The 56761-nt window shown below is 70.7% G+C and carries 49 protein-coding genes (2 of these 49 only partly in view); 23 read left to right on the forward strand and 26 right to left on the reverse strand.

The features are described 5' to 3' along the window. On the reverse strand, nt 1-1100 hold the 5' portion of the coding sequence (gene mtlA / locus ACLJPY_RS02170; RefSeq protein ID WP_410586264.1) for a mannitol-specific PTS transporter subunit IIC. 10 nt of this gene lie to the left of the window's left edge; the window shows 1100 of its 1110 coding nt (coding positions 1-1100); its start codon is at nt 1098-1100; its stop codon lies beyond the left edge, outside the window. A 95-nt stretch (nt 1101-1195) separates the two neighbouring features. Then, the gene (gene pfkB, locus ACLJPY_RS02175) at nt 1196-2131 is read right to left on the reverse strand and encodes a 1-phosphofructokinase (protein ID WP_410586265.1); all 936 of its coding nucleotides are present in this window, start codon (nt 2129-2131) and stop codon (nt 1196-1198) included. A gap of 575 nt (nt 2132-2706) precedes the next feature. Between pfkB and ACLJPY_RS02180 the strand changes: the two genes are divergently transcribed. Next, on the forward strand, nt 2707-3333 hold the full coding sequence (locus ACLJPY_RS02180; protein ID WP_410586266.1) for an O-methyltransferase: 627 nt from the start codon (nt 2707-2709) through the stop codon (nt 3331-3333). A gap of 320 nt (nt 3334-3653) precedes the next feature. Next, nucleotides 3654-3836: a hypothetical protein gene (locus ACLJPY_RS02185; RefSeq protein WP_410586267.1), complete on the forward strand. Its 183-nt coding sequence runs from the start codon at nt 3654-3656 to the stop codon at nt 3834-3836. Nucleotides 3837-4143: 307 nt separating this feature from the next. On the opposite strand, the gene ACLJPY_RS02190 is transcribed toward ACLJPY_RS02185, so the two are convergent. Next, nucleotides 4144-4752 (reverse strand): ATP-binding protein, encoded by a 609-nt coding sequence (locus tag ACLJPY_RS02190; protein WP_410586268.1) that lies wholly within the window; start codon nt 4750-4752, stop codon nt 4144-4146. A 298-nt stretch (nt 4753-5050) separates the two neighbouring features. On the opposite strand from ACLJPY_RS02190, the gene ACLJPY_RS02195 reads away from it, so the two are divergent. The 4 genes from ACLJPY_RS02195 to ACLJPY_RS02210 all read left to right on the forward strand — a co-directional run bounded on the left by ACLJPY_RS02195 (nt 5051) and on the right by ACLJPY_RS02210 (nt 7814). Next, nucleotides 5051-5851, forward strand: coding sequence for an esterase/lipase family protein (locus tag ACLJPY_RS02195; protein ID WP_410586269.1), 801 nt, complete (start codon nt 5051-5053; stop codon nt 5849-5851). Nucleotides 5852-6042: 191 nt separating this feature from the next. Continuing rightward, entirely contained in the window at nt 6043-6261 is a 219-nt protein-coding gene (locus ACLJPY_RS02200; RefSeq protein WP_410586270.1) for a DUF2188 domain-containing protein, read from the forward strand. Between the two features lie 313 nt (nt 6262-6574). Further along, nucleotides 6575-6982: an STAS domain-containing protein gene (locus tag ACLJPY_RS02205; RefSeq protein ID WP_410586271.1), complete on the forward strand. Its 408-nt coding sequence runs from the start codon at nt 6575-6577 to the stop codon at nt 6980-6982. A gap of 127 nt (nt 6983-7109) precedes the next feature. Next, complete coding sequence (locus ACLJPY_RS02210; protein ID WP_410586272.1) at nt 7110-7814, forward strand: GAF and ANTAR domain-containing protein; 705 nt, start codon at nt 7110-7112, stop codon at nt 7812-7814. Between the two features lie 253 nt (nt 7815-8067). Here ACLJPY_RS02210 and ACLJPY_RS02215 read toward each other — a convergent pair whose 3' ends face one another. Both ACLJPY_RS02215 and ACLJPY_RS02220 read right to left on the reverse strand, forming a co-directional pair. Next, on the reverse strand, nt 8068-8964 hold the full coding sequence (locus tag ACLJPY_RS02215) for an SDR family oxidoreductase (RefSeq protein WP_410586273.1): 897 nt from the start codon (nt 8962-8964) through the stop codon (nt 8068-8070). Between the two features lie 176 nt (nt 8965-9140). Further along, the gene (locus ACLJPY_RS02220; protein ID WP_410586274.1) at nt 9141-9623 is read right to left on the reverse strand and encodes a hypothetical protein; all 483 of its coding nucleotides are present in this window, start codon (nt 9621-9623) and stop codon (nt 9141-9143) included. 399 nt (nt 9624-10022) lie between these two features. Between ACLJPY_RS02220 and ACLJPY_RS02225 the strand changes: the two genes are divergently transcribed. Continuing rightward, nucleotides 10023-10895, forward strand: a complete 873-nt coding sequence (locus ACLJPY_RS02225; protein WP_410586275.1) for a formate/nitrite transporter family protein — start codon at nt 10023-10025, stop codon at nt 10893-10895. Nucleotides 10896-11011: 116 nt separating this feature from the next. On the opposite strand, the gene ACLJPY_RS02230 is transcribed toward ACLJPY_RS02225, so the two are convergent. Beyond that, nucleotides 11012-11857 carry a hypothetical protein gene (locus tag ACLJPY_RS02230; protein WP_410586276.1) on the reverse strand — a complete coding sequence of 282 codons (846 nt, stop codon included), beginning with the start codon at nt 11855-11857 and terminating at the stop codon, nt 11012-11014. A gap of 311 nt (nt 11858-12168) precedes the next feature. Next, on the reverse strand, nt 12169-13215 hold the full coding sequence (locus ACLJPY_RS02235; protein WP_410586277.1) for a ferritin-like domain-containing protein: 1047 nt from the start codon (nt 13213-13215) through the stop codon (nt 12169-12171). Nucleotides 13216-13444: 229 nt separating this feature from the next. Between ACLJPY_RS02235 and ACLJPY_RS02240 the strand changes: the two genes are divergently transcribed. Then, entirely contained in the window at nt 13445-14353 is a 909-nt protein-coding gene (locus ACLJPY_RS02240) for an RNA polymerase sigma-70 factor (protein ID WP_410586278.1), read from the forward strand. A gap of 58 nt (nt 14354-14411) precedes the next feature. Here ACLJPY_RS02240 and ACLJPY_RS02245 read toward each other — a convergent pair whose 3' ends face one another. After that, nucleotides 14412-15146: an SDR family oxidoreductase gene (locus tag ACLJPY_RS02245; RefSeq protein ID WP_410586279.1), complete on the reverse strand. Its 735-nt coding sequence runs from the start codon at nt 15144-15146 to the stop codon at nt 14412-14414. Continuing rightward, the gene (locus ACLJPY_RS02250) at nt 15143-15511 is read right to left on the reverse strand and encodes a cupin domain-containing protein (protein ID WP_410586280.1); all 369 of its coding nucleotides are present in this window, start codon (nt 15509-15511) and stop codon (nt 15143-15145) included. The genes ACLJPY_RS02245 and ACLJPY_RS02250 overlap by 4 nt, the downstream gene beginning before the upstream one ends. 383 nt (nt 15512-15894) lie before the next feature. Between ACLJPY_RS02250 and ACLJPY_RS02255 the strand changes: the two genes are divergently transcribed. Together ACLJPY_RS02255 and ACLJPY_RS02260 are read left to right on the forward strand one after the other, a co-directional pair. Next, complete coding sequence (locus ACLJPY_RS02255) at nt 15895-17514, forward strand: glycoside hydrolase family 27 protein (RefSeq protein WP_410586281.1); 1620 nt, start codon at nt 15895-15897, stop codon at nt 17512-17514. Between the two features lie 576 nt (nt 17515-18090). Beyond that, complete coding sequence (locus ACLJPY_RS02260; protein WP_410586442.1) at nt 18091-19101, forward strand: ABC transporter substrate-binding protein; 1011 nt, start codon at nt 18091-18093, stop codon at nt 19099-19101. Nucleotides 19102-19231: 130 nt separating this feature from the next. Here the strand turns inward: ACLJPY_RS02260 and mdlC are convergent, their stop codons facing one another. Together mdlC and ACLJPY_RS02270 are read right to left on the reverse strand one after the other, a co-directional pair. Beyond that, entirely contained in the window at nt 19232-20818 is a 1587-nt protein-coding gene (gene mdlC, locus ACLJPY_RS02265; protein WP_410586282.1) for a benzoylformate decarboxylase, read from the reverse strand. A gap of 279 nt (nt 20819-21097) precedes the next feature. After that, nucleotides 21098-21877: a class I SAM-dependent methyltransferase gene (locus tag ACLJPY_RS02270; protein WP_410586283.1), complete on the reverse strand. Its 780-nt coding sequence runs from the start codon at nt 21875-21877 to the stop codon at nt 21098-21100. Between the two features lie 548 nt (nt 21878-22425). On the opposite strand from ACLJPY_RS02270, the gene ACLJPY_RS02275 reads away from it, so the two are divergent. The 3 genes from ACLJPY_RS02275 to ACLJPY_RS02285 are packed head-to-tail and all read left to right on the forward strand — an operon-like array spanning nt 22426 to nt 26035. Continuing rightward, nucleotides 22426-24153 (forward strand): non-ribosomal peptide synthetase, encoded by a 1728-nt coding sequence (locus tag ACLJPY_RS02275; RefSeq protein WP_410586284.1) that lies wholly within the window; start codon nt 22426-22428, stop codon nt 24151-24153. Next, the gene (locus ACLJPY_RS02280; RefSeq protein ID WP_410586285.1) at nt 24150-24857 is read left to right on the forward strand and encodes a thioesterase II family protein; all 708 of its coding nucleotides are present in this window, start codon (nt 24150-24152) and stop codon (nt 24855-24857) included. The genes ACLJPY_RS02275 and ACLJPY_RS02280 overlap by 4 nt, the downstream gene beginning before the upstream one ends. After that, on the forward strand, nt 24857-26035 hold the full coding sequence (locus ACLJPY_RS02285; RefSeq protein ID WP_410586443.1) for a cytochrome P450: 1179 nt from the start codon (nt 24857-24859) through the stop codon (nt 26033-26035). The genes ACLJPY_RS02280 and ACLJPY_RS02285 overlap by 1 nt, the downstream gene beginning before the upstream one ends. Before the next feature lie 32 nt (nt 26036-26067). Here ACLJPY_RS02285 and ACLJPY_RS02290 read toward each other — a convergent pair whose 3' ends face one another. Both ACLJPY_RS02290 and ACLJPY_RS02295 read right to left on the reverse strand, forming a co-directional pair. After that, complete coding sequence (locus ACLJPY_RS02290) at nt 26068-26304, reverse strand: hypothetical protein (protein WP_410586286.1); 237 nt, start codon at nt 26302-26304, stop codon at nt 26068-26070. 341 nt (nt 26305-26645) lie between these two features. After that, a complete protein-coding gene (locus ACLJPY_RS02295; RefSeq protein ID WP_410586287.1) occupies nt 26646-26807 on the reverse strand; it encodes a hypothetical protein in 162 nt (53 codons plus the stop codon). Between the two features lie 131 nt (nt 26808-26938). On the opposite strand from ACLJPY_RS02295, the gene ACLJPY_RS02300 reads away from it, so the two are divergent. After that, nucleotides 26939-28978 (forward strand): phosphocholine-specific phospholipase C, encoded by a 2040-nt coding sequence (locus tag ACLJPY_RS02300; RefSeq protein ID WP_410586288.1) that lies wholly within the window; start codon nt 26939-26941, stop codon nt 28976-28978. A gap of 107 nt (nt 28979-29085) precedes the next feature. Here ACLJPY_RS02300 and ACLJPY_RS02305 read toward each other — a convergent pair whose 3' ends face one another. Together ACLJPY_RS02305 and ACLJPY_RS02310 are read right to left on the reverse strand one after the other, a co-directional pair. Further along, complete coding sequence (locus ACLJPY_RS02305) at nt 29086-31479, reverse strand: ricin-type beta-trefoil lectin domain protein (RefSeq protein ID WP_410586289.1); 2394 nt, start codon at nt 31477-31479, stop codon at nt 29086-29088. 41 nt (nt 31480-31520) lie between these two features. After that, nucleotides 31521-32990: an endo-1,4-beta-xylanase gene (locus ACLJPY_RS02310; protein WP_410586290.1), complete on the reverse strand. Its 1470-nt coding sequence runs from the start codon at nt 32988-32990 to the stop codon at nt 31521-31523. A gap of 523 nt (nt 32991-33513) precedes the next feature. Between ACLJPY_RS02310 and ACLJPY_RS02315 the strand changes: the two genes are divergently transcribed. From ACLJPY_RS02315 to ACLJPY_RS02325, 3 genes are all read left to right on the forward strand, one after another. Next, nucleotides 33514-34842 (forward strand): hypothetical protein, encoded by a 1329-nt coding sequence (locus ACLJPY_RS02315; protein ID WP_410586291.1) that lies wholly within the window; start codon nt 33514-33516, stop codon nt 34840-34842. 20 nt (nt 34843-34862) lie between these two features. Further along, nucleotides 34863-36440 (forward strand): FAD-binding protein, encoded by a 1578-nt coding sequence (locus ACLJPY_RS02320; RefSeq protein ID WP_410586292.1) that lies wholly within the window; start codon nt 34863-34865, stop codon nt 36438-36440. A 130-nt stretch (nt 36441-36570) separates the two neighbouring features. After that, the gene (locus ACLJPY_RS02325; RefSeq protein ID WP_410586293.1) at nt 36571-39120 is read left to right on the forward strand and encodes a hypothetical protein; all 2550 of its coding nucleotides are present in this window, start codon (nt 36571-36573) and stop codon (nt 39118-39120) included. Nucleotides 39121-39207: 87 nt separating this feature from the next. On the opposite strand, the gene ACLJPY_RS02330 is transcribed toward ACLJPY_RS02325, so the two are convergent. The 3 genes from ACLJPY_RS02330 to ACLJPY_RS02340 form a co-directional block, all read right to left on the reverse strand. Continuing rightward, a complete protein-coding gene (locus ACLJPY_RS02330) occupies nt 39208-40851 on the reverse strand; it encodes a hypothetical protein (RefSeq protein WP_410586294.1) in 1644 nt (547 codons plus the stop codon). Further along, the gene (locus tag ACLJPY_RS02335; protein ID WP_410586295.1) at nt 40848-42794 is read right to left on the reverse strand and encodes a hypothetical protein; all 1947 of its coding nucleotides are present in this window, start codon (nt 42792-42794) and stop codon (nt 40848-40850) included. Before ACLJPY_RS02335 ends, ACLJPY_RS02330 begins: the two co-directional genes overlap by 4 nt. Before the next feature lie 154 nt (nt 42795-42948). Continuing rightward, nucleotides 42949-43410 (reverse strand): hypothetical protein, encoded by a 462-nt coding sequence (locus ACLJPY_RS02340; protein ID WP_410586296.1) that lies wholly within the window; start codon nt 43408-43410, stop codon nt 42949-42951. A gap of 147 nt (nt 43411-43557) precedes the next feature. Between ACLJPY_RS02340 and ACLJPY_RS02345 the strand changes: the two genes are divergently transcribed. Together ACLJPY_RS02345 and ACLJPY_RS02350 are read left to right on the forward strand one after the other, a co-directional pair. Continuing rightward, nucleotides 43558-45336, forward strand: coding sequence for a serine/threonine-protein kinase (locus ACLJPY_RS02345; RefSeq protein WP_410586297.1), 1779 nt, complete (start codon nt 43558-43560; stop codon nt 45334-45336). A 298-nt stretch (nt 45337-45634) separates the two neighbouring features. Beyond that, nucleotides 45635-46414 carry an FHA domain-containing protein gene (locus ACLJPY_RS02350; protein WP_410586298.1) on the forward strand — a complete coding sequence of 260 codons (780 nt, stop codon included), beginning with the start codon at nt 45635-45637 and terminating at the stop codon, nt 46412-46414. A 12-nt stretch (nt 46415-46426) separates the two neighbouring features. On the opposite strand, the gene ACLJPY_RS02355 is transcribed toward ACLJPY_RS02350, so the two are convergent. The 3 genes from ACLJPY_RS02355 to ACLJPY_RS02365 all read right to left on the reverse strand — a co-directional run bounded on the left by ACLJPY_RS02355 (nt 46427) and on the right by ACLJPY_RS02365 (nt 49193). Next, on the reverse strand, nt 46427-47116 hold the full coding sequence (locus ACLJPY_RS02355; protein ID WP_410586299.1) for a hypothetical protein: 690 nt from the start codon (nt 47114-47116) through the stop codon (nt 46427-46429). Between the two features lie 383 nt (nt 47117-47499). After that, complete coding sequence (locus tag ACLJPY_RS02360; RefSeq protein ID WP_410586300.1) at nt 47500-47886, reverse strand: hypothetical protein; 387 nt, start codon at nt 47884-47886, stop codon at nt 47500-47502. Between the two features lie 272 nt (nt 47887-48158). Then, on the reverse strand, nt 48159-49193 hold the full coding sequence (locus ACLJPY_RS02365) for an alpha/beta fold hydrolase (RefSeq protein WP_410586301.1): 1035 nt from the start codon (nt 49191-49193) through the stop codon (nt 48159-48161). Nucleotides 49194-49325: 132 nt separating this feature from the next. On the opposite strand from ACLJPY_RS02365, the gene ACLJPY_RS02370 reads away from it, so the two are divergent. Next, nucleotides 49326-49997: a class I SAM-dependent methyltransferase gene (locus ACLJPY_RS02370; protein ID WP_410586302.1), complete on the forward strand. Its 672-nt coding sequence runs from the start codon at nt 49326-49328 to the stop codon at nt 49995-49997. Nucleotides 49998-50013: 16 nt separating this feature from the next. Here ACLJPY_RS02370 and ACLJPY_RS02375 read toward each other — a convergent pair whose 3' ends face one another. The 3 genes from ACLJPY_RS02375 to ACLJPY_RS02385 are packed head-to-tail and all read right to left on the reverse strand — an operon-like array spanning nt 50014 to nt 53497. Then, the gene (locus tag ACLJPY_RS02375; protein WP_410586303.1) at nt 50014-52296 is read right to left on the reverse strand and encodes an FtsX-like permease family protein; all 2283 of its coding nucleotides are present in this window, start codon (nt 52294-52296) and stop codon (nt 50014-50016) included. Further along, entirely contained in the window at nt 52293-52976 is a 684-nt protein-coding gene (locus tag ACLJPY_RS02380; protein ID WP_410586304.1) for an ABC transporter ATP-binding protein, read from the reverse strand. The genes ACLJPY_RS02375 and ACLJPY_RS02380 overlap by 4 nt, the downstream gene beginning before the upstream one ends. Beyond that, nucleotides 52976-53497, reverse strand: a complete 522-nt coding sequence (locus ACLJPY_RS02385; RefSeq protein ID WP_410586305.1) for a PadR family transcriptional regulator — start codon at nt 53495-53497, stop codon at nt 52976-52978. The genes ACLJPY_RS02380 and ACLJPY_RS02385 overlap by 1 nt, the downstream gene beginning before the upstream one ends. Nucleotides 53498-53615: 118 nt before the next feature. On the opposite strand from ACLJPY_RS02385, the gene ACLJPY_RS02390 reads away from it, so the two are divergent. Further along, nucleotides 53616-54101: a hypothetical protein gene (locus ACLJPY_RS02390; protein ID WP_410586306.1), complete on the forward strand. Its 486-nt coding sequence runs from the start codon at nt 53616-53618 to the stop codon at nt 54099-54101. Nucleotides 54102-54415: 314 nt separating this feature from the next. Here ACLJPY_RS02390 and ACLJPY_RS02395 read toward each other — a convergent pair whose 3' ends face one another. Then, nucleotides 54416-55159 carry a DUF6597 domain-containing transcriptional factor gene (locus ACLJPY_RS02395; protein ID WP_410586307.1) on the reverse strand — a complete coding sequence of 248 codons (744 nt, stop codon included), beginning with the start codon at nt 55157-55159 and terminating at the stop codon, nt 54416-54418. A 63-nt stretch (nt 55160-55222) separates the two neighbouring features. On the opposite strand from ACLJPY_RS02395, the gene ACLJPY_RS02400 reads away from it, so the two are divergent. Further along, a complete protein-coding gene (locus ACLJPY_RS02400; protein ID WP_410586308.1) occupies nt 55223-55792 on the forward strand; it encodes a TIGR03086 family metal-binding protein in 570 nt (189 codons plus the stop codon). Nucleotides 55793-55905: 113 nt separating this feature from the next. On the opposite strand, the gene ACLJPY_RS02405 is transcribed toward ACLJPY_RS02400, so the two are convergent. Continuing rightward, nucleotides 55906-56400: a MarR family winged helix-turn-helix transcriptional regulator gene (locus ACLJPY_RS02405; RefSeq protein WP_410586309.1), complete on the reverse strand. Its 495-nt coding sequence runs from the start codon at nt 56398-56400 to the stop codon at nt 55906-55908. 35 nt (nt 56401-56435) lie between these two features. Between ACLJPY_RS02405 and ACLJPY_RS02410 the strand changes: the two genes are divergently transcribed. After that, nucleotides 56436-56761 carry the 5' portion of a VOC family protein gene (locus tag ACLJPY_RS02410; protein WP_410586310.1) on the forward strand. The gene runs 43 nt beyond the window's last position, so only the first 326 of its 369 coding nucleotides appear in the window; it begins with the start codon at nt 56436-56438; its stop codon lies beyond the right edge, outside the window.

Here is a 56761-nt window from a genome sequence, read left to right on the forward strand (position 1 = left end):
GCCCCGCCGTTCGCCACGGCCAGTTCGCGTTCCTCCCGGCGGGCGTCCCTGCCGAACTTCAGCAGGACCGCGGCGATGACGAACGACACGACCGCGGCGGCGAGCACGCCGGCGATGACCCCGACGTAACCGCCCTTCGGCGTCACCGCGAGGACCGCGATGATGCTGCCCGGCGACGGCGTCGCCGTCAGGCCCGCGCCGAAGATGCTGAACGTCGCGACCCCGGCGGCGCCACCGGCGATCGCGGCCAGGATCAGGCGCGGGGTGGCCAGGATGTACGGGAAGTAGATCTCGTGGATGCCACCGAAGAACTGGATGATGATCGCGCCGGGCGCGGTGGCCCGCGCGCTGCGGGCGCCGAAGAAGGTCAGCGCCAGCAGGATGCCGAGGCCCGGGCCGGGGTTCGGCTCGATGAGGAACTCGATGGCCTTGCCGTCGTGCAGCGCGTCGGCGACGCCCAGCGGGCTGAGCACGCCGTGGTTGATGGCGTTGTTGAGGAACAGCACCTTCGCGGGCTCGACGATGATCGAGACCAGCGGGAGCAGGTGGGCGTCGATCAGGGCCTGCACGCCGTGCCCGAGGCCCTTGGTGATGCTCTGCACGACCGGGCCGATGCCCAGCAGGCCGAGCACCGCCAGCGCGCCGCCGATGATGCCGGCGCTGAAGTTGTCGACGAGCATCTTGAAGCCCGGCGCGGTCTTGCTGCCGACCTTCTCGTCCCACAGCTTGATCAGGAAGCCACCGAGCGGACCGACGATCATCGCGCCGAGGAACATCGGGATCGAGGCGCCGACCGCGATCCCGACCGTCGCGACCGCACCGACGACCGCACCGCGCTGGCCGTGGACCAGGCGGCCGCCGGTGTACCCGATCAGGACCGGCAGCAGGAAGTTGATCATCGGGTCGACGAGCTCGGCGATGTGCGCGTTGGGCGTCCACCCGCTCGGGATGAACAGCGCGGTGATCAGGCCCCAGGCGATGAACGCCCCGATGTTCGGCATGACCATGCTGGCGAGCTGACCGCCGAAGCGCTGGATCGAGACCCGCGCGCGCTCCGCCCTCGACGGAGTTTCCTCGTCGATCTCCGTAGTGGTAGTCATCGTTGGCTTCCTCTTCTGGAAAGGTGTTTTGAGGGTTTCGCCATCAGCCGATGGCGGATACCGGAGCGAACCGGTTCTCGCCTGCGCCGCAGGCGCTATTCGCGAACCTTCTCGTCCCAGCCGGGCTGCGGGTCCATCCGCACTCGACGTGCTTCCACGTCTTCGGGCCCCGGCATCGTGCTCCCCGGGAGCGACACCGCGGCCGCACCCCAGGCGACGGCGGTGGCCAGCGCCTGCGGGCCACTCCCCCCTGCCGCCAGGAAACCGGCGAGCATCGCGTCGCCGGCACCGACCGAACTCCGCGGTTCGGCCGATGCGTTGGCGCACCAGATCCCCGCGTCTTCGACCAGCACGGCACCCTTGCTGCCGAGACTGGCCAAAACCTTGCCCGCACCGAGCGAACGCAGCTCCTGCGCCGCGTCGACGACGTGCCGCACGGTGTCGAGCCGACGGCCGACCGCTTCCTCGAGCTCGTCGAGGTTCGGCTTGACCAGCGCCGGCCCGGCCTTCACCGACGCGCGGAACGCCGGGCCGCTGGTGTCGACGACGACCTGGACACCGGTGGGGGCCAGCCGCCCGATCAGGGCGGCGTAGAAGTCTTCGTCCACCCCGGGCGGCAGGCTGCCCGCCGCCACCACCCACCGCGCGTCGGCCACGTTGGCCAGCAGCACGTCGCACATGGTCTCGATCTCCCGCGCCGACAGCCGCGGGCCGATCTCGTTCAGCTTCGTCACCGTGGCGTCCGGCTCGACGACACTGATGTTGCTGCGCACGGGTTCTTCCGTGCGCACCCGGACCACGTCGATGTCGCAGTGCTCGAGGAGGCTGATCAGCTGATCGCCTTCGGCGCCACCGGCGGGGACCACGGCCCGGGCCTGGTGTCCGTTGCGGACCAGCGCCCGCGCGACGTTGATGCCCTTGCCGCCCGGTTCGACGGTGGCGCCGGCGGCCCGGTGCAGGCCACCCCGGGTGAGCCGATCCACCTCGACCGTGCGGTCGACGCTCGGGTTCGCCGTCAGGGTCACGAACACTTCAGCACACCTCCGCCGAGAACCACTTTGATTTGAGTGATGTTGCCTGCGTTCGTCTGTGTTTGCAAGCCCCAATCGTGACGGAGACCTCACCGTTACCGATTGCCTGCGGACCGTCGGCTCGTCTACCGCAGCACTGGCACGCTCGGCAAGTCCGGAGCACCGCGCCCGCAGGCGCAAAACCAACACAAAACCACATCGCGGTCGGCGTGCCGATCCACCTTGCTCACGTGCGGTTTCCCGGGTTCGCGGCCGGGACGGCACCCGGACGGCCGTCAAGCCGGGACGCCACTCGACACACCGGCTCGCTGCCGGTTCCGCTAGCTACAGGGTGAACATCCTGATGGCCCGCGATTTCCGCTCGCGCTCCCCACCGGACCCATCGCGGGCCGCCGAGCCAACACCGGGAACCCACGCCGGAGCGAGCCGGGGGCCACACCGCGGTCTCGCCGGGCCGAGAGCTGTGGCCGTCATCTGGATTCGCACCCGATCCCAAGCCGGACGGTCGCGGCCCGCCTGTCTGCTCCCACAGTTCTAGACATTTCCACGGGGTTCGCGCGCCTACGCTCAGGCCCATGGCGAGCCAACTGCTGGCGACCTCGGAGGTGCTCACGCAGGTGAGCGGACAAGCCCGGCCCGAGGACGCGATCCTGCGCGAGTTGCGTGAAGAAACCGCGTCGCTGCCGACGGCGACGCGGGTGTCCGCCGAGGAAGGCCGGTTGCTCGAGCAGCTGGTCGAGCTCACGCGGGCGCGGACGGTGGTGGAGGTCGGCACCTCCACCGGGTACCGCACCTTGTGCATCGCCCGGTCGCTGCCCCGCCACGGCCTGCTGATCACCTGCGACACCACCGCCCGGTGGCCCGCGCTCGGCCGGCCGCACTGGCGGCGCGCCGGCGTCGCGGACCGGATCGACCTGCGGATCGCCCCGGCGGCCGCGGTGCTCGACGCGCTGTTCGCCGAGTACGGGCCCGGCACGTTCGACCTGGTCTTCCTCGCCGCCGGCCACCCGGGTTCCGCCGCGCTCTACGACGCGGCACTGACGCTGCTGTCGCCGGACGGCATCCTCGTCATCGCGGGCACCCCGCCCGCCGCCGGCCCCACCACGAGCGAGTTCGACCGCATCGTGCGGACCGACCCGCGGGTGGAGACGTCACTGCTCCCGACGGGCGACGGCCTCACCCTGGTCCGCAAGGCTTGTTGAAGGAGCACGACTAGGTCCGGACGATCGGCGATCCGGCCCTACCACCGCCGCCGAAGCCGCGCCCGGCAGCGGTTGCGGGAAGGTTCGTCAACAGCGTCGTCAACAGCGCGAGCTGAACCCGATACCCTCGGGGCTCCCGCGGGATCCGTGCAGACACTCCGATGGGACGGGTAGATGAGCACGACTACCGAACCTCACGACAGCGAGCACAGAACGGCCCGACCTGACGCGGCCGAAGACGCGGTCACCGTGCGCGCGACTGATGACCACCTCGACGCCCAGGCCGCCGGACAGCTCATCGCTGCGCCGGCGGCGCTCCGGTGGCGACCACGTTCGTGGTGGACCTCTCCGCGGTCACCCAGCTGACGCTCGAAGCCGCCGAAGAGCCGGCCGGAGTCATCGCCGACCTCCACGGCGTCGCTTTCCTTTCCTCGGCGGGACTGGCCGCGTTGCAGATCTCGCCGCAGCGGCCGAAACCGCCGGAGTCGGCTTCGGCCTGGTGAGCGACCACCGCATCGTGCTTCGCCCGCTGCAGCCGACCGCCCTCGACCGCACGATGACCATCCGGCCGACCGTCGCCGACGCGCGCGCCTGGCTCACCGGCCGCTCCTAGCCCGGCTACGCCCCTACGTTGCAGCACACTACGTCACACTCCTTCTACCGTCCGCACACTAGTTACCCCCGGACGGGTGAGCAACGGTCGGCAAGGCATTCGGCTCTGGCACCGCCCTTGACCGGAGAGCAGACTGACGTCAAGTCACCAGACAGCGGCCTCCGGGCCCGAGTTCGGGAGGCCAGGTCTGCGGCGGTTCAGACCAGAGCCACCGCAGACCGTCCCACCCAAGCCCACAGCACGGCCGCGCACATCGCCGACACCGCCCGCTTCGCCCACCCCGGCGTCACCGCGGCCCTGACCCACCCGCTTCTGCGAACGCTTCGCCGACCAAGCCGTCTCGGTCGCCGAGCGCCTCGACTTCGCCGGCACCGGCGACCTGCCTCAGTAGCCGGCTTCTGGTTCGGGGCACTGGAGCCGGGCCCAGACGAGCTTGCCGTCGTCGTGGTGGCCCACCCCCACGAGACACTCACGTGGTCGACCAGCGCCAGACCACGACCACCACTGCCGGCGTCCGGAACGCGCAGCCGCGGCGTCCCGGTCCCCGTGTCAGCGACTGCGATCGTCACCCGGCAAGGACTTTCCGTGCGGTGGATCCGCAGCTCACGGGGACCGCCGGCATGCACATGAGCGTTCTCCAGCAGCTCAGCCACCACCACCGGAACGTCGACCCGGTGCGGTGCGTCAAGAGTCGCCAGCAATGCGTCGGCCCACCGGCGCGCGCCCGTCAGGTCCGACAGACCAGCTCCGCCGAGTTCGAGGACTCGCCACCCAGCTCGGTCGGTGCCCTGCCAGGTCACTTCCACTTCGCGAATCCTCCCGCCACTGTCCCCCCACGAGTGCGGCTTCAGCAGTGGCTACCCGTGACTCCGGCGCCTAATCGAGACGCTGCCGGGCCACTCCCGCGGCAGCCGGCGCGGTCACCCGCAAACCCGGGTCGGGCGTCGCAGTCGCGGCGTAGCGGCAGCACACAAGCCGGTCCGTGGGTCGCCGTCGTCATGGTGCGGAGCAGCCCGGCAGTGGCGAGCCGCACATCGGCGGATTCGACACAGTTTGCCGAGACCGTCGTGCGGTATCCGGGCCGCATCCACCCTGAGGAGGGCCATGCTCCCGTCAAGCGCGTCCGCGCTCGCCGCCACCGCGGGCGCCGTGCGGTTGCTCGCCCGCGAAAACGCTTACACCTCGCTGCGCGACCTGCCCCGCCTGCTCCGGCACCCGGTGTGGCGCACCGGCCGCGAAGACCGTGGACACGGACTCGGCGTGCTGCTCGTCCCCGGCTTCTGCGTCGGCTCCCCCAGCCTCGCCCTGACCCGCCGGTGGCTCCAGGCCCGCGGATTCACACCGCGGAACGCCGACATCGGCTTCGACATCGGCTGCACCGGCGAGCTGGTCGACCAGCTCGAAGCGCAGCTCACCGAACACGTCCGCGACACCGGAGGCCGCGTCGTGCTGCTCGGGCACAGCCGCGGCGGCGGTCTCGCCCGGCTGGCTGCCGCCCGTCGACCTGACCTCGTGCGCGGGTTGCTCATGCTCGGCTCGCCGGTGGTGGACCCCCTGGGCGCCCACCCCGTCGTCCTCGGCGCGGCCCGCCTGCTCGCCCGGCTCTCCGCCGCCGGGCTGCCCGGACTCCTGACCGCCGACTGCCTCACCGGTGGCTGCCGCGACGACCACGTGGCCGGCCTGGCGGCCCCGCTGTCCCCCGGCGTCCCGGCGGTGTCGGTGTTCTCCCGCCGCGACGCGATCGTGCCGTGGCAGTCCTCCCTCGACCCCAGCGCCACCCACGCCGAGGTCGGCAGCACCCACCTCGGCCTGCCCCTGGACCCCGACGTGTACACGGCGATCGAACCCGTTCTCACCGCCTGGGCCGACGACACCGATGAGCACGCCCTCGCCCAGGTGGGCTGAACAGCGGATCGCCAGGCTTGCTTCCCATCACGACGGTTGGACGGGGCTGACCGGGGTACTCGCCCAGTGAGGCAGGCAGCCACCACCGACGCCGGATCCCCGTGGTCCGCCCTCGACGTGGCCTCGGGTTCAACCTCAGCTCGCGCGTCGCCGGCCAACGCGATCATCAAAGCAGGTTGAAGGGGCTTCCCATGGTTGAAGGCGACGTGCACACCTACTTCGAAGAGGGCCACTGGAAGAACCGGGTCGAGGGCGGCGTCCGCGCTTCCAACACCTCGCTGCACCGGGTGGACTCCGTGCTGACCGGCCGCCAGACAGCGAAGAAACGACGTGTCAGCCACTTCATCCACGACTGCGACGGCGGAATCGAGAGCGAAAAGAGCTTTCGGCCCCGCACGTCGAGGCGCTGAGCAGTCAGCCCGGCGGCTCTGGTGCAACGACTTCCGGCCGGCACGTCGGGACGATCGTCCACATGTGAAATCCCTTTCGGACGTCTGCCGACCGCGACAAGAGCCGAAACAGCGGCTACAGTGCTGGAAAGCGTGGTTGAGCCTGCTAGCTGCGTACCATCCTCGCCCGGCGGCGCATGTCACGGCGAGGTGCCGGGCCTCCCCCTTGTTGCGCTCAACTCTTCTCGGTGGCCGCACCGACGCTTCGCCCCGAATCTTTCGGGAGCACCCAGCCATGCCTGCACCATTTCCGAATTCCGCATATCCATCACCCGTGGCGAAGCGGAAATCCATCCACCAATACGCCGAAATGATCCTGACCGTGCGGCTCGTCCCGTGGCGGCACGACCTGGCGATCATCACCGCCGCCGGAGAAATCGACACCGGATCCGTCCGGCTGCTGCAGCGGGCGCTGTGGCAGGATTCGCCGGCTTGCCTCGTGCTGGAGTTGTCCCGGGTGACCTTCCTCGGCTCGGCCGGGTTGCGTGCTCTCGCAGGCGCCGCGAGCCGGGCCCGCGCCGAGCACCGCCGCATCGGGATCGTCTCCACAACCCGGGCGGTCCTTCGGCCACTGCGGATCTTCGGCATCGACACCCACGTCGCGGTCTACCCGATCCTCGCCGACGCCCTGCGCGAAGTCCCGCTGTCCCCGCCGCCGACGGCCGCGATTCCGGGTCGCTGACCCCTCGGCGCCTTCAGAATCCACCAGGCGCGCTGTCCCGGCGGACCGGCCCTCCGTCGCGAACCCCATGTGCTGATCGACCCCGATGTGGGTATCCGGCAGTGTCGAAACAGGGCGGGAGGCGGGGATGAACCGCAGCGAACACGGGACCGAGGCCGACACCGGGCTCGCCGAGGTCCTCGGCCGGATCGCGCGCACGCTGCAAGCCGAGCCGGACGTCGACACGACGTTGCAGGCGATCGTGAAGGCCGCCGTCGACCACGTCGACGGTGCTGAGCAGGCCGGGATCTCCCTCGCCGAACGCCGGGGACGCATCCGGACCGTCGCCCCGACCGCAGACCTGGTCGTCGAGATCGACCGGATCCAGTACCGCACCCGCGAAGGCCCGTGCGTCGACGCCATCGCCGAACACGAAATCTTCCGCGTCGACGACCTCACCACCGAGCCCCGTTGGCCGCAGTTCGCGCCGGTCGCCGCCCGCACCGGGGTGCGGTCGATGCTGTCCTACCGGCTGTTCCTCACCGACAGCACCCTCGGCGCCCTCAACCTTTACTCGGGCCACCCGGACGCCTTCAGCGACCGCACCGAGCAGGACGGCCGGATGTTCGCTACCCACGCCGCGATCGCACTGTCCGCCGCCCAGCAGGAGGCCCACCTCCGCGCGGCGGTCGAGCACCGCGACACCATCGGCATGGCCAAGGGCATCCTGATGCAGCGCCACGACGTCGACCCGGTGGGGGCGTTCCGGATGCTCGTCGATGCCTCTCAGCAGGGCAACATAAAGCTGCACCAAGTCGCCACCTGGCTCGTCGAACACCGCCGAGAGCTGTGAGCGACGCACGTCACCCCCGCCGGCGTCGTCGCCGGGGAACACCCGGCCGCTCCGGGCGTTGTAAGGGGTGTCGGTACGGCGGAGTCCCCCGGGCCTCACCCCTTCCGCCTTCCCGGACCACCGGTTCACGCCGGAGCCGGGTCGCGCCACTCGCCGAGAGGCGGCCCCCGTACCGACCCTTCAGCCGCCGCTTCCGCTCGCAGGGTCCCCCCACCCTTCGCCGAGCGGAAGCGGTGCTTCTTCGCCGATCCGGTCAGGTCAGCGGCTGGCCGCCCGTGACCCCCAGGACTTCGCCGGTTACGTAACTGGACTCCTGGGAAGCGAAGAACACGAACGCCGGGGCGAGTTCGGCCGGCTGCCCGGCGCGGCCCATGGGGGTCTGCTCGCCGAAGGAGTCCACCTTCTCCGCCGGCATGGTGGCCGGGATCAGCGGGGTCCACACCGGACCCGGCGCCACCGAATTCACCCGGATACCCTGGCCGGCCAGGTCCTGGGCCAGCCCCTTGGTGAAGTTCACGATTCCCGCCTTGGTCGTGGCGTAGTCCAGCAGCTCAGGCGACGGCTGGAACGCCTGGATCGACGAGGTGTTGATGATCGTCGATCCCCTCGGCATGTGCGGCACGGCGGCCTTGCACAGCCAGAACATCGCGTACAGGTTGGTCTTCAGCACCCGGTCGAACTGCTCGGTGGAGATCGCGAGCAGGCCTTCCTCCTGGGCCATCTGGTAGGCGGCGTTGTTCACCAGCACGTCGATACCGCCGAGCTCGGACACCGCCGTGTCGATGATCTTCGTGCAGTGCCGCTCGTCGCGGATGTCCCCGGGCACCAGCACGACCCGCCGGCCCGCCTCGCGCACCAGCGCCGCCGTGCGCTCGGCGTCGTCCTGCTCCTCCGGCAGGTACGACAACACCAGGTCCGCGCCCTCCCGGGCGAACGCGATCGCCACCGCACGGCCGATCCCGGAGTCCCCGCCGGTGATCACCGCCCGGCGTCCCTCGAGCCTTCCGCTGCCGCGGTAGGACTCCTCACCGTGGTCCGGTGCCGGGTCCATCGCCTCGCCAGAGCCCGGGTGCGGCTGCTGCTGCCCCTCCTGCTCTTCCGGGCTCGGGTGCCGCTCCGCGGTCTCCTGGCTGTGCTGGTCTTCCGCCATATCCGCCTCCTCAAGGTCGTCCCGGTGCCTATACCCGGTCCGGCGCGGTCCAAGCCGCGGTCAAGATCCCACCGGGGGGCACAGCTCCCCAGACCCGCTGAGCCCGGGAGCGCGCTGGACGCTCCCGGGCTCAGCTCGGACTGTCCGCTCCACCGGAAAGAGCGGTCCGGAACCGATCAGCGGCGATCGGCGCGCTGACGAGCACCGGCCTTGGCCAAGCCGCGGCTGATCATGTAGCCGATGGCGAGGAACGTGATGTAGCGCAACGCTTGCTCGGCGTTGAACGGGTCACCACCGGTGCCGGCGTCACCGTCGACCGTCAGGGCCGTGATCACGATCGCCACGACACCCGCCAGGAATACGAAAAACTCGGTCGTCTTGAAAGCCGGTTTCGGTTCCAGCCGGTGGTGACCGCAGAAGCAGTACGCAGCACCAAGAAGGAAACACAGGAGAGAAGGGAAAGGCACATCATCGGATCGCCCGCAGCGGCTGGGCAGTAGTGCCGCGCGGGTACCGCAGTCCCATCGGATTGGCAGGTGGTTCTCGGTTACGAGTAAGCCTGCCGCATCATCTCCCTCGAAGACCAGCTCCACGAAGCCCGACGACGCAACACCAGCCTCCACCCCGCCGACTGAACCCGCGAGGTGTACCACCGACACCCGCAGGTGGTACACCTCGATCCGACCGGAGCGGTGTCGACGTCAACCCGGTTCCGGCCGAGGGCCGGCGAACCGAAGACTCCCGGCGGCGGCACAGCGAACGAACGCACCCACGACGCCTGCGGCAACGAGGGCGATGACCAAGATCGCGACCATGCCGTCGTCGTCGCGTTCGGTGACGATGCCAGTGGCGCTGGAAAACCAGGGCGAAGGCAGTCGTCGCGCCGCCACCACCGCCGCGCACCAGGTGCCTCCGGTCGTGCCGGCCGGTCCCGCTCGGCCGCCTCGCCGGGCGCAACGGACTGACACGGCGGCGAGTAGTTCTCGTCCCTCCGGGTAAGCGCGCAGTCGGCGATACCCGATCCGGGTACGCGCGGATCGCAACGGGCTGGAGACGCGATGTCAGGTGACGACGGGAGCCTGCCCCTGCGGTCCTCGGCCGGGAGCCGTACCGAACCGGAGGTGGAGGAGGCGTTCGACCGGATCGTCGCCGAAGGCCGCGACCGGCTCGGGCGTCCGTTGCTGCCGCTGGTGGCCACGGGCCTGCTCGGTGGCGTGGACGTCGCCGTGGGAGTGCTGGCCTACCTGGTGGTCGAGCACCAGACCGGCCGGCCGCTGCTGGGCGCCGCGGCGTTCACCATCGGCTTCGTCGCGCTGCTGCTCGCGCGCAGCGAGCTGTTCACCGAGAACTTCCTCGTCCCCGTCATCGCGCTGGTCTCCGGCATGGGTACCTGGCCGCGATTGCTCCGGCTGTGGCTGGTCACCCTGGTCGCAAACCTGGCCGGCGGCTTCGTGATGGCCGGCATGATCGTCGTCGCGCTGCCCGAGCTCCGCGACACCGCGGCCGAGAACGGTCTCCACTACGCCGAACTCGGCGTCTCCTGGCGCTCGCTGCTGCTGGCCGTGCTGGCCGGCGCGGTGATCACGCTCATGACCCGGATGCAGCACGCGACCAATGCGATGGGGGTCCAGCTCGTCGCCGCGGTGGCCATGTCGTTCCTCCTCGTCGGCGCCCAGCTGTTCCACTCGATCCTCGACTCGATCGTCATGTTCGCCGGCCTGCTGGGCGGCGCGGTGCACTATTCGTGGGGCGATTGGGCCGTCGCGCTGGCCTGGTCTTCACTCGGCAACATCGTCGGCGGCATCGGCCTGGTCACCTCGATCCGGCTGCTGCGGGTGACCCACCGGGTCGAAGAGGCCAAAGACGAACGGGCCAAGGACGACGCCCGGGCGGACTCCGGTGCCGATGCGGTCCGGCCGCCGAAGCCGTGAGCGCCGTCCACTTCGGACTGGTGTCCGGTTTGCCCACCGGCATCCGCCCCGGCCTCGAAGACACGATCGGCCGGCGGATCACCCATCCGTTGCGCAGCGCCCGATGCCGGCTTCGCTCACGCAGCGGAAGTACTGGGCTCCGCCCGATGGGCACCCGCGTAGTGCGCGGTGCCGATCGCCCCGGCGACCGCCAGGACGAACCCCGCCGCCGCCGCGGCGGTGAAGCCCTCGCGGACACGGTCGTCGAGCACCACCAGGCCGATGAGCGAGGACACCGCCGTGTTGGTGGTGAACATGATCGCGGTGACCGCCGTCGCCCGGCCGCGCTGCAAGGCCATCGCGAACGCCACCGCCGCGACGAGCCCGTTGACGATCATCGCCCACAGCGCCGGTTCCAGGACGAGGCGCCAGACCGGCCCGGACGCGTCGAGCGTCCTGGCCGCGACCCCGACGGTGCTGAACCCCAGCCCGGCGCAGAACCCCAGCACGATCGGCGACCAGCGGCCGTCCCGGCGCTGAGCGGTGAACGCGATCACCGCGATCACCACCGCCACGCCCACCAGCAGCAGCTTCCACCCGGACGGCAACAGGCGCGCGGGACCCGGATCCGCGGACAGGCCCAGCAGAACCAAGCCGATCGCACCCACCCCCAGCGCGGCCCACCCGGCGCCGGCCAGCCGGACACCGAGGATCGCGGAAACCGTCGCGGTCACGCCGACGCTGAACGCGAGCACCGACTGGACCAGGAACAGCGGCAGGCGGTGCAACGCGGCGGCGGCGAAGACGAACCCGAGCAGATCAACCCCCACCCCGAGGAAGTAGAGCGGCTGCCGGCGCAACGCGACCAGGTCCTGAGGCGAGCCGCCGAAGGCACCGGCCCGCCGGACCCCGGCCGACTCCAGGATGGAACCGCTGCCCGAGGCGATGGCGGCCAGCACGGCGAGGACGTATCCGAGGATCACCGCCCGAGTGTGCCAGCCCGTCCGCAACCGGTGCCCCGGGACCGGGCAACACCCTCGACGTCGCCCCCGACGAGTCGGTCTCCGACCGATCGCCATCCGGGCCGGCCACGCCGGCCCGGTGCCCGGACAGCTCGGCCGGCCGCGGTCGAGCTCCTCGATCTCGAGAACCTGGATGTCCGCAGCGACCGCTCCGGCCGGAATCGTCACCTTGCGTCGAACTGCGTCCTCGAAGGCGGCATCTTCTCCGGCCGGGCTGCCGGAGCGCACATCTCGTGATTACGCGATCCTCGGAACGGCCGGCGGCCCGTGCTTCACTTCCGCCGCTCGGGTGGCACGTACTCGAACGTCGGGCCCGCGGTCGTCTTCCCGTCGCCGGTGGGCATCTTCATCAGCGCCAGCCCCTGCTTGCGCAGCCCGAACATCGTGCCGACGGCATCCACCATCCCGCCCGGGTTGCCGCTGAACGCCTCTTCCAGCTGGTAGAGCAGCAGGCTGTAGGTCTGGTTGAACTCCTCCTGGGCGACGCGGATGGCGCTGCCCTCGGGGTGATCAGCGGTCCGCGGGTTGTGCCGCATCGGCAGCACGCCGCCGAGGTCGACCGCGATCTCCTCGCCCGTCGGGCCGGACTGCGGGGTGTCGCCGGTCCGGTAGCGACGGCCCACTTTCAGTTCCTGGAAACGGAAGTAGTGCGCGACCTCTTCACGCTCGGGGTGGAAGACGTCGCGGTCGCCGTCCCACACGTCCGTGCGCGCGGCCCCTTCGCCCTGCTCCACGATTTCCGCCAGCGCAGCCGACGCGGACTTCAGGTCGTGGACCGGCAGCACCTCGCCGCCTCCGCCGCGGAGGTGGAACTCGCCGATCTGCCGAGCCGGGTCGCCGGTGAACACCCGCTCCTCGCCCAGCTTGTCGCACAGCGTGCGCAATCCCTGCTCGATGGCGGCATAGAACTGCCCGATCGTGCGGTACTCGTCGGTCTGCGGCGGCGCGTCCGCCGACGCGGGCTGCTCGATGCGCAGGAACAGCTCCAAGGCCTCGGGCCCGAACGGCGCCAGGTGGACGTGCACGGACCGGTCGCCGTGGGGCAGCGGATGCGGATACGGCGGCAACAGGTCCGGCGTGTCGAGCTCGGGCGAGCCGCCGACGGCGTTGAGCAGGTTCGCGGCCAGGGCCAGGTGGATCATCTCCTCGGCGAGGACCGTGCCCACGACCTGGGTGGCTTCGGGGTTGCGCACCGGGTCCAGCGAATACAGCGCGCACAGGTAAGGCGGAATCGTCGCGTGCTCGAGTTCGATCGCCCACTGCAGGTGGCGGCGGAGATCGTCGATCGTGTCGATGGCGTGGGCGCCACGGGTGTCCATGCGGTGCTCCGGTTCGTCGGGTCGGTGTCGACAGCCGAGACAGGACGCCATCGCGCTTTGTGACAGCCGGGCTGTCCCTGTGCGGTCCTTGCTGCGGAACGACGTCCCGGAGCGGTCCCGGCGTCACCCGATTCGGGCGTGAACACTCGTTCGCCGATGATCCGAACGGGGCCGGCTTCCGCGACGCCGGCTTCCGGGGCCCCGGAAGCCGGCGTCGTAGAGTCGAGGGGTGACGGATTCCGGGATGAACACCGAACTCGGCGACCTGGCCGGCCTCGAGGCGGCCACGGCCGCCTTCACCCAGGTGCGGCCGCGCCTGTTCGGGATCGCCTACCGCATGCTCAGCAGCGTCACCGAGGCCGAGGACCTGGTGCAGGAGGTCTGGCTGCGCTGGCAGACCTACGACCGGTCCACAGTGGCCAACCCGGAAGCGTTCCTGGCGACGACCGCCACCCGGCTGGCCATCAACGTCCTGCAGTCGGCCCGGAAACGCCGGGAGACCTACATCGGGCCGTGGCTGCCCGAACCGGTCGACACCGCCGCGGACCCGTACCTGGGCGCCGAACGCGGTGAGGCGCTGGAGTTCGCGACCCTGCTGCTGATGGAGAAGCTCACCCCCGGCGAACGCGCAGCCTACGTTCTGCGGGAAGCCTTCGACTACTCCTACGCCCAGATCGCCGACATCCTGTCGTCCACCGAAGCTGCCGTGCGCCAGCTCGTCAGCCGGGCCCGCAAGCACCTCACGAGCGAGCGGCACGCGTCGGTGCCCGCGGCCGAGCAGCGGGAACTGCTGACCACGTTCCTCGCCGCCGCCCGGTCGGGCGACCTGGCCGAACTGGAACGGCTCTTCACGCCGGACGTGACCAACCTGTCCGACGGCAACGGCCGCAAGGGCGTCGCCCGCCGTCCGCTCGTGGGCAGCGTCCGGGTGGCGAAGTTCCTGCAGGCCATCTCCAGCTGGTTCTGGGACGACATCGAAGTGGAGTGGACGCAGGCCAACGGCCAGACCGCCGCCGTGCTCCTCCAAGGCGGCACCGTGTACGGGCTGCTCACGGTCAGCGCCACCGCCGAGGGCATCGACCAGCTGCTGTGGCTGGTCAACCCCGAGAAGAACAATGCGGTGTCGGCCCCGGCCTGACCCGCCGCCCGGCACCGCGGTTGACCGGGCCCGCGCGCCGGGCGGGCCCGGTCTCTCCTCACCGCGCCAGCCACTCCCGGTAGGTGGTCTTCGCGATGACGGCGCCGTCCTTGGCGATGAGGGCGTCGCCGGACGCGGCCGCGAACAGGCCGGCCCGGTCGTCGGTCACGACCGGACGGGGGTCACCTTGGGCGGCGAGGGTGATCCGGCCCAGCTCGTCGAGGGCGAACACCTCCGGCCCGGCGACGTTCCGGGTCCCCCGCAGCGGGGCACCCCTGCTGACGTCGGCGACCGCCTGGGCGACGTCGTCCGCGGCGATGGGCTGGATCCGCGTCGCGGGCAGGCGGACGGTGTTCTCGTCGGAGGTCCAGGACATCGTCGCGCCCATGAATTCGAAGAACTGCGTGGCCCGCACGATCGAGTACGGCACCGGCCCGGCCTTGAGGAGGTCCTCCTGCAGCACCTTGGCCCGGTAGTAGACCAGGTCCGGCACCAGCTCGGCGCCCACGATCGAGAGGATGACCACGTGCCCGACGCCGGCCGCGGCCGCCGCCTCCAGCAGGTTGGCCATGGTCGTCCGGAAGAATGCGGGCGAGGCGTCGTCGAACGTCGGCGAATTCGTCAGGTTGACGACGACGTCGACGCCCGCCAGCGCTTCGGCCAGGCCCTGCCCGCTGAGCAGGTCCAGCCCGGTGGACGGTGAGTGCGGGACGGCTTCGTGCCCGTCCGCGGTCAGGATCTTGACGACGCGGGAGCCGATGAGCCCGGTCCCGCCGATGACGGCGATCTTCACTTCCGCGACCATCCCTTCGCACTCAGTTCGCCCTCGGTCACGAGGTCGACCATCGGTTTGCCCGGTTCGCACAGCATGGTGACGGTGAACCGCACCGGGACGTCGTCGCGGTTGTTGCCGTCCTGGTAGTGGATGACGTCGCCGCCGGGCTCCCAGAACGCCTCACCGGCCCGGACGACCCGCGGCGGCTCGCCTTCGAGCTCGAACACCATCTCGCCCTCCAGCACGTAGCCGAAGGCCGGTCCGGGGTGGCGGTGCGGCGGGGTGCCGGGGTCGCCCGGCGGGTACTCGATGACGATGGTCATCGCGTGCGCCCCCTCGGGGACGAAGGGCGGTTTCGCCTCCTGCAACACGGTCAAAGACACGAGAGAACCTCCTCGAAGAACGGATACACCCGCTAGGACCGGACAGCCCCGCGGTTTGTGACCGGCGGACCCGTCACGTGCCGCGGTGTGGCGTGGCGAGGGTGCCGCTCGCCGGCGGGAGGCGCAGTTCGCGGCCAGGCCGAGATCGACGGCCGCGAGCCCGAGCACTTCGCCGGGAACTGAAATTTTCAGGGTGAAATGAATCTTTCACGGCATTGTCCTGCAGAAATGAATCGGACACCGGCAAGTCGTTGAGCACGACACGGGGCCGTGTTAGCGTTCACACTCACAAACCTCAGTCCAGCTCGCCGTCAATGCCGATGGGGGTTCCCTTGTCGCACAGGCAATCACGCACCGCCACACCCCCACGACACTGGGCTCCTTTGTGGACGGTCTGCGCGCTGATCGCGTCCTTCTTCTCCCTCGCGGCGCCGTCGAGTGCGGCCGCGGCACCGGCTCCCATCACCACGCCGCCGATGGGGTGGAACTCCTGGAACTCCTTCGCCGGGGCCATCGACCACACGGCCATCGAGCAGCAGACGGACGCCATCGTCTCCTCCGGCATGAAGGACGCGGGCTACCAATACGTCAACATCGACGACGGCTGGTGGACCGGGGCCCGCGACGCGAGCGGCAACATCACCGTCGACACCACCAAGTGGCCCGGCGGGATGTCGGCCATCACCGCCTACATCCACAGCAAGGGCCTCAAAGCGGGCATCTACACCGACGCCGGCCGCAACGGCTGCGGCTACTACTACCCCACCGGGCACCCCGCCTACCCCGGCACCGGCGCCGAAGGCCACTACGACCAGGACTTCCTCCAGTTCTCCCGCTGGGGCTTCGACTACGTGAAGGTCGACTGGTGCGGCGGCAACGCCGAAGGCCTCAACGCGCGCACGGCCTACACCCAGATCAGCGACTCGATCTCGCGCGCCACCGCGCAGACCGGGCGGCCGATGACCTTCTCCGTCTGCGAATGGGGCGGCAACCAGCCGTGGAACTGGGCGCCGGGCATCGCCAACCTGTGGCGGACCAGCGGCGACATCATCTACTGGGGCGAGCGGCCGTCCATGTCACGCGTGCTGGCCAACTTCGACGCCGCCCAGCACCCGGGTGCGCAGAGCCCGGGCCACTACAACGATCCTGACATGCTCGTCGCCGGCCTGTCCGGATTCTCCGACGCGCAGAACCGGACCCACCTGAGCCTGTGGGCGATCTCCGGCGCACCCTTGATCGCGGGCAACAAACCCAGCGACATGAGCGCCGCCACCCGTGCCGCGCTGACCAACCGCGAGATGATCGCCATCGATCAGGACTCGCTCGGGCGCCAGGGCACGAAGGTCGCCGAAGACGCCACGGGCCTGCAGGTCTACCAGAAGACGCTGGCCGGTACCGGACGCCGGGCCGTCGTCCTGCTCAACCGCACCGGCTCGGCCGCCACCATCACCGCCCGGTGGTCGGCGCTGGGTCTGTCGGGCTCGGCGGCCGTCCGCGACGTCTGGGCCGGTGCCGACCGCGGGACCTTCACCTCGAGCTACGCCACGTCGGTGCCCGCCGGGGAGGCGGTCCTGCTCACCGTCACCGGCACCGACGGCACTCCCCCGGCCGGCGGCGTGCCGATCACCGGCAAGCAGTCCGGCCGCTGCCTCGACGTGCCGAACGCGACCACCGTCAACGGCACCCAGCTGCAGCTGCTGGACTGCCAGGGCGGCCCGGGCCAGACCTGGACCCGCACGGCGAGCCGCCAGCTCACCGTCTACGGCACCAAGTGCCTCGACGCGTCCGGCCAGGGCACGGCCAACGGGACACCCGTGGTCATCTGGGACTGCAACGGCCAGGCCAACCAGCAGTGGACGGTGAACGCGAACGGCACGATCACCGGCGTCCAGTCCAACCTCTGCCTGGACGCCGGCAACCAGGGCACCGCCAACGGCACCAAGATCCTCCTCTGGACGTGCAACGGCCAAGCCAACCAGCAGTGGACCGCCCCCGCGGCCTGAGGTCACCGGTGGGCCGCCCCGCGACGGGCGGCCCACCGCGCGCAGCGACACGCACTCGGTGCGGGCCGCGAACGCCGTGCCCACCTGGCAGAACGCGATTGCCGCGAACGGCAAAGGGGGAAGGTGGTCCGGTCCGGTGTCCGCAGCAACCCGAGAATTCCCGGTACCAAATGCCGGTGTTTGACCGCGGGCGCCGAAGCAATCGAACATGCGAGCTATTCGTGAGCATTTGCGGCCATCGGACGGCATCCGTAGCCAGTTGGCCACCGAAATGGGTACCGCCGTTCGGCGGCTTGCCCGGATCCGCGAGCCGGGATGCGTTAACTCCCTTGGTCTCATATTCAAGAACCGAGCCTCACGCTGGGTACTCAATTACGGCGAGCAGAGCAGTGGGCTAGCCCAGAAGACGCGATGTGATGTGCGTCACTCTCTTGCATGTCGATTCCACCCATTGTGAGCGAGCTGTCACCGCCTCTACAGTGGCCCGCGTGCCTCGGAAAGATCGAGTCACACTCCCATCGGATTCGGTTGACAACCGTCACCACCTTCAAGGAGCAGGCTTTGCTTGGAAACGCCATGAGCAGTGGCCGGGTTCGCACTCGCCGCGCCACGCTCGGGCTCGCACTCGCCGTCGCGGCCGCCACAGCCCTCAGCGGCTGCAGCGCGCTCGGCTCGGACCAGTCGAACGCCTCGTCGAACGGAGGCGGCGGACTGGAAAAGGCAAAGATCAAGGTCGCGATCTTGCCCACGGTCGACACCGGACCGTTGTGGCTCGCCCAGGACGGCGGCTATTTCAAGGCCGAAGGGCTCGACGTCGAGGCGGTCATGGCCGCAAGTGGTCAAGCGGCTCTGACGAAAGTGGTTTCCGGCGAAGTCGACATCGCGATCTCCAGCTACTTCCCGTTCTTCCTCGCGAAGAGCACGGGCTCGGCTGACATCCAGCTCGTCGCGGACGCGACCTCGGTCAGCCCCAAGTCGGTCGCGATCGTCGCCGCGCCGAATTCGCCGGTGAAGACGGTCAACGACCTGCAGGGAAAGCGGATAGCCATGACGGCCAGGAACACCGCGAGCGATCTGCTGGCCAAGTCCCTGATGAAGGACCACGGCGTCGAGATCGACAAGGTGAACTGGGTCCAGAGCGCGTTCCCGAACACCACGGCGGCGCTCGGGTCCGGGCAGGTCGACGCGGCGTTGCTGCCCGAGCCGTTCCTCTCGCAGGCCGCCAAGACCATCGGTGCGATCCCGGTGATCGACGTCAACACCGGCGCCACGCAGGACTTCCCGCTTTCGGGCTACGGCGCCATCACGAAGTGGGTGCAGGCGAACCCGAAGACCCTCGCCGCCTTCCAGCGCGCGCTGCAGAAGGCCACCAGCGACACGAACAGCGACCGGTCCAAGATCGAACCGCTGCTGGTCAAGTACGCGAAGATCGACGGAGACACGGCCAAGCTGCTCGGCCTGCCCAGCTTCAGCGCCAAGCTGGATGCCCGGCGCCTGCAGCGCGTGCCCGACCTGATGCTCCAGATGGGCGCGATCACGAGCAAGGTCGACGCCGCGGCGATGATCGCGCCGCAAGCGACCAACTGACGTGTAGTCGCTTTTTCGCTGCGGGTCGTGATTGTGACGCCGGCGCCCGTCGTCAGCAGCAGGTCTCGGACCTGGTGCTGACGACGGGCGTTCCGGCGAAGCCGGTGGACTTCCCGGCGGTACCGAAGCGTCAGTACAACGACTTCTCCGCCGAAGTGACGCGGATGTGCACCAGTGTCGGACGCTTTTCCCGCAGGGCCGCGGTCAGCCCTGGGACCAGGTCCGACGGCTCGGTGATCGTCACACCGTGGCAACCCATGCTCGCGGCCAGTGCCGCGAACTCGATGCCGCCCAGGTGCGTGCCCGGCAGCTTCCCGCCGCCGATCGAGTCGCCGAAGATGCGGACCGCCGCGTACTCCGTGTTGTCGAGGATCAGGATCGTCACCGGGAGGTCGTGTCGCGCGGCCGTCCACAGTGCCTGGACGCCGTACATGCAGGAGCCGTCGCCGACGACGCCGACGACCTTGCGGTCCGGGCGGCCCAGCGCCGCGCCGACCGCGCCCGGGACGCCGTAGCCCAGCGTGCCGCTGGCGACGGTCAGGAAGCCCGTGTCCGTCGCCGTGATCGGCAGGTGGTCGTGCAGGACGCCGCGGTGGCTGGGCGCCTCTTCGACGACGATCGCGTTGTCCGGCAGCAGTTCGGCGAGCGTTGCGTAGACGAAGTCGCCGGTGAGCTGTTGCCCGCTCGGCTTCGTGGGCCGCGTGCGCGGCGGCGGAGCGGGCCGCTCGCTCCGGGCGACCGCGTTCAGCAGGGCGCGGATCCCGAGCTTCGGGGTGGCGCGGATCCCGGTGCCTTCGAAGGCGCGCGCGAGGACCTGCTCGTCGTCGCTGACGATGAACAGCGGCGGTAGCGGAGCATCGCCGCGTCCACGGTCGACGTGGTAGGTGAAGGCGGGCGCCCCGAGGACGACCACGAGGTCGTGGCCCTCGAGGCGGTCGGAGACCGCGCCGCGTTCGGGTTCCAGGAAACCCTGGAACAGCGGGTGATCTTCGGGGAACGAGCACCGGGACGACATCGGCGCGACGTACACGCCGGCCTTGACGCGCTCGGCGAGCGCGACGGTTTCTTCGACCGCGGCGTCCTGGTCGACGGCGCTCCCGACGACGATCGCCGGACGTTCGGAGCCGGCGAGCGCGGCGGCGAGTTCGCCGACGGCTTCGGGATCCGGTGCGTAGCCCCGGACGCGCGGCCGGGAGATGACGGGCCGCTCGGTGGTGGCGGTCCAGTCGTCGGCGGGAACGGACACGAAGACCGGTCCGGACGGCGCCTGCGTCGCGACGTGGTAGGCGCGCGCCAGTGCGGCCGGGACGTCCTCGGCCGAAGCGGGTTCGATCGACCACTTCACGTACGGCTTGGGGAACTCGGGAGCGGCCAGGGCGCCGAGGAACGGGTCGTGCGGCAGGAGTGCGCGGTTCTGCTGTCCGGCGAGGATGATCAACGGGGTTCGGTTGCGGTAGGCGGTGAAGAGGCTGCCGAGCCCGTGCCCGACGCCGCCCGCGGAGTGCAGGTTGACCAGGACGGCCTGGCGGTTGGCCTGCGCGTAGGCGTCGGCCATCGCCACGACGGCGGATTCCTGCAGACCGAGGACGTAGTCGAAGTCGTCGGGCCAGTCGGTGAGGAACGGGACCTCGGTGGTGCCGGGGTTGCCGAATACTGTGGTGAGACCCAATTCGCGGAGGAGTTCGCGGGTGGCGTCCAGGACCGTGCGCTTGTTCATGTCCACACAGTAATGCTTAGTTTTGCGAAGGAAATCCCCCAAAGGGCCGCCCGGACCCGGATCGTCGTGTCGGAATTCGGGTGGAGGACCCCGTGCGCCACCGTCAAGGACGCACGGGGTCCGGCCACTCGCCAAGCTCAGGAGAATCGAGGTACGGCGAGTGGCTCCCGGCCGCAGCGTTTCCACCGGCAGTTCGGCCGAGGGCACGAGAATAGCGATCTTCCGCCGGGCGCGGAAGGGGGCCCCGCCGATTCGTGCTTCGGCGGACAGCGGCCCTGCTCAGCCGCGTCGGCCACGCGCCCCGACCGTCATCCAGCTGTAGTCCACAAAGGATTCCTGCTCGTAGGCCGCGTACGCCTCGTCGAGAACCTCCCGGGTGACCAGGCCGGACGCGAGCGCGGGCTCCTCGACGAGCTTCGTCGTGTTCTTGAGCCACGCCGCCAGCGGTTGGCCACCCCGCGCCGGCAGGACCACGCCCTCCGCGGCGCAGTCGATCAGGCCGGCCGCCTCCAGCGGGACCGGCAGGGACCGGGCCCACTCCGGCGCGGTGCCGACCCGTTCCGCCATGACCCGCGCCAGTGCCGCCATGCTCTGGCGGGTCGCGGGGTGCGAGGACAACCCGGGCAGCGGGGTGCCGATCTCGATGAGCAGCCACCCGCCGGGCGCGAGCCACGTCGCCAGCCGCTTGAGCACGGCCTCGCGCTCGGGCAGGTGCTCCAGCACGAAACGGGTGTGGATGACGTCGAACTCCCCCGGCGCGTCGTCCGTGGTGACGTCGTGGTGCAGGACGGTCACCCCGAGGTCGGCCAGCGGGTCGAGGAACGTGAGGCTCAGGTCCGTCGCCACCACGTTCTCCGGGCCGGCGAGCTCGGCCATCCTGGCCGCCACCGATCCGGCTCCGGCACCGACCTCCAGGCAGCGCCACCCGTTCCGAACTCCGAGGCTGTCGAGCTGCCGGAAGCTGAACGGATCGAAGGCCTCTTCCAGTAGGCGGAGCCGACGGTGCTCGGCCTGCGCGTGAGTGTCGACGAAGCTGTTCCAGCCGATGGTCTGTGACATCCGGATTTCCTCATTCGATCAGATCGGGCGACGACGCATCGTACGGGCCGCCACACCGCATCCGACAGGGTCAAAACCCCATTTTTTTCCGCGTCGGACAACGCGGCCGAACGAACACAGAGGACGTGACGGGCGTCACTTTGCGGCACCTCGTTGGACTGTCCACCTCGGACTGTCGCGCCGAAAAGTCCAGTCGGGGGCCACAATGGAGCCTGACGTGAGACATTTTGCTGACCGCCATCCGAAACAGTGTCAATCGTCAGTGAATCGGCCCGCGCCTGCGCTGATCGGGTTATCCACCCTGGGGCGAATGGCCTCAATCCGTGCTCTTTCGACGCATTCGGAGTAGTGGCGCCGGGCGCAGTCCGGCGAGACGAACCGGGTCGATCACCCTTCGAGCAGTATTGCTTCGGACGCGATCGCACCGTAACTTCTGCACCGATCAGTCGCCCTTCCCGGTTGTGGCGGTCAGCCCCCTTGTCGACGAACGCGCCGGGCACCCCTTCGTCGGTTTCATTGCCGCGTCCGAAAGAATGGATTCCAGCACGATGACGGATCTCGCGTCGCCGGTGAACGCCGCCCGGAGCAGGAGCACCGGGTTGCTCGAAGTCGTCGTCGAACGGTGGGCGACCGAGCGCCCTACCGCCACGGCGTGCTCCGCACCGGACGGCGTGCTCGACTTCGCCGGTCTGGCCGAGCGGACGACGGCGATCGCCGGGGCGCTGGCGGCGGCCGGCGCGGGGCCCGGCACCACGGTCGCGCTGACCACCGGACGGACCCGGCTCGCCGTGGCGAGCCTGTTCGCCGTGTGGCGCCTCGGCGCGACGGCGGTGCCGCTCGACGAGCGCCACCCGGCCGCCCGGATCGCCGAGGTGCTCGACGACGCCCGTGCGTCCCTGATCCTCGGGCAGCGGCCGCCCGGCGCGCCGGCCGACCTGCCCGTACTCGACCCGGAGAGCGCCCGCGGCGGGCCGTTCGCCGCGGCCGAGGGCGAGATCGCCTACCTCATCCACACCTCGGGCAGCGCGGGGCGGCCGAAGGGTGTCGAAGTCACCTACTCGGGTTTGGCCACGGCGCTCGACGCCATGAGCACCATCCACCTCGGACCGGGTGGGCTGGGGATCAACCCGCTGTCGCCGGCGTTCGACGGCTGGCTCTGGTGCGTGCTGCTGCACCTGCTCAACGGGATCGGCACCGCGATCCTCGACCTCGCCGACGACGGCGAGCACGTCGACCTCGCCGGCCGGATCGCCGCGGTCGCGCCGCGCACGGCCAGCCTCACTCCCTCACTGCTCGCCTCCTGCGCCGACGCGCTCGCCGGTGCCGAGGTGGTGGTGGTCGCCGGGGAACGCTGCCCCCGCGGGCTGCTCGAGGTGCTGCTGGCCCGGCACCGGGTGCTGAACGTCTACGGTCCGACCGAGGCCACGATCGCCGCGACCTGCGCCGACAGCGCCCGCGGCGACGACGTCACGACGATCGGGCGCCCGCTGCCCGGCTACCTGGTTCGGGTGCTCGACGATGACCTGCAGCCGGTGCCGCCGGGTGTCAGCGGCGAGTTGTGCCTCGGCGGGACCGCGCTCGCCCGGGGCTACCGCGGCGACCCGGCGCTCACCGCGCGCCGCTTCGTCACCATCGACGGGGAGCGGCTGTTTCGCACCGGTGACCAGGTGTGCGCCCGTCCGGACGGACAGCTCGAGTTCCTCGGCCGGCTCGACACGCAGGTCAAGGTGCGCGGGTTCCGGATCGAACTCGGCGAACTCGAGCGGGTCGTGGAGCAGCTGCCGGCCGTGATCGCGGCCACGGCGTTCGTGCGGACCGCGGGCGGCACCCTCGGTGTCGCCGCGGTGCTCGCCGACGGGCACGACCCGGTCGCCGGCGCCCTGCTCGTGCGCGAGCACTGCCGGACGTTCCTGCCCGATCACCTGCTGCCGTCCACTGTGGACTTCGTGCCCGCGCTGCCCCACAACGACCGCGGCAAGGTCGACCGGGAAGCGCTCGCGGTGGCCGCCGACGCGGCCCGGCCCGCCGGCCGCCCGCCGGCCACCGCCCGCGAACACGAGGTCTGCGCCGTCTTCGCCGAGGTGCTGGACCAGCCGGTGGCCGACGTGGCCGCCGACTTCTTCGAGCTCGGCGGCCACTCGCTGCTCGCCGCCCGGATGGTCGCGGTGCTGCGCAAGCGGACCGGGTTGCGGGCGTCGATCCCGCTGCTGCTGGGCAACCCCAACCCGGCCGCACTGGCCGCGGAGCTGGACCGGCTCGCGGAGGTGTCCGCTTGAGCGCCTGGGTGGTGCCGTGGCACCCGTCGCCCGCCGGCCGCCCGACCCTGGTCTGCGCCCCGCCCGGTGGCGCCGGCTGCAGCCGGTTCCGCGGCTGGCAGGCCCGGCTCGGGCTCGCCGTCTCGGTGGTCGGCGTGCAGCTGCCCGGGCGGGAGAACCGGTTCGCCGAGGACCATCCGGCGACCTTCGCCGACGCCGTCGACGCCGTCGCCGCGGACCTGGCCGAGCTCCGGGCGGGCGCGCCGCTCGTCATCGTCGGCGAGAGCTTCGGCGGCCTGCTCGCCTACGAGCTCGCGCGGGCGGTGCGCCCGGACGCGCTGGTGCTCGCCGCGACCGAACCCCCGGGCAACCGGACGGCCGCCGAACACCTGGTCATCGACGAGCGGATCCTGCGCGACCTGTTCGTCTCAGGGCCGCCCGAGCTGCGCGACCTGGACGAGGACAGCCAGGAGTTCCTGCTCGACGTGCTGCGCCGGGACGACAAGCTCGCCGACACCCACGTCATCGCCGAACAGTTCCGGGTGGACTGCCCCATCCACGCCTGGTCCGGCGACCTGGACGAGGTGGTGCCCGGGCACCTGCTCGACGGCTGGGCCCGCTACAGCACCGCCGGCACCAGCCGGCGGTCCTTCGCCGGAAGCCACACGTTCCTGACCGACCTCGCCGACGAGACCGTGCCCGCACTGGGGAGCCTGCTGTGCTGATGGACCTGACCGACGACCTGAGCTTCGCCGGCACCGAGTTCTGGGCGCACTTCGCGTGGCTGCGCGAAAACGATCCGGTGAGCCGGCACCCCGACTCCCGTGGCGGGTTCTGGGTGGTCAGCCGGTACGCCGACGTGCTGTCGGTCTACCGCGACGCGGCCGGGTTCAGCTCCCGGCACGGGATGCGGCTGGGCACCAACGCGACCGCGGTGGACGCCGTGACCGGGCAGATGCTGATCGTTTCCGACCAGCCGGACCACGCGCAGCTGAAGACGGTGCTCGCCAAGGCGTTCTCGCCCGCCGCGATCCCGCACGCGGAGGACCTGGTGCGGACCGTGGTGCGCGGCCTGCTCGACGAGGCCCTCGCCGCGGGTGAGGTGGACGTGGTGGAGACCGCGCGCCGGCTGCCGACTCGCGTGGTGTGTGCGCTGATGGGCGTGCCGGAGCAGGAGCGGGACTGGCTCGGCGGCACGATGAACGCCGCCTTCGAGGGCGAGGACGAGCAGAGCAGGCTCGCCGCGCACGCGGAGATCTTCCTGTACTTCTCGGAACTGGTGCTGGACCGCCGGGAGAACCCGGGCGACGACTTCGTCAGCCGCATCGCCACCGACCGGCGGTCCACCGCGGACGGGACGAAGCGGCCACTGACCGACACCGAGATCGTGGTCAACTGCAACGGTGTCCTCGCGGGCGGCAACGAGACCACTCGCTACTCCGCGGCCGGCGCCGTGCTCGCGCTGGTCGAGCACCCGGACCAGTGGGCCGCCCTGCGCGCCGACCGAGCGCTGCTGCCGGGCGCGGTCGAGGAGGTCCTGCGCTGGACCACCCCCGGTGTGCACGTGCTTCGCACCGCAACCGCACCCACCACGATCGGCGGCGTCGACATCCCCGCCGGCGACCGGGTGACCCTGTGGAACGTATCGGCCAACCGCGACGACGCCGAGTTCGGCGACGCCGGACGCTTCCGGGTGGACCGCACACCCAACCGCCACCTCGCCTTCGGCGGCGGCCGCCACCAGTGCCTGGGGGCGCGCCTGGCCCGGCTGGAACTGACCGTGTTCCTCGAGGAACTGCTGGACCGGGTGGCGACGGTGGAGGTCACGGGCGAGCCCCGCTACACGGCGTCGAACTTCACCTGGGGCGTACGCGAACTGCCCGTGCGCTTGCGTGGCGCCTGACCGACGGGCGCTGATCATGTTCCCGGGCACGCTCAGGGCCCGGCCGGGCGCAGGGGCACCCACGAGCCGCCGATGCGCAGGTCCGCGCGAGCGGCGTCGGCGAACACCGCGATCGCCTGGTCCAGCCGTCCCTGGCCGGCCTCCTCGTCCGCGCGGAACTTCTCGTCGACCCGGCCACCGAAACCCGGCCGGCTTCCCGCGTGGATCTGCCGTTCTTCTGCGACAGGGAACTCAACGCCGCCCTCGAGCGGGCGCTCGCCGCGGTGCACGACCGCGTCGAGACGATCCGGCAGACTCGTTCACCGTCGCTTCTCCTGTAACTGGGCCGGAACTCGGCCGCAGAAGTGAAACGCGGACACCGAAGTCACGTCTCCCCCTCAGCGGGTTAATTCGAGCCGCGCAGCCGAGGGCAACCCGAAGCCGCGGTCGCCGTCCACGGCCACGTCGATGAGCGGGTCGCCGATTTCACCGCGAACTCCGGCGTGCTCCGAGCCCGGTAACCGGGGAGCCGGGCGACGCCGCCGCACAACTCGGCCGCGACCAGCTCCGGCACGTCCCGCGCCCGGTCGACCGCGGCCGTGACGATCCCGAGGACGCCCAGGTCGAGCCGTTAACGGCTGCCGAGGCCGGGCAGGCAGCGGACGATCGTGGCGGCCTTGGCCTCCCGGTTACCGGGAGCCCGGACCAGGGCGGCGTACGCCCCGAGCAAAACTTTGTTGACGAACACCCGGCCCGCGGACGCGTGCAGTTCCGGGTCACCGGAAAGTGTCACGCCACTGGACCGCGAACCGAACAGCTCGTGAACTTCACGCTGTGTGATTACGTCCCTTCGTCGGTGTCACCGCACGGCCGGGCTCACCTACGCTGGCGCAGCCCTGCCGAGGTCCTCTGGAGGCTCCCGTGATGGCCGACCCGCACGAATTCACCCGACGCAGCTTCCTCGGCGGTGTCGCCGCCGCCGGCGCGCTCGGCGCCCTCCCGCCCGGGATGGCCGAGGCCCTCGCCGAACCCCGCGTGTCCGGCAGCCTGTCGGACGTCGAGCACGTCGTCGTCCTCATGCAGGAGAACCGTTCCTTCGACCACTACTACGGCACGATGAAGGGGGTCCGCGGCTTCGGCGACCGCTCGGCGATCGTGCAGCCGAACGGCCAGGACGTCTTCCACCAGCCCGACTCCGGGCGCAGCGACGGCAAGTACCTGCTGCCGTTCCGGGTGGACACGACCGAAGTGGACGGCCAGGACCTCGGCGACCTCGGGCACGGCTGGTCCGACCAGCACCAGGCCATCGCCGGCGGCGCGAACAACGCGTGGGTCGCCGCCAAGGGCGAGCTGACCATGGGCCACTTCGACTCCGGCGACATCCCGTTCCACCGGGCACTGGCCGACGCGTTCACCCTGTGCGACCACTACTTCTGCTCGGTGCAGGGCCCCACGACACCGAACCGGCTCTACCTCTTCACCGGCACGATCGACGCCGACGGCAAGGCGGGCGGCCCGGCGAACTACAACCCCGCCGACTACAGGCCCGTCTTCAGCTGGACGACCTACCCGGAACGCCTGCAGCAGAACGGCGTTTCGTGGAAGGTCTACGCCAACAAGGAAGTCGGCGACGCGAGCGGCTCCTTCGTCGGCGACTACGGCGACAACCCGCTGTGGCTGTTCAAGGCCTACCACCAGGACTACGCGAGTGAACTGTCCAAACGCGCCAGTGTGTTCAAGACGTGGGGCCCGGATTCCGGGCAGGGCAGGAACGTCGACCACGTCCTGGCCGAGTTCAAGGCCGACTGCGCGAGCGGCTCGCTCCCCCGCGTCTCGTGGGTCGTCGCACCCTACGGCTACTGCGAGCACCCCGAAGCCCGCCCGGTCGACGGCGCCGCGTACACCCAAACCGTGCTGAACGCCTTGTGGAACAACCCGAAGCTCTGGGAGTCCACGGTCGTCCTCATCAACTACGACGAGAACGACGGCTTCTTCGACCACGTCGCTCCGCCGATCGCACCGAGCGGCACCGCCGGCGAGTACATCGGCGGCAAGCCGATCGGGCTCGGTGCGCGCGTGCCGATGACGGTGGTCTCGCCGTGGAGCCGCGGTGGCTGGGTCAGCTCCGAGGTCACCGACCACACCTCGGTCATCCGGTTCCTCGAACGCTGGACCGGCGTGGCCGAGCCGAACATCAGCGCGTGGCGGCGGGCGCTCTGCGGCGACCTCATGACGTGCTTCGACTTCGGCGCCCGGAACCTGCAGATCCCGCTGCTGCCGGACACCGCGGCTCTGCGCAAGCAGGCCGACGACACCCAGAAGAAGCTGCCGAAGCCGACGCCGCCGGCGACCGGGAAGCAGCAGACCCCCGTGCAGGAAGCCGGCACCCGCCCGGCCCGCGCGCTCCCCTACCGGCCGCTGGTCACGACGTCACTGAGCGCCGACCGCAAGGTCCTCACGACGACGTTCGCCAACCAGGGCACCGCGGCCGTGCAGCTGATGGCCTACCGCAACGACGGCCAGACCGACGGCCCGTGGCCCTACGACGTCGCCCCGGGAGCACAGGTGAGCGACACCTGGCGGGTCCAGCTCTACGGCGGCGGCAAGTACGGCGTCGCGGTGCACGGACCCAACCGGTTCCGCTGGCTCCTGGCCGGGAACGCGAACAGCGCGGGCGCAGGCGCCGACGTCCTGGCGAGCTACACGACCGACAACAAGCTGCGGCTGACCATGCGCAACAGCGGGACGACGGCCGTGCGCGTCACGGTCACCGCGAACCACTACCGCACCGACGGCCCGTGGACGTACGCGCTGGCCGCCGGCCAGACCGTGACCGACGACTGGAACCCGGTCGCGTACGGCAACGGCTGGTACGACCTGTCCGCCACGCTCGACGCCGATCCGGCGTTCCTCCGCCGCTTCAGCGGGCACGTCGAAACGGGCGCTCCGAGCGTCACCGGCTGATGAGGCAGGAGGCTTGGTGCTGAGCGAGCTCGCCGTCGTCCAGCGCGTCCAACCGGGGCGGAAGGCCGCCGTCAGCTTCCGGGTCTGCCCGTGCTTCGGTCACCTGATCAGTTCCGCGTCCACTTCTGGTTGCTCCCGCCGGTGCAGGTGGCCAGGTCGATCACCGTGCCGTTACCCGTGCCACTGCCGACGGCTTCCAGGCAGAGGCCGGACTGGGTGCCGGTGATCGTGCCGTCGGACCTGAGCGTCCACTTCTGGTTGGCGCCGCCCGTGCAGGTCCAGATGATCGCCTTGGTGCCGGGCGTCGTGCCCTGGCCGCTGGCGTCGAGGCAGGAGCTGCCGTAGACGCGCAGCTCACCGGCGGCGGTCGAGGTCCACTGCTGGTTGGCGCCCCCGTTGCAGTCCCACAGCTCCACCTGGGTGCCCGACGTTTGCGAAGCATTGGGCACGTCCAGGCAGCGGCCCGAACCGGCGCCGACGAGCGTCGACGTCGTGCCGCCGTTGCCGCCGCTGCCCGGGGTGATGGACAGGTTGTCGAACTGCGCCGTCTCGCCCTGGCTCGTGGCGTAGCCGACCTGGCCGGCTCCCCAGGTCGAGTCGTTCGCGGAGCCGACGGTCGCACCGTCGACGACGGCGGTGATGGTGCTGCCGGAGAAGGTGAGCGCGAGGGTGTGCCACCGGTTGGTGCCCAGCGCCGCGACCGTGCCGTGCGCCAGGGTGGCGACGTTGCCGCCGGTGTTCGAGTTCAGGATCGACCAGTTCCCGGTGTCGCTCACGCGCAGGTGGTAGGCGTTGAGCCCGGCCGCTCCGGTGTAGCTCTGGCTGCCGGCACGTCCGATCACCTCGGCATACCCGGACTTCTCGAGCATGACGTCGGAGGAAACGGTGTAGTTGCTCCACCCGAGCTCGCCGAGCAGGGTGTGCGGATCGGTCAGCGGGTCCCAGGTGATCGGCGCCTGCGCGCTCATCTGGCGCACGCACCGGCCCGCACGGCCGCCGCCGCAGGCCGCCACCTCGAAGGCACCCTGCCAGTCCATCAGGTACTTCGCCTCGGTGCCGATCGCGTTGCCGTCGAAGGAGTCGCTGTAGGGCAGGCTCAGTGCAGCCGGTGCCGGACCGGCCGCCGTGCCCTTGCCCTGCCCGGTCGTCGTGGTGAGGGTGTAGACGTACCCGGGTTGCACGGTCAGGCTGTAGCTGCCGCCGGACGGCGTGAGGTCGGTGGTGTGCACGAAGTAGTCGGCCGCGTTGCCGGAGTTGACGTTGGTGGCCCACACGTGCACGGCGCCCGTCGACAGGCCACCGGTCGCGGTGAAGGCCAGTGTCTGCGGCCCGCTTGCGTCCACCGTCTCGATGACCGTGCTGTAGTCGGTGTTGTCCGGCGACTTCAGCGCGACGTAGCTGCCGTTGTTCCGGTTGCCGCCGAGGTAGCCGCTGGAGGCGTCGAGGTACTTCCAGCCGGGCGCGGTGAACTGGCTCGTCTGGGCCATCACCCAGGCGTTCTTGCCGATCGCGTAGTGGCCGGACCACGGCTGCGCGGCCAGCGCGACACCCATGGTCGGGTACGGCAGGTTCGGGGTGATCGCGGCGATCACCGGCCAGTTGAGGTAGGCGGTCATCTTCCCGTCGATGTACCCGCGGTTGAGGCCGCGGGCCATGGCCTGCGCGCCGCCGTTGTAGTCGTCGGAGCCGTTTTCGCTGGCCCACAAGGGCTTGCCGGATGAGAGGGCGGCCGAAGGCACCCCGCAGTTCGCCTGGGACGAACGGTAGCCGCACGGGTAGTGCGCGCCGATGATGCCGATCGCCGAAGCGAAAGCGGGGTTGGAGTCGACGTCGTTGGCGATCGACCAGTCGGAGTCGGCGCCCACGATCTTCACCGCCGAGTAGCCGGCGGAGTTCAGCGTGGAGCGCAGGTTCTCGTACCAGCCGACGTTGTAGCCGCGCTCGTTCCAGCCGCCGAGGTAGTCGATGGCCAGGTTGTGCTGCTTGGCGCAGCCCAGCCACGTGGTCAGGTAGCCGAGCGTGTCGGTGGACCAGAAGTTGCCGCCGCCGATCCAGCCGGGCGCGCCCCAGGCCAGCCCGTAGAGCTTGATGTCCGGGTTGCGGGCCTTCGCCTGTTCCGCGAGCCAGAACTCGTAGCCGACGTCGCAGTTGACGGCTCCCCGCGTGTGCTCGACGCTCGGCTCCGCGCCGGAGGTGGAGTTGGTGTCGCCGCCGATCTCGATCTTGAGGATCTGCACCGAAGCGCCGTAACCGGGCTTGAAGAGGTAGTCCAGGATCTGGCCGCGCTCGGGCTCCGGGTAGTCGATCAGCAGGCGGGAGTTGCCGCCACCGCCGCTGATCGCCCCCACGCCGTCGAACGTGCGCCCGCCGGACGAGCCGTTGATCGTGATCGAAGTCGCGGCTTCGGCCGGTGCGGCCGTGACGGCCACGGCACCACCCGCGGTCAGGGCGAGGCAGCCGACCATGACCGCCGACGCCCGCCAGCGCCTGAACCTTGACATGACGAGTTCCTTTCCCAGCCGAGCGCGTGGTGGTTGTGCAGCTAGCCGAGCGTCCATTGCTGGTTGCTGCGGCCGTTGCAGGTCCACAGTTCGACGAGAGCGCCGTTGGCGGTGGACGCTGCGGTGACGTCCAGGCAGAGCCCGGACTGCACACCGGTGATCGTTCCGTCGGCGCGGACGGTCCACTGCTGGTTGGCCTGGCCGGTGCACGGCCAGATGATCACCTTGGTCCCGGGGCTCGTGCCCTGGCCGCTGGCGTCGAGGCAGTCGCCGCCGCTGTACACGCTGAGCGCGCCCGAGGAGGTGAGGGTGAAGCTCTGGTTCGACCCGCCGGAGCAGTCCCGGATCTGCAGCTGCGTGCCGGCCGTGGTGGTCGAGTTCGGCACGTCCAGGCACTTGCCCGCGCCCACCGCGTGCACCGGTCCGGTCCCACCGCCGCCGGGAGGTGCGCCACCCAGCGCCGTCGCGGTGGCGTTGTAAGCGGGCTTCGGCTGGTAGTTGTTGTCGTACATGCTCGCGGCGCCGTAACCGGGGAAGGTCCCGGGGATCCAGGAATCGGCGTCGCCGACGCCCCACTGCGAAACGCCGGGGCAGCGGGTGACGGCCAGGCAGTCCTTCACCACGGTCGCGTAGTCGGCCGCCTGCTGCTGGAGGTTGCCGCCGGAAGCCGGTAGCGGGACGCGGTCGTCGAGCTCGGTGACCGCGACGTCCAGCCCCAGCGCCGCGAAACGCTGCATGTTCGCGAGCATGGACGGGGGGACCTGGCCGACGATGAAGTGGCTTTCCAGGCCGATACCGCCGAGTGGCACGCCTTGGGCCAACATGGACTGCGCGAGACTGTAGAGCGCGTTGCTCTTGGCGTTCTCGCCTTCGATGTTGTAGTCGTTGATGTACAGCACGGCGTTCGGGTCCGCGGTGTGCGCGGTGCGGATCGCGTCGGCGAGGTAGCCGGTGCCCATGGCCGCGGTGAAGGCGTCCTGGCGCAGGCTGCCGTCTTCGTTGAAGGGTTCGTTGATCACGTCCCAGGCGTAGATCTTGCCCTTGTAGTGGTTCACCTCGGTGGTGATGTGGGCCTCCATCGCGCCCTGCACCTGGTTGCGCGGCAGGCCGCTCACCCACCCCGGCAGCTGGGCGTGCCAGACCAGGTTGTGCCCGCGCACGCGCATGTTGTGCGCCTGCGCGAAGGAGACGATCCGGTCGCCGGGGCCGAAGTTGTACGAACCGTTGGCCGGCTCGGTGGTGTCCCACTTCATCTCGTTGCCGGGCGTCACCATGTCGAACTGGGCGCCGGCGAGCGAAGTGATCGTCGCGTTGTTCACCATGTTGCCGGTCAGCTCGGTGCCGATGTACTTGTGCTGGGCCTCGGCCAGCGAACGCAGGGTCGACGCCGCGTCCGCGGGCGGTGCCGTGACCGAGGCGAAGACCGGAGCGACGGCGAGCCCCAGCGCGGCGGCGAGCGCGGCGCGCCGGAAGCGGGGTGATCGACGCGGCTGGCGGGTGAAGGGGCGCATGCGACCTCCGATGGCGTCTTCGACATCTTCGAGCGGCGCAGTCCGGAACACGGCGACTGCCGGGGCGGGGTACCGGCGGCACCCTCGAACCGATTCGTACGATACCGGAAATCCCCGCACGGCCAAGCGTGCGTGAAAGTTACCCGGGCGAGCTTCCGATAAGGGACAAATCTGTTTGCGCGCAACGATGATCATGTCCCGACGCACGACCTGCCGCCACGCGGCCCGGTCAGTCGAATCGGTTCGATTACCCCGCGCCCGAACCGGCCCTGTCCGCGCCGTCGATCGCCACGAGCCTCAAGGGGACTTCCTGTCCGTCCGGCTCCGCCACCACCCGAGCGCAGCCGGCTGAGCCGTCGCATTTCCCTATTGGGTGAAGTGGCCGACGGGTGGTTTATCTCCCCGAGGCAACCCTGCTACGCTGATTCCAGCGGCACTGCGGGCGAATTCCGGTAAACGCAATAAACCATTCCCTTTCGGCGTGCCATGGTGACCTCTCCGCGAATGCTGGAAGGAAACGCGCATGAACGGCTCTTCCGTCGGACCTCCGCTCGCGGGCGTGCCCTACATGGACCTCTTCCAGACGCAGATCGAGGGCATCGCGCGTCACATCCGCGACACCCAGATCCCCGGGATCCGCGAGGCGATGAAGGTCGCCTACGAATGCCGGGCCGCCGGCGGCCGGCTCTTCTCGCACGTCCTGGTGGGGCACTTCGCCATGTTCGCGGCCAGCCCCGGCGTGCCCGGGCAGCCCTCGGTGCTGCCGCAGCGCGCCGACCGGAACATCTCCGCGGACTACAACCGGATGAAACCGGGTGACTTCCTGCTCACCAACGGCGCTTCGCTCATCAACCCCGACAAGGGGACCATCCCGGACGTCGGCCCGGACGAAGCTCGCGCCCGCGGCACGTACACCGTCGGCATCACCTGCAGTTACGCCCGTTTCTACAAGACGCCCGTCGGGGCTTTCGCGCCGGTCAAGATGCTCACCTCACTGGAGCAGATCTGCGACCGCGTGCTCGACAGCGGCTGCACCTGGAGCTGCGGCGTGATTTCGACGCCGGCGATCCCCCAGTTCAAGATCATTTCTTCCAGTGGCCTCTCGCAGTTCCTGGTCTACTGGGCCTGCACGGCCGCGTTGTGCCGGCAGATCGGCACCGAAGGCGCCGACGACGGGGCCGGCGCGGCCGCCGAATACCTCGACCGGGCCCTGGAAAGCTTCGCGCTGATCCGCGAACACGAGTTCGAGCTGATCGACCGCGTGGCGCGGGCGTGGACCGACCGCGTCCTGCTCTTCGCCGGGGCCGCGACGCACCCGCGCATCCTCGTGTACGGGCACCCGCAGGTCGGAAAGCCCTACGAGGGCACGCAGAACATGTTCGTCAACGAGGCCTACGAGACGGCCGCGGGCAGCATGATCATGCAGCCCTACGACCTGTACAAGACCCAGCTCCAGCCCAGCGACATCGTGCTGATCGGCGCGATCAGCCCGGCCGACAGCGACGAAATCCAAGTCGCCCGGTACGCCCAGCAGATCGGCGCGATGGTCGTCGCCTTCGGTCCCTTCGCCGAGCGGGAAGGAGCCGGCACCCTCCGCGACTACGTGGATGCCGCCATCGACACGCACAGCGGCGACGGCGCGGGCGTCCTCGACATCCCGGGCTTCGCCGAGCCGGTCTGCCCGATCAGCGGGCTGTCCGGGAACCTCGTGCTCTGGCTGCTGACCGCGCAGTGGACCTACCACATGGTCCAGCGCGGCCAGACACCCAACTTCTGGCAGAACTACTGGGAAGTCGGGGCGCACGAGTACGACGACCGCGCCCAGGCCGACTTCCTCGAGCGCGGCTACTGAACCCACAGGGAGTGCTGACCATGTCCGCGAGCATCGGTTCCCGTCCCGTCGTGCTCAGCGACCGGCAAGGCTTCGACCGGCGCTGGTTCGCACCCGCGCTCGAAGCCGTTTACGTCCCCAAGACCGACACGGAGGCGGTCACCCAGGTCGGCGAGGCCATTTCCCGCTACGGGCGCGACGTCAAGGTCGTGTCCGGGCGCCACTGCTACGAGAACTTCGTCTACAACGAGACGACCAGGGCCATCGTCGACATGTCCACGATGAACCGGGCCGGCTGGGACGACCGGCGGGGCGCCTACTTCATCGAGGCCGGGTGCGAGAACTGGTCCGCCTACCGGGTCCTGCTGAACGGGTTCGCCAAGACGCTGCCCGCCGGGAGCTGCTACTCGGTCGGCGCCGGAGGGCACATCACCGGCGGCGGCTACGGCCTCCTGTCACGGCTGCACGGCCTGACCGTCGACCACCTCAGCGCGGTCGACATCGTGACGTGGAACGCGCCGGCGAACCGCGCGGAACTGCACCACGTGTCGGCGAAGAGCACGTCGGCCGACGAACGAGACCTCCTGTGGGCCCTGCAGGGAGCGGGCACCGGCAATTTCGGGGTCATTCTGCGCTATTACTTCGAGAGGCTGCCGGACGCACCGGAATTCGCTTCGATCTACACGCTGTCCTGGAACTGGGCGTCGCTCACCCCGAACTCCTTCGCGGACCTGCTCGCCGCGTACGCGGATTTCGTGAGGGTAATGCCCGAAACCGATTTCAGCCTGCTCAAGCTCACGCACGTTTCGGCCGGTCAGCTCGGCATGATCGTCCAGTCCGTGTCCCCGCAAGGAGCCACCCGCCTCGACCACCAGGCCGAGGCCGAACGGCGGTACACCGAAGCGCTGACCCGGTTCGAGGCGATCGCCGAGCACGCACCGCTGGAGAACCCGCTCGGCGGTCATCCCGGCTGGACGGCGGCCCCGGCCGGCAACGACAACGTGCAGCACGTCACCTACCTCGAAGCACTGCAGACCCTGAACGGCTCGGGCCCCAACCGGTTCGGCAAGTACAAGTCCGCGTACATGAACAAGGCATTCCCGCCGGAGCAGAGCGAGGCGATCTACCGCTGGCTCAACACGACCCCGAAGGGCGTTCCCGCGTCGGACATGAGCCAAAGCCTCCTGCAGGTCGACAGCTACGGCGGAGCCATCAACCGCGTCGCGTCCGACGCGACCGCGGTCCCCCAGCGCAACGCGATCATGAAGCTGCAGTACCAGACCTACTGGCTGAACGCCTCCCGCCCCGGCGAGAACATCCCGGACGACACCCAGGCCGACGCCCACCTGAGCTGGATCAACGAGTTCTACCGCGACGTCTACGCGAAGTACGGCGGCTTCCCCGACCCGGCCCGCGACCCGACCGGAACGGTGGCCGGCGCGTACTACAACTACCCGGACAACGTGCTCGGCACCCACGCCACGCGCAACGTCGACAACGCGCTGTGGCTCTACTTCCTGGACAACTTCCGAACCAACCGGCGCAACCTCGTCACCGTGAAGCGCCGCTGGGACCCGGCGAACGTCTTCCACCACGCGCAGTCGATCCCCCTGCAGTGAGCCGGGGACGGACGCCAGCTCTCGTGCGCCGCGCGGCCGAGCTCGTCCGCGCTGACGCCACGGAGACCACTTGTAGCGACCGGTCCGGCCGGTGCGACTTCCCGGTGTGATGTCCGCACAGCTGGATCCGATGCCGAGGCCGACCAAGGGCCCGTTTTCGCTGGACTTGAACGACCTGTTCGCCGAAGCGATCGCCGCCGTGCGGGCGCGCAGGGAGATCACGGAGGAGCTGGAGACCCTTCAGGATCCACCGGATCTCCACGCGGTCATCGTGGCGAACCGCGAGATGCTCTTCTCCTCCGTGCGGGACCAGTTCGACCGTACCGAGACGGCGGGGAACCGTCTGCACGAGTTGCTCGTGGAGGCCGCGGGGCCGGCCGGTGTCGAGGTGCTGAACGGGCTCGTCGAAGGCGTCACGAGGTTGCGCAGCGTGGTCGACGAGTTCAGCCTGGCGGAACCTTCGGCCGAGCGCACGCACGAGCTGAGACAGATCCGGCTGCGCCTGGAACGCCGGACGAACGTGGTCGCGCCGCGTCGCGCAGACCTGCCTGACGACCTGGCCGCGGAGCTGGAAGCCGAACTGGAGGACTGTGAAACGCTGCTCGCGGAACTCGAGCGGCGGGAGGTGGATCTGTTGACGGCCGCCCGGCCCCGGGCCCGGGAGGCGCTCGAGTTCCGAGCGCTGGAGACCAACTGGGAAGTCCACCGCAACGACACCGTCCAGGTGTTGGAATCGGCGGTGTTCAGCTGCGCGTTGACGGCCCTGAACACCGCCGTGACCGAAGAAACGGCGCCGCGGATGCGGGTCAAGTCGTTCGACGGGCTGCGGCAGAGCGTCACCACCGAGCGGATCGTGCTCACCGACGCCTACGAGCGGCTGGAACGCATGATCCGCGAGCGCAGCGACGGCAGTTTCGGGATCGCCGGGCCGCGCGGCGTCGGCAAGTCGACGCTCGTGCGGTTCTTCGCCACCACACGCGGGGTGCGCGGCCTGCCCGACGACGAGGAGCACGAGCGGTCGGCCGGGAAGCGTCCGCGGCTCGGTGTGGTCGTTTCGGCGCCGGTGGCCTACCAGCCCCGTGACTTCGTCCTGCACCTCTACGCCGAGCTGTGCAAACGGGTGATCGGCGGCGACGGCGACACGACGGCGCGGCCGGAGATCGAGCCCGAACCCCGGTTCGCCGGGGTGTCGCTGCGCTGGACCCACGCTTGGCTGATGGTGCTCGGTGGCGGTGCGCTGGCCGTCACGGCCGGGCTGCTGGCTCTGCTGGGTCTTCGCCGGCCGCTGTGGGTCGTGCATCCGTTCGCCGACGCGGGCACGGTGCTGCTCGGCACGGCCATGATCGCCACGGCCGCGTTGTTCGTCCGGAACGTGAAGATCGTCCCCGCGCGCAGTGCGGTCCGGTTGCAGGCCCGGCGGAAGGACAAGGCGTGGCCGGCGGTGGTGGTCCCCGCTCTGGTGGTCGACGGGCTGGTCATGATCACCGCAGGGAACGGCTGGCAGAGCCACACCTGGCAGCTGCTCGGGGCGTTGGCGGGCGCGCTGATCAGCATCCCGGCCTTCGTGCTGGCCCGCCGAGTCCGCAGCCTGCTGTCCCGGGTGGCGTTTCCCGACGAGCTGCCGCTTTCCGCGGAGTGGCAGTTGCGCGAGCTGGCGGTGGAGCGGTTGCGCGGGATCCGGTACCAGCAGAGCTTCGCGCACGAGCGGTCATTGGCGGTGAAGGCCGGCGGCGCGATCGGGTTCGACGTCGGCGGCAAGCGCGGCCAGACCCGCCAGGAGATCGCGAAGACCTACCCCGAGCTGGTGGGGGACCTGCGGGCGTTCCTGGCGGCGGTGGCGCAGCAGCACACCGTCGTGATCGGTGTGGACGAGCTGGACAAGCTGCGCTCGCACCAGGACGTCGAGAACTTCCTCAACGACATCAAAAGCGTCTTCGGTGTCACCGGGTGCTTCTTCCTGGCCTCGGTGTCGGAGGACGCCGCGGCCGGTTTCGAGCGCCGCGGTGCGCCTTTCCGGGACGTCTTCGACAGCGCGTTCGACGACGTGCTTTCCGTGCGGCTGCTCGATATGGGGTGTTCGCGGAGGATCGTCTACGGGCTCCTCCTGGGCTGGACGAAGCCGTTCGTCGGTCTGTGTTACGTCCTTTCCGGTGGGCTCGCCCGCGACCTGCGGCGCAGCGCGCGGGAACTCGTGTCCCACCGCGGCAACGGCGACGAAATCGAACTCGGCGCGGCCGCGCTCGCCATGTGCCGCCGCGAGGCCGAAGCGCGGACCGACGCGATCCGGCACGAGCTGATGCGGGACCCGTTCGACGCCTTGAACATCGACCTGCTCACCAAGGTCGCGGCCCTCACACCCGCCGAAGCGACGGTTCCGTCGCTGCTGAAGTGGCACGACGAGCTGTCCTCGTGGGCCCCGGCCGTGGCGCCCGGCGAGCCGATCCCGTCGGCGGCACGCCTCGGGAGCGAGCTGGCGGCGTTCCTGCTCTTCGCCGCGACCGTGCTGGAGTTCTTCGACCCGGCCGAAGTCGCCGAGCGCATCCGCGAGGCGGAGAAACCCGGAGGCGTCGCGAAATGCTTGTCGACGCTGGCCACGGCGCGGCGGTCGCTCGCATTGAGCCCGGGGATTTCGATCGCGCACACCCGGCTGTTCCGCACGGCCTGGACAATGGACTCGTGAGAGCGGCGGGGCGTGCCGCGCTGCAGCGAGGACGCACGTTGAGCCCCCTACGGCGCACTGGCTGGATCGCCGGCGGAGGCGGGCGAGTCAGCCCGCGCAGTGGTCGAGACGGTAGTGATCGAGCTGTTGCGGATCGCCGAGTGTCTGGCATTGCGTCTTGTAGGGAGCGCTCTGGTGGCTGGCTGCAGGAAAAGTGAGGACAGGAACAGGCCTTCCGATGGGCCAGAGGTCGTTGGCCGGCTGCTGTTCCGTCCAGTAGAAGTCGCCGGCAGCTCCTCGGATGGGTGTGTCGCGGTAGGCGGTGAGCTGGTCGCGGATGTCCGCCGGACCGGGAAGAGCTTGTTTCTGGCTGTACACCGAGTGGATCGCGGTGACAGCGGCGGCGACCGCGTCGTGGTGCATGATCGCGTAGCCGTCGGCCAGGTCCGCCTTCGGGAAGCCGGCCGAGCCGGTGGTGAAGGCCGAGACGAAAGCGTTGTACTGCGCCGGAGCGGCGATGCCCTCGGCCCAGCCTTCGGGATCGGTCGATGATGCCGCGACGATGGTCACCTTGGCGTCGAGGAGGTCCTGGGTGTTCAGGGGCTCCGCGTCGGCGCCCGGCTGGTCTCCCGGCGTGATGACCAGCCCGGTGATCCCGGTGGCGAGCACGAGCTGCCGGCCGGCGGAGGGACCGCGGCGGAACTTGAGGCTGCGGACCAGGCGCGGGAGGTCGGCGTCGCGGCCGGCGTAGAAGACGACCGACGGGTCCTCGATGCTGATCGAGTTCACCGCGTCCTGGAACAGCCCGGTCGAGCCCGTGCTGGGTGGGGTACTGCCGTTGAACCAGGCTTGGTGGTTGTTCAGCGAAAGGCTGGCGAAGACGTCGACGAACGCCGCGCCGAGGGTCTGCACGTAGTTGTCGTGGTTGCGGTCCCGGACGAGGAAACCCGTCGCCACCGTGCCGAGGCTGCCGGCCAGCGCTTCGACGTAGGCGTGGTTGGACGGTGAGACCTTGAACAGCCCGGGTTTGTCGCTCGCGATGCCGGTTTCGCGGGTGGTCATGTCGTCGGAGGTGAGGACGCTGCCGATGCTGGGCAGGTGCCAGCGGGCGTTCAGCTGCTTCGCGGCGTCGCGGGTCTGCGGCACGCTGACACCCATGCCGGTGACCGCGACCAGCGGGTGCTCACCGGTCGTGAGACCGCCCAGCTCGGTGACCACGTCCGGCCAGGAAGCCTGATCGGCGCCGACGTTGGCCAGGACCAGCTGAACCAGCGGTTTGGGGTCACCGTAGGCGGTGATGCCGGCGTTGGTGCGGGCTTGGGCGGTGTAAGCGCCTTCGATCGCGTGCACGATCGGGCCGGCGGCGAGCTTGCTGTCCGGCTTCGCGGTCATCGGCATCAGCACGGCCACCCGCACGTACGGCTCGCCGGTGCGGGCCACCCGCTGGTTCTCGTCGACGATCTTCTTCACCACGGCCGACATGGCGGTGTCGTCGGAACCGAACGCGTAGGGCAGGTCGACGAGCCAGCCGATGCATTGGCCGTCGCCGGCCCGCCGGGACAACGCGTGACCGTCGCCGGCCTGTCCGGGGGTGCCGGGGCACTCCGCGGCCTTGGCGGCCAGGTGATCGACGAGCCACCAGGTGCCGCCCCCCAGCAGCAGGACGACGATCGCGGCCAGGACCAGCAGGCGGCGCCGTCCGCGCGCGCGGGTCGCCGGGCGCTCCGGGTAGCTGTAATCGGTCTCGGTCACGAAGCTCCTTCGCCGTTGACGGCCCGCAGGCTCGGATTCGCAGCGGGCCGGGTGCGAGCGGGCCGCCAGCGGCGCGCGGTCGTCTGGTGGAAGTCGATCAGATCGGTCAGCTCGTCACAGGTGTCGTCGAGGTGCTTCGCCACCTCCTCGAGACCGCCGGCGATGCGCAGGTGCAGCGCACGGCGGCTCGCGCAGCACAGCGGATCGGCCGCCGTCCACAGCCGGTGCAGCAGCGGCGGCAGGAACGCCGGCCAGCTGCCGGTGGGTGCCGCGGCACGGGCGCCGCGAGACGGGGCGGCGGCCACGTCCACCAGCAGGGTCAGCCATTCCGGCAACGGCGCGGTGTCGAGGCGCTGAGCGAGCTCGTCCAGCACCGGCCGCACGCTCCCCAGGGCCAGGGTGTGGTGCAACCGGCGCGCCGGGCCGCCGTCGTCGCCGTGCCCGGGCCCGTTCGCCAGCAGTTCGTGGGTGCGGCGCCAGTTCCACGGGTGATCGTCGTCGCGGCCGGCGAGCCTGCGCAGCAGCAGGGCGCGCACCACGGTGGTCGTGGCGGTGCGATCCCACATGTCCAGCGGCAGGACGACGTCACCGGCGCGGTCGGTGACGCGCGTGAGCAGCCGCCGTCCGTTCTGGTGGTCCCGTGCCGCCGAGCAGGTGACGAGCGTGTCGATCTCGTCTTCACCGAGTCCGGCGAACAAGTACTCGGCCAGCGCCTCCTGGACCGTCGACCCGGAGTGGGGCAGATCGAGCAGGTCCTCGGGGTCGGCATCCCGGCCCGCCGGGGAGCCGACGACGTCGATGAGGAACGCCGCCGCGCCCGGGTGCCCGCCGGTGATGAGGTGGACGGTGCTCGCGAGGCGGGGGTGCCGGCGGGGTTCCGGCAGGGCGGCGACCAGCTTCCGGGTCTCGTCCACCGACAGGGGCGGCAGCGTGCGCCGGGCCCAGAGCCGGTGGTCGCCGTCCGCTTGCGGCACGTCCTTCAGGCTGGTCAGCTCGAGGATCGTGGCCCGCTCCGCGGGTGGCAGCGCGGCCAGCAGAGTTCCGCGGCTGGTCCCGGCGATCACCAGCGGGGCGGGCAGCTCGACCCCGGCGTCGGCGTCCAGCGTGCGCACGGACGCCATGGCGCGGAGGAACGCCGTTCCGAGCGCGCAGTCGAGGTTGTCGAGCAGCACCAGGCAGTTGACCGCCCATTCCCCCGCGCGCCGGGCCGTCCGGAAGTTGTCGCGCAAGTCGGCGAGCAGGGCATCGCACAGCAGCTCGTCGAACTGGCCCCCGGCGTCGGCCAGCGCCGGGTGCCTCAGCGCGGTGTTGAGGTCGATCAGCTGGCCGACCGGGTCGGTCGGTTCGTGCCGATCGCGGTGGCCGTACCAGCTGCGCGCCCGGCCGAGCGCATTCCGCGTCAGCAGCCGTTCGGCGATCCCGTCGACGGCGGCGTCGACCGCCAGTTCCACCAGGTTCCCCGGCGCCTCGACCGGTGCGGGCACCTGCTTCAACGCCTGCTGGGCCACCCCGCTGAGCACCCGCTTGAGGGTGGCGAGCCCGAGCCGTTGCGCCAGCATGCCTTCGACCTGCCGGCGGGCACCACCGGGATCGTCCCGGTCCAGGTTCAGCGCAGCGGCCTGCAAGCCGATGACCAGCCGGTCGAACCGCAGCGACCCGTAGATCGGGCAGCGCCGGGAAAGCTGCACGGCGATCGCGGCGAGCAACTCGGGAAGGGCCTCGTCGCCGAGGTGGTCTTCGACCGCCGCGACGTCGAGGTAGGAATAGGGGATTTTTCCCGCCCACCCGCGAGCCAGCTCGTTCAGCAGGGCGGTCTTGCCCATTCTCGCGCCGCCCTCGAACACCACCGACGGCAGATACCCGGCAGCGCCGTTCCCCGGCCGGAGCAGCAGCTGCCGCAGCATTTTCGGTTCCATCGTCCGGCCGTGGAGCTGGGCTGCCACAACACCTCCCCCGTCGCGCCGTCCGTCAGCGCCATTGCACCAGTCGCGGAAACCCGCCGAGCGTTACACGAAGCACCCGAAGTGAAAGTCCGTTCAATGGAACGAACGCCCGCCGACCAAGAGGGACGCGGGTATGCCGATTCCACCGATTCCATCACCACCGCCGAAGACGGTGGCCGGCGTCGCCCCAAACCGAAGCGAGCCGGACTCCGTCTTCGGTGAAGAAGAACATGGCTCCCACGACCGCCACGCCGAGACCGGATACGGTGGCCAGCAGCGGCAGCACGTAGCGCAGCGGAGGTGCTCCGCCGAGCGCGTCCAGGGCGATCAGGCGGATGGTCGACGGCGTGGCGATCACCGCCCCCAGCAGGAACAGCCCGAGCCAAGCCAGCTTCCGCCGCCGGCGCCTGCCGGGGCTGAACACCCGTACCGGCAATCGGCTCTCGCACGAGCCGCAGCTCACCGTGGCTTCGAGGAAGCCGGTGGCGGGCCGCGGAACCGGGATGTCGCTCAGCGAGTACCGGACGACGGTCGTGTACCTGACGAGGTACTCACGGCGCTGTTCGCCGCGGACGCAGGCCAGCCGCACCTGCGGATATTCGCCTGGCTCGACCACGGCTCCCCTCACGGCTCCCCTGTGCTGCGTGACGCGTCCGCAGTATCAGGCGGAATCCTCGGGACCGGTCCCCGGCGCACGCCCCGGGGTCGGCGCCGAGGTGACGCGGTGTTAGCGGTCCGACACGCGATTTCGTACACTCCCGGGGTGGCTAAGGGGAGGGTCGTGGCCAACCGTTACCGGTTGGAGGAGGAGCTCGGCCGGGGCGGCATGGGCGTCGTTTGGCGGGCGGTCGATCTCGAGCTCGGCCGTCAGGTGACGCTCAAGCGGGCGCTGGGCGAGGACGCCGGGCAGATCCGCCGTGAGGCGCGGATCGGTGCCGGGCTGCTGCACTCGAACGTCGTCACCGTCTTCGACACGGTCACGGACGGGGACGCCCGGTGGCTGGTCACGGAGTACCTGGCCGCCCGGAGCCTCGAGGAGCTCGTCGACGACGGCGGGCCGTTGCCCGAGGAGCGGGTCCGGCGGATCGGCGCCCAGCTCGCCGCGGCGCTCGCGGACATGCACGCCCGCGGCATCGTCCACCGCGACGTCAAGCCGGGCAACGTCCTGGTGACCGCGGACGACACCGCCAAGCTCACCGACCTGGGCATCGCGCGCTGGACCGAGGTCACCCGCACCGGCGGCGCCCAGCTCACCGGCACGCTCGGGTACGTCGCGCCGGAGGTGGCCGACGGCGCCGAAGCCGGCCCCGCCTCGGACGTCTTTTCCCTGGGGGCCACCCTCTACGCCGCGATCGAAGGCCGCTCACCATGGGGCCCGGGCGAGGACGGCCCGTTCGCGCAGATGCGCCGCGCCGCCGCCGGGCGGTTCGCGCCTGTCGAGCGCGCCGGGCGGCTGGCGCCCGTGGTCACCGCGCTCATGGCGCGGCACCCGGCCGACCGGCCCAGCGCCGGCGAAGCGGTCACGCTGCTCGCGGCGGACGCGCCCGCGCCCCGGCGGCCGCGGCGCCGACTGCGCCGGCGTCTGCTCGCCGGGGGTGCGGTGGCGGCGGTGGCCGCGCTGGTGGCCGGGTTCGTCCTGGCCCGGCCGCTGTGGACCACCACCGACGGCGGCCCGGCCGGGGCGAACACCCTCGGCGCCGACCCGGCCGCGACGGACCCGTGCGCGGTGATCTCGCTCAACTCGCTCACCGGGTTCGGGGAGCCGTTCGTGGACCCGGAGGTGGCGAACTTCGGCAGCTGCGTGGTCACGACCACGCTGACCGGCAAGACCGGGCAGGTGCAGACCCGGCTCGACCTGACCGGCCCGCTGCGGTACCCGCCGCGGCCGCCGGTACCCGGCAAGATGGGCGAAATCGAGTACCCCGAGATCCACGACGGCTCGTGCGAGCGGGCCATCTCGCTGGCCGACACCAACCGGATCGTCGTCACCTCACGCGCGGTGACGGACGCGAAGGACGCGCCGGTGTGCTCCTACTCGGACGCGGTGCTCTCCGGCGTGCTGACCAAGCTCGCCAACGGGCCCTTGCCGCGGCGTGCCCCGTTCCCGCAGCGGTCGCTGGCGCACGTCGACGCCTGCGGCCTGCTCGACTACGTGACGACGTCGGGTGTGCTCGGCAAGGTCAAGCAACCGGACCGCGCGTTCGGTGGCTGGGGCTGCACCTGGGAGCACGATCCGCGCACGATCACCGTCGAGTACAGCCGGGAATGGCCGATCGAGTCCGATGAGGACGTGCCGGGCGACCGGATCCGCATCGGGACCCGCAGCGCCGTGGTGGCGCCGGTGCCCGGCGGGCACCCGGAGTGCGCCGTCAAGGTCGTGCACCGCTCCTACACCCCGGCGCTGCCGGTGCTGGAGGGCACTCCGACGACCCGGGAGGAGGTCGCCACGGTCTCCGTCGAGGACACCTCGGCGGCCGGTGGGGACGCGCTGTGCGCGACCGCGCGATCGCTGGCGGAGGTCCTCGTCCGGGAGCTGCCGTGAACCGGGGACCGGTCCCCGGCGGTCCCGGCTAGAAAGGAAGGGCCGAGGCCGGGTTCGCGGGCCGGAGGAGACGGGACGGGAAAGTGGCGATACGGGTGCTGGCCGGGGTGACTGTCCCGGCGGTGGCCGGTCCGGCAGCCGAGGGGGCCGCCGGACCGGTGCCGCGGACCGGACAGCCACGTCGACTCTTCGTCCACTGTGGACGGCAGTCCCGGATGCGCCCGCCTTTCGATCTCGACGGCGTCGCCCGGCCCACCGGCGCGGGCTTCGACATCGGCGCCTGCGAACGGAGGTGGCCGTGACCACCGAACGCCTCGACCCGCACCGCCGGCGCAGCCTGCGTCACGGCGTCGACGAAAGCGTGCCGGGCACGTTGAGCGCACTCGCCGTCACCGGTGGCGTCGCGGTGCCGCCGTCGCCCGGGACCCGGTTGACCTTCGGGCGCAACCGGCTGGAGGTCGACGTCTGCGTCGGCGAGGAAGACGTGCGGATCAGCCGGGTCCACGGGCTGCTCGTGCGCGAGGGAGACCGCTGGTGGCTCAGCAACACCGGCCGCTCACCGATCCGGCTGTCCGACAACGTCCTGCTGCACCGCGACAGCGAACCGCTGCCACTGGCCGACGGCTACACCGCGCTGTTCCTGCGCGGCGCCCGCGAGCACGTGCTGGAACTGCTCGTCTCCGACGGCGAGCCCGGGGCCGCCACGCGCCGCCCCACGCACCCGACGGCACCGCCGAAACGCTGGCGGCTGTCCCCGGAGGAGCACCTCGTGCTGGCCGTGCTCGGCCAGCGTTACCTCGGCTACGACCCCCACCCGCTGCCGCTGTCCCGCCAGCAGGCAGCGGCCGAGCTCGCCGAACGACGGCCTCGCGAGAACTGGACGGCCAAGCGCGTCGAGCACCTCGTTTCCCGGGTCCGGCAACGGCTTTCCGACGCCGGGGTGTACGGGTTGCGACGGGAGGAGGTGGGCGAGCCGGTGGGACTGACCCTGACGGTGAACCTGCTGCGGGAGCTGGTGCTTTCGACGACGCTGGTGCCGATGGACCTCGAATGGCTCGAGCTTCCCGATCAGCCCTGAACGACCCGCCCCTCAGGAAGGGCTGACCGCGCGCGGCTCCGCAGCACCGGGCGGCGCAGAGGCATCCGCTTCGGTGCCCACCGCGACCAGTGCGCAGTCCGTCAACGTCGCGCGATCACCCAGATCTTGGCCGACGTAGTAGCCGGAGGACACGAGGAAGCTGCGGTAAACCGCGCCCGCCGGTCCCCGCCAGTAGTCGTTGTGCAGTTCGCCGTCGATGATGGCGAACCTCGCCGTGTACGCCGAGGCCCGGTAGTACCAGCCGGTCGCCTTGAGGCACAGGTGGTTGCCGTCCTCCTTGATCAGCCACTTCGACCAGCCACGGTCATCGGTGTCCTCCAGCTTGAACTGGCAGGCGCCGGCGACGTCAGGACGCATGACGATGTAGTCCCAGAAGGATTGGGTCGCGTTGGGCCCCAACGGGCAGAGGTATCCGACGAGCTCCTGCCCGGACTCGCTCAGGTAGCGCGCACGGAGGTAGTACCAGCTATCAGCGTCGGCGGCGGCCACCGTCCCGGCGGGCAGCGGTAGGGGTTCGCCCTCGAGGACGAGCGGCCGGTCGTCCTCGGACGGCGACCTTTGCGGATCCAACATAGACGTCAACCTTTCGAGATCCAGCGGAGCAGAGGGCACGCCGAAATCGCCGGCACGGCTGACGGTCCTGCTCGGCGTCCCGTCCTGCTTGCCGTTCCCGGTGGCCAATTGCGAGACTGGACTCGCGCCCTCACCCGGGGCAAGGTCCGCCCGCGCTCGTCACCCGCGCGTGGCGCTGAGCGGTTGGCGCCACACCACAGCCGATCAGCGCAGCGCGCGACATTGCGCCGGGCTCATTCCGTGTCCATGCGCATGAAGGGCACATGAATAGACCTGCCCAGCAGACACCGAGGTCGATTCCACCCCTCCGTCCTCGGCGGGCAGTACTACGGCCCGGCGGCCTGGCCGAGCGACGCGGCCACCCGAAGCTGGTCGCCTCCAGCGCGGTGGTGACGTAGCCGTCCCGCTCGAAGCAGCCGTAGCCGCGAGCAACGCCCGCTACTGCCCCGGCCTGGTCACCGACACATCACGGCAATCGCGGCGCGGACCAATCAGTTGCCCTCGCCGGTGCCGCCGTCGGCAATGGAACCGGACGCGCAGTTGTACGGACTCTTCCCGGCCGCGCCGTGTCCGTCGCCGCCGCCGTTCTCCTCGCCGGCGTTGCCCTGGCCCGGCGACAAGATCGGCACGCCGATGCCGTTGAGCGAGTCGTGGATCGGAACCTGCACGATGAGGACGTTCACGTCGAGACCGCAGACACCCGGGGTGACGTTGAGGTTGTGCAGGACATCGGTGTTGTTCAGGTTGAGCAGGCCCGCCTGGCTGCCGAAGCCGCCGCCGTGGTGGTGACCGGGCGGCGTGTCGGCGGACGCGACGCCCCCGGCGAGGAACGCACCCGCAGCCACCCCAGCCACGACAAAACCAGCCTTCTTCACCATCACGCTTCTCCTCGACAACTCAACCGGCGAAAGACACGGACAAAGGCAAATACTTCGCCCACGCGACGGAACGCTATCCAGAAACCCCGGCTCGCCTCCATCCGAAGCCACCATCGAGTAGGCACCGGAAGCCGCTGAACAGGAAGTACGACCCCCATTCGAGTCAATCGCGCTCATCGACGGCCGACCCGGCCACACCGCTGTCCATGCCTCTCCGCGGACCTGAGCAGCGAACGCAACCCGGCGGCGGCCAGCCAATTCCCCGGGCTGGGTCAGAGCAGCCCGGCGGTGGCGGCGTGGGCGGCAGCCGCCGCTCGCGACGACACGCCGAGCTTGCCGCGGATGTTCGACACGTGGCGGTGCGCGGTGTGGACGCTGATCCCGAGCCGGCGCGCGATCTCATTGTCACTCAGTCCCTCCGCGACCAAGCGCAGCACGTCGAGTTCGCGTTCGGAGAGCTCGTCGTGTGGCAAGCCGGCCGAGCGGACGGGCCGGCCGGCGCCGAGGAAATCCCGCACGGCGTGGACGAGCCCGTCCACGTCGCCGCGCCAGGGCAGGTGGTCGGTGCCGTCGAGCGGGACGAAGCCCGCGCCCGGGATGCGGGCGGCGACGTCGCGGCCCAGCGCGAACGGGATCGCGCGGTCTTCGCGGCGGTGCAGGACGAGCGTCGGCACCTCGATCGCGCCCAGCTGGTCCCGGACGTCGAACGCGTACACCGCCGCGAGCGAGCGCGCCGCTTCCTCCGCGGTGAGGCTCGCGCGCTGGAACCGGACGAACTCGTCGCGTTCCGCCGGGGTCGCGGTCGGCAGGAACAGGTCGGCGAGCACCCGGGACCCCACGCCCCAGTGCCGTTCCACGACCGCCAGCAGGGCATCGCGGGCTTCGGCCGTGGCGATTCCGGCGCCGCGGGCGTAGCTGCCGTAGAGGACGAGCCGCTCCACGCGGTCGGGGTGGGCCGCCGCGTACGCCATCGCGGCGCACCCCCCGGACGAACCGCCGAACAGGCTCACCTTCTCCCCCACCGCGTCGACGACGGCGCTCAACACGGCGACTTCTCCGGCGAGCGAAGTCACCAGCGGCCCGGCGTCGGACAGGCCGACGCCGGGCCGGTCGTAGCGGACGAGGGTGAACCGGTCGCCGAGCAGGCCGGCGAACCGGCGGAACAACGGGTTCTGCCAGTCCAGTTCGAGGTGCCCGCACCACCAGCCGCCGACGACCAGCGGCGGGCCGGCGCCGACGGCCGCCCAGGCGATGGGGCGATCGTCCGGGCCACCCGTGAACCGCACGACCTGGTCTTGTCCCGGCATTCCCCGAGCGTAGGCCGTTGCCCGAACCCGCGTGGCCCGTTCCGGCCAGTCAACCGAATGGCACGAGCGGGTGATGCGGCGGGCGGCCGGTGGTGATGTGCTGCGTCGCATCGGCGATGTGGAGGAGGAGCGATGGCCGAAGGGGACAACGTGGGGTCACGGGACGGGCTCCGGGACCGGCTGGGGGCCGCACTGTACGAACCGTTCCTGCGCCGCGGGGAGCGGCTCGGCCTGGCGGGCCGGCGCGGGGAACTGCTCCGGCGCGCGCACGGCCGGGTGGTCGAGATCGGGGCGGGAACCGGGCTCAACGTCGTGCACTACCCCGCGGCGGCGGAGGTCGTGCTGACCGAGCCCGTCCCCGCGATGTACCGGCGACTCGAAAAGCGCGTGGCGGGCCGCACGGGGATGCGGCCGGTGCAGGCCCCGGCCGACGCGTTGCCGATGGCGGACGCCAGCGTCGACACGGTCGTGTCGACGCTGGTCCTCTGCACGGTGCCCGACGTCGACCGTGCGCTCGCCGAGCTGACGCGGGTGTTGCGGCCCGGCGGGCGGCTGCTGTTCTGCGAGCACGTGCGCGCCGAGGACCCGAAGCTGGCGCGCAGGCAGACACGGCTGGCGGCGCCGTGGGCGGCGTTCGCGCAGGGCTGCCGGTGCGACCGCGACACCGTCGCGCTGCTCAAGCAGCGGTTCGACATCGAGGACATGAGCACAGCGCGGTGGCGGGGGATGCCGTCGGTGGTGCACCCGCTGATCATCGGAACGGCAACCCCGAACCGCGCTGCGGATCATCATCACGCACGTTGACCTCGGCCCACCAGGCTCATTCCGAGCGCAGCGTGTCCAATCGGGTCACTTGCCGCAGCAACGGCATCGTCAGACCGGTCACCAGCAGGACCGCCACCACCGTGGCGGCCGCCAGTGCGAGCAGCACCGGGAGGTCGATGATCATCGGCCGGTCCGCGAGCCGCAGGATCGGCGCGGTCAGTCCCAGCCCCGCCGCGACCGCCAGCACCACGCCGACCACCACCGGGATCCCGGTCTGCCACAGCGCTCCGCGAGCCAGCACCCCGATCGGCACGCCGGCCGCCGACAGTGCCGCGAGCGGCCGCCGCCGTTCGCTGATCTGCTCGATCGACAGCATCAGCAGGCTCATCGCGGCCACCGCGAGCACGAACAGCGACGCGGTGATCAGCACCGAGCGGAAGCTCTCCACCATCTGCCGGTCGCGGGTGCGGAAGTCGTCGAGGTAGTCGCTCTTGCCTGCCGAGGCGTTCCACACGAGCGGGTTGACCGCCCTCGCGACGTCGTCGGTCAGCGCCTGCACGTCGCCGGTGCCCGACACGTAGACCGCGACCGACGAGTCCGGAAGGGTGAGGCCGCCGAGCGCGCCGGGGGTGACCAGCAGGCTGTCGCCCGCCGCGTCGGCCGCCTGCACGACCTTGACCCCGGCCGGGACCGTCCACTCCGGACCGTTCACTTCCCCGCCGCGGGAATAGCCCTGCAGCTGCAGCTTGCCGGCCGGCGCCGCGCCGCCCCTGGCCGGCGCGAGGGAGAACACGTCGCCGTCGGAGCAGGCGCCGATGTTCGCCCGCGCCCTGAGCGCCACGCAGTCGCCGACCACGACGTAGTCCCGCTCCTCCCCGGACCGGGCCGTCAGGTTCCTGGCCGGGTGCGTGCCGGTCACCCCGGGCACGGCCGACACCAGCCTGCCGACCTCGGCCTCGTGCGCGGCGGTGGTGTCGACCCGCACCGGGACGGCGGCCAAGCCGTCCGGAGTGGCTCGCCGGTCGGTATCGCTGCCGAGCGAGGTGACCACTCCCTGGATCAGGATCGTGCCGGCCAGCACGACGACCAGGCCGGACACCACGCGGCTGGCGGTCCCGCTGTCCAGCTGCAGCCGCCGGATCGCGAGCTGCCACGACGGCGGACCGCCGTGCAGGCGCTCGACGAGCCGCTCGACCAGCCAGGGAAGCAGAGCCGCGACGCCCACGAGCAGGAACACGCTGCCCACCGAGAGCGCCAGCGCGACGGCCGTGTCGCCCGTCCCGCGGTCGAAAGCCAAGGTGACGGCCAGGAAGAGCACACCGATCGTGGTGAGCACCCAGCGCCACCACATCCGCCGGCGCACCGGCTTGCCCTGGCGGACCACGCCGAGCGGTTCCACGATCGTGCGGCGCAGCCCGAACAGCGCCGAGCCGACCGCCAGCCCGGGTACGAGCAGTACGATCACCGCGACGAGCGGCCAGGACGGGACGAGGTCCTCCGGGAAGATCCGCAGGCCGAACGGCAGGATGCCGGCGACGAACGTGCGCAGCACGGCGAAGAACCCGATACCGGCCGCGAGCCCGAGTGCGGCCCCGACCAGCGATTCGGCCGCCGCGACCCGTTTGACCTGCCGTGCGTCCAGGCCGATCAGCCGCAGCGCGGCGAGCCGCCGTTCCCGTTGCGCCGCGCCCATCCGCGACGCGGTGGTCACGAAGATCAGCAACGGCAGCAGCAACACCGCCGCGATCGGGAGGATGACGGCCAGCATCGCCGCCGACAGTCCGAGCCCGGTGTAGGGCAGGCCGAACGCGTAGACCTTGCGGCCGTCGGCCTCGGCCTCGATCTGCGCGGCCGGCACCCCGTAGTACGCGCTGAGGTCGCCCGCGCCGGCGACACCTTCCCGCGAGATCCGGCCGGCCACGTGCCCCGGCAGCTGCGCTTCCAGCGAACTGCCGCCCGGCGCGGCGAGCTTCGCGGCGAGCTCCGGCGACACGGCGAGCTCGCCCGGCGCGGGCAGCCTGCCGAGCCCCGGCGGCACCGGCGAGCCCGCCCCGGTCGCCGCGACCGCGGTGAGCTTGACGAAGTCGTCGCCTGCCGAGGCGTACCAGTTGTGGACCAGCAGCGGGGCGACGCCCGGGCGAGGCTGGGTGACCTGCGCGATCGCCGCCTTGCGTTCGGCCTGCGCGCCGATCAGGTGCTGGACCGCGGCCGCGGACAGCAGCACGGCGACCGCGAGCGCGATCCCGAACGCGGTCATCGCCAGGCGCAGCAGCGCCGCGCCGGACATCCGGCCGCCCCCGACGGCCAGCCGGAGTCCCAGCGCCAGATCCCGCATCATGCGACCAGCTCCCGATCGACCGTGCGCCCGTCGACCACCATGATCTCCCGGTCCGAATAGGCCGCCACGCGCGGCTCGTGGGTCACCAGCACCACCGCCGCGTGCGCCTCCCGGGCCGCCTCGGTGAGCATCCGCATGACCTTTTCGCCGTTGAGCGAGTCGAGCGCGCCGGTCGGCTCGTCGGCGAAAACCACCTTCGGCCCGGTCACCAGCGCCCGCGCCACCGCGACCCGCTGCGCCTGCCCGCCGGAGACGTCGCCGGGCCGCCGGTGCGCCAGGTCGTCGACCTCCAGCCGGGCGAGCCAGCCGGTCGCCGTGGCCTCGGCGGCCTTCCGCCTGCTCCCGGTCAGCCGCAGCGGGAGCGCGACGTTCTCGAGGCAGGACAGCTCGGGCACGAGCTGTCCGAACTGGAACACGAAGCCGAAGTCGGTGCGCCGCAACGCACTGCGTCCCTTGTCGTCCATCCCGGCGAGGTCGGCGCCACGGTAGTCGATGGTGCCCGCGTCCGGCCGGATGATCCCGGCGAGGCAGTGCAGCAACGTCGACTTCCCCGACCCGGACGAGCCCATGATCGCGAGCACTTCCCCCGCCGAGACGGACAGCGCCGCCCCGTCGAGCGCCCGCGTCGGCCCGAACGACTTGGCCAGTCCCTTGCCGACGAGCAATGGCTTTCCGGTCATCAGCGCACCGCCTTCTCGAGTTCGCCGAGGCGCGCGGCGGTGAGCTCAAGCCACCGCAGGTCCGCCTCGAGGTGGAAGAGCGCGTGGTCGCAGATCAGCTGATCGGCGAGGTCGCCCCCGTGCTTGCGTTTGGTGAGCGCACGCATCGCGTTCAGGTGCTCACCGCGCTGGACGTCGAGCACGTCCGAGGCGCTGCGCCCGGACAGCAGCGCCAGCACCACCTTCGTGTAGAGCGTGTTCTGCAGGTACGGCTGCGGGCTTTCCGGAGTGCGCAGCCACGTCTCGACGTCCGTGACCCCCGCGTCGGTGATGGTGTAGCGCTTCCGGTCCGGTCCTTCGCCGCTCTCGACGCCCGCCACCTCGACCATGCCGTTGCGCAGCAGCCGTGACAACGTCGAATAGACCTGGCCGTAAGCAAGCGGGCGGTCCTGGCCGAACTGCTCGTCGTACGCCCGCTTCAGGTCGTAGCCGTGCCGCGGACCGGATTCGAGCAACGCGAGCAAGGTATGCGAAACCGACATTTCCCCTGTCCCTCCTTGACCCGGAGTCCGGGCTCGCCGATCACTATACCGGAGGTGTATACCTCACGTGTATACCGCTGCCAGGCAACCGCCGCGGCCTTCCCGGCGTGCTGGTGGCATGACGTCGTCGAGGTCCTGGCTGCCCGAGGCGGCCCACCTGTGGCTTCCCCTCGTGGTGCTGGTCGGCGGGCTCGCCGTGGTGTGGACCGGCGTCGCCATGGCCGCGGACGTGAACCGGTCGGCGGGGCTCTTCCCGGGGCGGGTCGTCTCGACCGACGCCCGGGAGGCCTCGACCGCGTACGTCCGGTACACCGGGCCCGACGGGGTGACCCGGACGGAGGCCTTCGAGCACCACCAGGGGCGCGCGATCAAGTCGGGGCGCCAGGTCCAGATCCGGGTGTGGCCGGAAGAGCGGCGCGCGGAATTGGACCCCGGCGACGAGCACACGCCGGTCATCGTGGCCGGCAGCCTGCTGACCCTGATCGGCGCGGGCGCCACCCTCCTGCTGTTCATGTGGCACCGCGGCGTGAGGCTGGATCTGAAGCTGGAGAAGTGGCGGGAACGGTTCGACGCGTGCTTGTGGTGGCTGTCTCGCTGGCGGTGACCCCCGCGAGCACGGCATCCGTCCGGCCGGAGCGCCGGCCGCCGGCCGCTCGACCGCATCGCGGAGGCGGTCAGGCCCTCCGGCCCCACCACGTCGAGTTACGCGCCAAGCTCGTCGCCCGTGGCTTCCCCCAACCCGCCGACCCGGCGGGCGCCGCCACGAACAGGGTCCGTTGGCTCGGGCAGGGGTGCTGGCCGCGCCCGGGCCGGGCAACCAACGCAGTCGCCGTTGCGGCGGCCTCCCTTGCCGAGGCGAAATATCCACGGTGATCGGCGTAGTCGCGGGCGGCCCGTACTCAACTCCGGGAAGGCCGCCTAATACCGCTGTGCGTACCAGGTCGGTGGCTCGCCGAACATGGTCTTGAAGTCGCGGATGAAGTGGCCCTGGTCGACGTAGCCGAGGTCCGCCGCCAGTGCGGCCCAGTCGATCACCCCGCCGGCGGCCATGCGTGCGGTCACCTCGTGCAGGCGGTAGCGGCGGATCACCCACTTGGGCCCGATGCCGACGTACTCCGCGAACAGCCGTTGCAGCCCGCGCATGCTCAGCCCCAGCTCGTCGGCGAGACGTTCGACCCGGGTCACGGCCGTGGCCCCGGCGATCAGCTCGACCGCGGCCACCGCCTGCCGCGTCCGGGGGTCGTCGTCCGGCAGGTGTTCCAGCAGGAACGCCTCCACGGTCGCCACGTCGAGCGTCGTGGGCAGGTCCGGGCCGAACACCTCGGCCGCCGGGACGACACGGTCGGTGATCGTCGAGACGGAGGCACCGAGGAACGGGCGGAAGCAGCCCGGCCGGAACGCGACGCCGAACACGCGATCGCGTCCTTCGAGGACCCTGAGCTGGTAGCCGCTGCGGACGCCGTTGACTTCGGCGCGGCCGCCGCCGAACACCAGGTGCACGTTCGGGTACGGCACGATCTTCTGCCGGTAAGGCTCGGCGTAGTCCCAGCGAGCCTCCCAATACCGCGCCACCCACGGCGCGAGCGCCGGCGACGGCTCGTGGAACGCGTGGTGCTGGTACTTGGTCCACGCACTCCGCAGCTCACGAACGTCCCGCCCCACGGAGCGAAGTGTACGTCGTCTTTGTCCAATACCCCTCCAGATCGAGCCCCTAGCGTTGCCGTCATGTCACACCTGTCCAACGCGGCCGAGGCCGTGGCCGCAGTCGCCCGCACCATCACCGACGACCAGCTCGCCAACAAGACCCCGTGCACGGAGTACGACGTGCGGGCACTGGTCAACCACCTCCTGTTCTGGGGCCCGTCGCTCGCCGGCGCCGGCCGCAAAGAGCCCGTCCCGCAGCCGGCGGCCGCCGAGTCCGATGTGGACCTGTCGGCCGGCGACTGGCAGGGCCGCCTGCTCGCCCTGCTCGACGACATCACGTCGTCGTGGGCACCGCCGAGCGCTTGGGAGGGCGAGACGAGCATGGGCACGCCGCACACGCTGCCCGCGCCCGTCATGGGCGACATGATCACCGGTGAGCTGGCCGTGCACGGCTGGGACCTGGCGGTCGCGACCGGCCAACAGCTGGAATTGCCCGCGGACCTGCTGGCGCACCTGCACGACACGGTGTTCGCCGGCGTCGAGCAGGGTCGGGAAATGGGCATGTACGGACCGGAGGTCGCAGTGCCGGCCGACGCACCCACCCTGGATCGCATCATCGGCCTGACCGGCCGCGATCCCGCCTGGACGTAGTCTCCGAACCGCGATGCCGGCCATCGCGCGGAGATGGCCGGCGCTGGGGATCACACCGAAACGAACCCGGCCCTACCGGCCACGAACCAATGGCAACATCGAACGACAAAGCACTACTGGTCTTCGCCTGATCCGGTCTCGTCGCTCAGTGCGGTCGCGATGGCGGAGAGTTCCTTGCACAGCCGACGTCGGGCACTGGGTGTCACGGCGGCGAGCATCCTGTTCTCCACCGCGCTGAGCGCCTGGCTCGCGGCCAGCAGCCGTTGACGGCCGGCGTGAGTCAGCTCGGTCGGCAGGGCTTTGCCGTGACCCGGTACGGGCGGGCGCGTCAGAAACCCCCGCTCTTCCAGGCCCTTCAGGACCAGGTTCATCGACTGGCGGGAGACGAAGACGGCGCGAGCCAGCGCCGATCCGGACAGTCCCGGCCGCTGCTCGAGCACCTCGAGGCATGCGTACTGCGGCACGGTCAGATCCAGCGGCCGCAGCGCCTGATCCATCGCCGAGCGCAGTGCGGCGGACGCCTTCTTCAGCGCGTACCCGACCGACTCGTCGACCGGCTGGAGAATCCGCTCTTGACTCATGTCAACATCCTGACACAGGATGAGCATGTCAATGTGTTGACATACCCGCGGAGGAAATGGACATGACCGTCACTGGCCCCGACTTCATCGGCCTGCAGGTGCGCGACCTCGGCCGGGCCGCGGACTTCTACGAGTCCCGGCTCGGGCTGAGGCGGGCGCCGGGCGCTCCTCCGCACGCCGTCGTCTTCGCCACGACACCGGCTTTCGCGGTCCGCGAGCCGCTGCCCGGCGTCGACCTCGACGCCGTCACCCCCCGTCCCGGCGCCGGGGTGGTCCTGTGGCTGGGCGCCGACGACGCGCAGGCGCTGCACGACCGGCTGGCCGCCGCAGGCGTCCCGATCACGGTGGACCCTTTCGACGGCCCGTTCGGACGGACGTTCACCTTCAC

Origin of the sequence: Amycolatopsis sp. lyj-23, assembly GCF_046549135.1 — a bacterium.
Taxonomy (GTDB): domain Bacteria; phylum Actinomycetota; class Actinomycetes; order Mycobacteriales; family Pseudonocardiaceae; genus Amycolatopsis.

Bases quoted from the DNA above. Each gene is read 5' to 3' on its own strand.
- ACLJPY_RS02180 (WP_410586266.1), top strand. From the start codon at position 2,707: ATGGCGAGCCAACTGCTGGCGACCTCGGAGGTGCTCACGCAGGTGAGC.
- ACLJPY_RS02195 (WP_410586269.1), top strand. From the start codon at position 5,051: ATGCTCCCGTCAAGCGCGTCCGCGCTCGCCGCCACCGCGGGCGCCGTG.
- ACLJPY_RS02200 (WP_410586270.1), top strand. From the start codon at position 6,043: ATGGTTGAAGGCGACGTGCACACCTACTTCGAAGAGGGCCACTGGAAG.
- ACLJPY_RS02210 (WP_410586272.1), top strand. From the start codon at position 7,110: ATGAACCGCAGCGAACACGGGACCGAGGCCGACACCGGGCTCGCCGAG.
- ACLJPY_RS02215 (WP_410586273.1), bottom strand. From the start codon at position 8,964: ATGGCGGAAGACCAGCACAGCCAGGAGACCGCGGAGCGGCACCCGAGC.
- ACLJPY_RS02225 (WP_410586275.1), top strand. From the start codon at position 10,023: ATGTCAGGTGACGACGGGAGCCTGCCCCTGCGGTCCTCGGCCGGGAGC.
- ACLJPY_RS02235 (WP_410586277.1), bottom strand. From the start codon at position 13,215: ATGGACACCCGTGGCGCCCACGCCATCGACACGATCGACGATCTCCGC.
- ACLJPY_RS02260 (WP_410586442.1), top strand. From the start codon at position 18,091: ATGAGCAGTGGCCGGGTTCGCACTCGCCGCGCCACGCTCGGGCTCGCA.
- mdlC (WP_410586282.1), bottom strand. From the start codon at position 20,818: ATGAACAAGCGCACGGTCCTGGACGCCACCCGCGAACTCCTCCGCGAA.
- ACLJPY_RS02270 (WP_410586283.1), bottom strand. From the start codon at position 21,877: ATGTCACAGACCATCGGCTGGAACAGCTTCGTCGACACTCACGCGCAG.
- ACLJPY_RS02275 (WP_410586284.1), top strand. From the start codon at position 22,426: ATGACGGATCTCGCGTCGCCGGTGAACGCCGCCCGGAGCAGGAGCACC.
- ACLJPY_RS02285 (WP_410586443.1), top strand. From the start codon at position 24,857: ATGGACCTGACCGACGACCTGAGCTTCGCCGGCACCGAGTTCTGGGCG.
- ACLJPY_RS02300 (WP_410586288.1), top strand. From the start codon at position 26,939: ATGGCCGACCCGCACGAATTCACCCGACGCAGCTTCCTCGGCGGTGTC.
- ACLJPY_RS02305 (WP_410586289.1), bottom strand. From the start codon at position 31,479: ATGTCAAGGTTCAGGCGCTGGCGGGCGTCGGCGGTCATGGTCGGCTGC.
- ACLJPY_RS02310 (WP_410586290.1), bottom strand. From the start codon at position 32,990: ATGCGCCCCTTCACCCGCCAGCCGCGTCGATCACCCCGCTTCCGGCGC.
- ACLJPY_RS02315 (WP_410586291.1), top strand. From the start codon at position 33,514: ATGAACGGCTCTTCCGTCGGACCTCCGCTCGCGGGCGTGCCCTACATG.
- ACLJPY_RS02320 (WP_410586292.1), top strand. From the start codon at position 34,863: ATGTCCGCGAGCATCGGTTCCCGTCCCGTCGTGCTCAGCGACCGGCAA.
- ACLJPY_RS02325 (WP_410586293.1), top strand. From the start codon at position 36,571: ATGCCGAGGCCGACCAAGGGCCCGTTTTCGCTGGACTTGAACGACCTG.
- ACLJPY_RS02360 (WP_410586300.1), bottom strand. From the start codon at position 47,886: ATGGTGAAGAAGGCTGGTTTTGTCGTGGCTGGGGTGGCTGCGGGTGCG.
- ACLJPY_RS02365 (WP_410586301.1), bottom strand. From the start codon at position 49,193: ATGCCGGGACAAGACCAGGTCGTGCGGTTCACGGGTGGCCCGGACGAT.
- ACLJPY_RS02370 (WP_410586302.1), top strand. From the start codon at position 49,326: ATGGCCGAAGGGGACAACGTGGGGTCACGGGACGGGCTCCGGGACCGG.
- ACLJPY_RS02375 (WP_410586303.1), bottom strand. From the start codon at position 52,296: ATGATGCGGGATCTGGCGCTGGGACTCCGGCTGGCCGTCGGGGGCGGC.
- ACLJPY_RS02380 (WP_410586304.1), bottom strand. From the start codon at position 52,976: ATGACCGGAAAGCCATTGCTCGTCGGCAAGGGACTGGCCAAGTCGTTC.
- ACLJPY_RS02385 (WP_410586305.1), bottom strand. From the start codon at position 53,497: ATGTCGGTTTCGCATACCTTGCTCGCGTTGCTCGAATCCGGTCCGCGG.
- ACLJPY_RS02390 (WP_410586306.1), top strand. From the start codon at position 53,616: ATGACGTCGTCGAGGTCCTGGCTGCCCGAGGCGGCCCACCTGTGGCTT.
- ACLJPY_RS02400 (WP_410586308.1), top strand. From the start codon at position 55,223: ATGTCACACCTGTCCAACGCGGCCGAGGCCGTGGCCGCAGTCGCCCGC.
- ACLJPY_RS02405 (WP_410586309.1), bottom strand. From the start codon at position 56,400: ATGCTCATCCTGTGTCAGGATGTTGACATGAGTCAAGAGCGGATTCTC.